At 64.7% G+C, this 54834-nt stretch carries 59 protein-coding genes and 1 pseudogene (1 of these 60 only partly in view); 44 read left to right on the top strand and 16 right to left on the bottom strand.

Annotation, left to right across the window (positions count from 1 at the left end):
• Positions 1–71 precede the first annotated feature (71 nt).
• From ligD to FJW07_RS06130, 6 genes are all read left to right on the top strand, one after another.
• Complete coding sequence (ligD, locus tag FJW07_RS06100) at positions 72–2567, top strand: DNA ligase D (RefSeq protein ID WP_140855204.1); 2496 nt, start codon at positions 72–74, stop codon at positions 2565–2567.
• 336 nt (positions 2568–2903) lie between these two features.
• Positions 2904–3815 carry a Ku protein gene (locus tag FJW07_RS06105; protein ID WP_140855207.1) on the top strand — a complete coding sequence of 304 codons (912 nt, stop codon included), beginning with the start codon at positions 2904–2906 and terminating at the stop codon, positions 3813–3815.
• Positions 3812–4939, top strand: coding sequence for a tetratricopeptide repeat protein (locus FJW07_RS06110; RefSeq protein WP_246680687.1), 1128 nt, complete (start codon positions 3812–3814; stop codon positions 4937–4939). The genes FJW07_RS06105 and FJW07_RS06110 overlap by 4 nt, the downstream gene beginning before the upstream one ends.
• Before the next feature lie 192 nt (positions 4940–5131).
• Positions 5132–5785 carry an alpha/beta fold hydrolase gene (locus FJW07_RS06115; RefSeq protein ID WP_140855210.1) on the top strand — a complete coding sequence of 218 codons (654 nt, stop codon included), beginning with the start codon at positions 5132–5134 and terminating at the stop codon, positions 5783–5785.
• A 173-nt stretch (positions 5786–5958) separates the two neighbouring features.
• A complete protein-coding gene (xth, locus tag FJW07_RS06120) occupies positions 5959–6732 on the top strand; it encodes an exodeoxyribonuclease III (RefSeq protein WP_140855213.1) in 774 nt (257 codons plus the stop codon).
• Positions 6733–7166: 434 nt separating this feature from the next.
• Positions 7167–8348 carry a hypothetical protein gene (locus FJW07_RS06130; protein ID WP_140855217.1) on the top strand — a complete coding sequence of 394 codons (1182 nt, stop codon included), beginning with the start codon at positions 7167–7169 and terminating at the stop codon, positions 8346–8348.
• Between the two features lie 99 nt (positions 8349–8447).
• Here the strand turns inward: FJW07_RS06130 and FJW07_RS06135 are convergent, their stop codons facing one another.
• Positions 8448–8561 (bottom strand): putative RiPP precursor, encoded by a 114-nt coding sequence (locus FJW07_RS06135; protein ID WP_140645482.1) that lies wholly within the window; start codon positions 8559–8561, stop codon positions 8448–8450.
• 708 nt (positions 8562–9269) lie between these two features.
• Between FJW07_RS06135 and FJW07_RS06150 the strand changes: the two genes are divergently transcribed.
• The 8 genes from FJW07_RS06150 to FJW07_RS06180 all read left to right on the top strand — a co-directional run bounded on the left by FJW07_RS06150 (position 9270) and on the right by FJW07_RS06180 (position 19315).
• On the top strand, positions 9270–10901 hold the full coding sequence (locus FJW07_RS06150) for a WD40 repeat domain-containing protein (RefSeq protein ID WP_140855220.1): 1632 nt from the start codon (positions 9270–9272) through the stop codon (positions 10899–10901).
• Between the two features lie 168 nt (positions 10902–11069).
• Positions 11070–12038, top strand: coding sequence for a tetratricopeptide repeat protein (locus FJW07_RS06155; RefSeq protein WP_140710040.1), 969 nt, complete (start codon positions 11070–11072; stop codon positions 12036–12038).
• Between the two features lie 100 nt (positions 12039–12138).
• Entirely contained in the window at positions 12139–13512 is a 1374-nt protein-coding gene (locus tag FJW07_RS06160; protein WP_140645486.1) for a cytochrome c, read from the top strand.
• A complete protein-coding gene (locus FJW07_RS06165) occupies positions 13512–14018 on the top strand; it encodes a (2Fe-2S)-binding protein (protein WP_140645487.1) in 507 nt (168 codons plus the stop codon). The genes FJW07_RS06160 and FJW07_RS06165 overlap by 1 nt, the downstream gene beginning before the upstream one ends.
• Entirely contained in the window at positions 14018–16267 is a 2250-nt protein-coding gene (locus tag FJW07_RS06170; protein WP_140855222.1) for a molybdopterin cofactor-binding domain-containing protein, read from the top strand. Before FJW07_RS06165 ends, FJW07_RS06170 begins: the two co-directional genes overlap by 1 nt.
• 123 nt (positions 16268–16390) lie before the next feature.
• Positions 16391–17665 (top strand): amidase, encoded by a 1275-nt coding sequence (locus FJW07_RS31995; protein ID WP_246680688.1) that lies wholly within the window; start codon positions 16391–16393, stop codon positions 17663–17665.
• Between the two features lie 24 nt (positions 17666–17689).
• Positions 17690–18394, top strand: coding sequence for an amidase family protein (locus FJW07_RS32000; protein ID WP_246680689.1), 705 nt, complete (start codon positions 17690–17692; stop codon positions 18392–18394).
• A 99-nt stretch (positions 18395–18493) separates the two neighbouring features.
• Entirely contained in the window at positions 18494–19315 is an 822-nt protein-coding gene (locus FJW07_RS06180; RefSeq protein ID WP_140855224.1) for a hypothetical protein, read from the top strand.
• Positions 19316–19390: 75 nt separating this feature from the next.
• Here FJW07_RS06180 and FJW07_RS06185 read toward each other — a convergent pair whose 3' ends face one another.
• Positions 19391–19756, bottom strand: a complete 366-nt coding sequence (locus FJW07_RS06185; protein ID WP_246680690.1) for a hypothetical protein — start codon at positions 19754–19756, stop codon at positions 19391–19393.
• Between FJW07_RS06185 and FJW07_RS06190 the strand changes: the two genes are divergently transcribed.
• From FJW07_RS06190 to FJW07_RS31625, 5 genes and pseudogenes are all read left to right on the top strand, one after another.
• Positions 19755–20306 carry an isochorismatase family protein gene (locus tag FJW07_RS06190; protein ID WP_140645491.1) on the top strand — a complete coding sequence of 184 codons (552 nt, stop codon included), beginning with the start codon at positions 19755–19757 and terminating at the stop codon, positions 20304–20306. The genes FJW07_RS06185 and FJW07_RS06190 overlap by 2 nt on opposite strands.
• 103 nt (positions 20307–20409) lie before the next feature.
• Positions 20410–20861 (top strand): annotated as a pseudogene (locus FJW07_RS06195) (GFA family protein).
• Between the two features lie 476 nt (positions 20862–21337).
• Positions 21338–22546 (top strand): amidohydrolase family protein, encoded by a 1209-nt coding sequence (locus FJW07_RS06200; protein ID WP_140855226.1) that lies wholly within the window; start codon positions 21338–21340, stop codon positions 22544–22546.
• 84 nt (positions 22547–22630) lie between these two features.
• The gene (locus tag FJW07_RS06205) at positions 22631–22729 is read left to right on the top strand and encodes a putative RiPP precursor (RefSeq protein WP_140855228.1); all 99 of its coding nucleotides are present in this window, start codon (positions 22631–22633) and stop codon (positions 22727–22729) included.
• A 265-nt stretch (positions 22730–22994) separates the two neighbouring features.
• Positions 22995–23153, top strand: coding sequence for a hypothetical protein (locus tag FJW07_RS31625; RefSeq protein WP_181182577.1), 159 nt, complete (start codon positions 22995–22997; stop codon positions 23151–23153).
• 42 nt (positions 23154–23195) lie between these two features.
• Here FJW07_RS31625 and FJW07_RS06210 read toward each other — a convergent pair whose 3' ends face one another.
• Entirely contained in the window at positions 23196–23936 is a 741-nt protein-coding gene (locus tag FJW07_RS06210; RefSeq protein ID WP_140855230.1) for a sulfotransferase family protein, read from the bottom strand.
• 272 nt (positions 23937–24208) lie between these two features.
• On the opposite strand from FJW07_RS06210, the gene FJW07_RS06215 reads away from it, so the two are divergent.
• Together FJW07_RS06215 and FJW07_RS06220 are read left to right on the top strand one after the other, a co-directional pair.
• Positions 24209–25378: a PLP-dependent aminotransferase family protein gene (locus FJW07_RS06215; protein WP_181182596.1), complete on the top strand. Its 1170-nt coding sequence runs from the start codon at positions 24209–24211 to the stop codon at positions 25376–25378.
• A 264-nt stretch (positions 25379–25642) separates the two neighbouring features.
• Entirely contained in the window at positions 25643–26191 is a 549-nt protein-coding gene (locus FJW07_RS06220; RefSeq protein WP_140855234.1) for a YbhB/YbcL family Raf kinase inhibitor-like protein, read from the top strand.
• A 31-nt stretch (positions 26192–26222) separates the two neighbouring features.
• Here FJW07_RS06220 and yghU read toward each other — a convergent pair whose 3' ends face one another.
• Positions 26223–27092 carry a glutathione-dependent disulfide-bond oxidoreductase gene (gene yghU, locus FJW07_RS06225; RefSeq protein ID WP_140855236.1) on the bottom strand — a complete coding sequence of 290 codons (870 nt, stop codon included), beginning with the start codon at positions 27090–27092 and terminating at the stop codon, positions 26223–26225.
• 343 nt (positions 27093–27435) lie between these two features.
• Here yghU and FJW07_RS06230 point away from each other — a divergent pair, with 343 nt between their 5' ends.
• Both FJW07_RS06230 and FJW07_RS06235 read left to right on the top strand, forming a co-directional pair.
• On the top strand, positions 27436–28338 hold the full coding sequence (locus tag FJW07_RS06230) for a S1C family serine protease (RefSeq protein ID WP_140855238.1): 903 nt from the start codon (positions 27436–27438) through the stop codon (positions 28336–28338).
• 13 nt (positions 28339–28351) lie between these two features.
• Positions 28352–29293: a LysR family transcriptional regulator gene (locus FJW07_RS06235; RefSeq protein ID WP_140855240.1), complete on the top strand. Its 942-nt coding sequence runs from the start codon at positions 28352–28354 to the stop codon at positions 29291–29293.
• On the opposite strand, the gene FJW07_RS06240 is transcribed toward FJW07_RS06235, so the two are convergent.
• Positions 29244–29972 (bottom strand): SDR family oxidoreductase, encoded by a 729-nt coding sequence (locus tag FJW07_RS06240; RefSeq protein WP_140855242.1) that lies wholly within the window; start codon positions 29970–29972, stop codon positions 29244–29246. The two genes, FJW07_RS06235 and FJW07_RS06240, sit on opposite strands and share 50 nt — an antisense overlap.
• 325 nt (positions 29973–30297) lie before the next feature.
• On the opposite strand from FJW07_RS06240, the gene FJW07_RS06245 reads away from it, so the two are divergent.
• The 4 genes from FJW07_RS06245 (at position 30298) to FJW07_RS06260 (ending at position 33371) form a co-directional block, all read left to right on the top strand.
• On the top strand, positions 30298–31113 hold the full coding sequence (locus FJW07_RS06245) for a basic amino acid ABC transporter substrate-binding protein (RefSeq protein WP_140855244.1): 816 nt from the start codon (positions 30298–30300) through the stop codon (positions 31111–31113).
• Between the two features lie 129 nt (positions 31114–31242).
• Complete coding sequence (locus FJW07_RS06250; protein WP_140645502.1) at positions 31243–31911, top strand: amino acid ABC transporter permease; 669 nt, start codon at positions 31243–31245, stop codon at positions 31909–31911.
• Positions 31898–32620 carry an amino acid ABC transporter ATP-binding protein gene (locus FJW07_RS06255; protein ID WP_140645503.1) on the top strand — a complete coding sequence of 241 codons (723 nt, stop codon included), beginning with the start codon at positions 31898–31900 and terminating at the stop codon, positions 32618–32620. The genes FJW07_RS06250 and FJW07_RS06255 overlap by 14 nt, the downstream gene beginning before the upstream one ends.
• 148 nt (positions 32621–32768) lie before the next feature.
• Positions 32769–33371 carry a YdeI/OmpD-associated family protein gene (locus FJW07_RS06260; protein WP_140855246.1) on the top strand — a complete coding sequence of 201 codons (603 nt, stop codon included), beginning with the start codon at positions 32769–32771 and terminating at the stop codon, positions 33369–33371.
• A gap of 115 nt (positions 33372–33486) precedes the next feature.
• Here the strand turns inward: FJW07_RS06260 and FJW07_RS06265 are convergent, their stop codons facing one another.
• Positions 33487–33801 carry a hypothetical protein gene (locus tag FJW07_RS06265; protein ID WP_140855248.1) on the bottom strand — a complete coding sequence of 105 codons (315 nt, stop codon included), beginning with the start codon at positions 33799–33801 and terminating at the stop codon, positions 33487–33489.
• A 364-nt stretch (positions 33802–34165) separates the two neighbouring features.
• Here FJW07_RS06265 and FJW07_RS06270 point away from each other — a divergent pair, with 364 nt between their 5' ends.
• The 8 genes from FJW07_RS06270 (at position 34166) to FJW07_RS06305 (ending at position 40545) form a co-directional block, all read left to right on the top strand.
• A complete protein-coding gene (locus FJW07_RS06270; RefSeq protein ID WP_140855250.1) occupies positions 34166–34873 on the top strand; it encodes an SDR family NAD(P)-dependent oxidoreductase in 708 nt (235 codons plus the stop codon).
• Positions 34874–34953: 80 nt separating this feature from the next.
• Positions 34954–35250: a type II toxin-antitoxin system HigB family toxin gene (locus FJW07_RS06275; RefSeq protein WP_140710070.1), complete on the top strand. Its 297-nt coding sequence runs from the start codon at positions 34954–34956 to the stop codon at positions 35248–35250.
• On the top strand, positions 35250–35666 hold the full coding sequence (locus tag FJW07_RS06280) for an XRE family transcriptional regulator (protein ID WP_140855252.1): 417 nt from the start codon (positions 35250–35252) through the stop codon (positions 35664–35666). Before FJW07_RS06275 ends, FJW07_RS06280 begins: the two co-directional genes overlap by 1 nt.
• A gap of 290 nt (positions 35667–35956) precedes the next feature.
• On the top strand, positions 35957–37165 hold the full coding sequence (locus FJW07_RS06285) for an ABC transporter substrate-binding protein (protein WP_140645509.1): 1209 nt from the start codon (positions 35957–35959) through the stop codon (positions 37163–37165).
• Positions 37162–37962 (top strand): ABC transporter ATP-binding protein, encoded by an 801-nt coding sequence (locus FJW07_RS06290; protein WP_140855253.1) that lies wholly within the window; start codon positions 37162–37164, stop codon positions 37960–37962. Before FJW07_RS06285 ends, FJW07_RS06290 begins: the two co-directional genes overlap by 4 nt.
• Positions 37955–38659 (top strand): ABC transporter ATP-binding protein, encoded by a 705-nt coding sequence (locus FJW07_RS06295; RefSeq protein ID WP_140645511.1) that lies wholly within the window; start codon positions 37955–37957, stop codon positions 38657–38659. Before FJW07_RS06290 ends, FJW07_RS06295 begins: the two co-directional genes overlap by 8 nt.
• Before the next feature lie 7 nt (positions 38660–38666).
• Complete coding sequence (locus FJW07_RS06300) at positions 38667–39554, top strand: branched-chain amino acid ABC transporter permease (protein WP_140645512.1); 888 nt, start codon at positions 38667–38669, stop codon at positions 39552–39554.
• Positions 39547–40545, top strand: a complete 999-nt coding sequence (locus FJW07_RS06305) for a branched-chain amino acid ABC transporter permease (RefSeq protein WP_181182578.1) — start codon at positions 39547–39549, stop codon at positions 40543–40545. The genes FJW07_RS06300 and FJW07_RS06305 overlap by 8 nt, the downstream gene beginning before the upstream one ends.
• A 53-nt stretch (positions 40546–40598) precedes the next feature.
• Here the strand turns inward: FJW07_RS06305 and FJW07_RS06310 are convergent, their stop codons facing one another.
• Complete coding sequence (locus FJW07_RS06310) at positions 40599–41291, bottom strand: helix-turn-helix domain-containing protein (protein WP_140855257.1); 693 nt, start codon at positions 41289–41291, stop codon at positions 40599–40601.
• Positions 41292–41467: 176 nt separating this feature from the next.
• Here FJW07_RS06310 and FJW07_RS06315 point away from each other — a divergent pair, with 176 nt between their 5' ends.
• Positions 41468–41794 carry a DUF1330 domain-containing protein gene (locus FJW07_RS06315; protein WP_140785386.1) on the top strand — a complete coding sequence of 109 codons (327 nt, stop codon included), beginning with the start codon at positions 41468–41470 and terminating at the stop codon, positions 41792–41794.
• A 148-nt stretch (positions 41795–41942) separates the two neighbouring features.
• Positions 41943–42443 carry a hypothetical protein gene (locus FJW07_RS06320; RefSeq protein WP_140785387.1) on the top strand — a complete coding sequence of 167 codons (501 nt, stop codon included), beginning with the start codon at positions 41943–41945 and terminating at the stop codon, positions 42441–42443.
• A 73-nt stretch (positions 42444–42516) separates the two neighbouring features.
• Here the strand turns inward: FJW07_RS06320 and FJW07_RS06325 are convergent, their stop codons facing one another.
• Positions 42517–42990, bottom strand: coding sequence for an Lrp/AsnC family transcriptional regulator (locus tag FJW07_RS06325; protein ID WP_140855259.1), 474 nt, complete (start codon positions 42988–42990; stop codon positions 42517–42519).
• A 110-nt stretch (positions 42991–43100) separates the two neighbouring features.
• On the opposite strand from FJW07_RS06325, the gene FJW07_RS06330 reads away from it, so the two are divergent.
• The 5 genes from FJW07_RS06330 to FJW07_RS06350 all read left to right on the top strand — a co-directional run bounded on the left by FJW07_RS06330 (position 43101) and on the right by FJW07_RS06350 (position 50624).
• Positions 43101–44303 (top strand): diaminopropionate ammonia-lyase, encoded by a 1203-nt coding sequence (locus FJW07_RS06330; RefSeq protein ID WP_140855260.1) that lies wholly within the window; start codon positions 43101–43103, stop codon positions 44301–44303.
• Positions 44300–45535 carry a Zn-dependent hydrolase gene (locus FJW07_RS06335; protein WP_140855261.1) on the top strand — a complete coding sequence of 412 codons (1236 nt, stop codon included), beginning with the start codon at positions 44300–44302 and terminating at the stop codon, positions 45533–45535. Before FJW07_RS06330 ends, FJW07_RS06335 begins: the two co-directional genes overlap by 4 nt.
• 209 nt (positions 45536–45744) lie before the next feature.
• A complete protein-coding gene (locus tag FJW07_RS06340; RefSeq protein WP_140855262.1) occupies positions 45745–46941 on the top strand; it encodes a diaminopropionate ammonia-lyase in 1197 nt (398 codons plus the stop codon).
• A gap of 174 nt (positions 46942–47115) precedes the next feature.
• Complete coding sequence (locus tag FJW07_RS06345; RefSeq protein ID WP_140855263.1) at positions 47116–48270, top strand: M20 aminoacylase family protein; 1155 nt, start codon at positions 47116–47118, stop codon at positions 48268–48270.
• A 257-nt stretch (positions 48271–48527) separates the two neighbouring features.
• A complete protein-coding gene (locus FJW07_RS06350; RefSeq protein WP_140640874.1) occupies positions 48528–50624 on the top strand; it encodes an EAL domain-containing protein in 2097 nt (698 codons plus the stop codon).
• A gap of 24 nt (positions 50625–50648) precedes the next feature.
• Here FJW07_RS06350 and FJW07_RS06355 read toward each other — a convergent pair whose 3' ends face one another.
• Entirely contained in the window at positions 50649–50951 is a 303-nt protein-coding gene (locus FJW07_RS06355; protein ID WP_140855264.1) for an AzlD family protein, read from the bottom strand.
• Positions 50948–51691, bottom strand: a complete 744-nt coding sequence (locus FJW07_RS06360) for an AzlC family ABC transporter permease (protein ID WP_140855265.1) — start codon at positions 51689–51691, stop codon at positions 50948–50950. The genes FJW07_RS06355 and FJW07_RS06360 overlap by 4 nt, the downstream gene beginning before the upstream one ends.
• 169 nt (positions 51692–51860) lie before the next feature.
• Here FJW07_RS06360 and FJW07_RS06365 point away from each other — a divergent pair, with 169 nt between their 5' ends.
• Entirely contained in the window at positions 51861–52319 is a 459-nt protein-coding gene (locus FJW07_RS06365) for an Lrp/AsnC family transcriptional regulator (RefSeq protein ID WP_140785396.1), read from the top strand.
• A 51-nt stretch (positions 52320–52370) separates the two neighbouring features.
• Here FJW07_RS06365 and FJW07_RS06370 read toward each other — a convergent pair whose 3' ends face one another.
• The 5 genes from FJW07_RS06370 to FJW07_RS31630 form a co-directional block, all read right to left on the bottom strand.
• Entirely contained in the window at positions 52371–52688 is a 318-nt protein-coding gene (locus FJW07_RS06370) for a plasmid stabilization protein (RefSeq protein ID WP_140652014.1), read from the bottom strand.
• Positions 52689–52723: 35 nt separating this feature from the next.
• Positions 52724–52921 carry a hypothetical protein gene (locus FJW07_RS06375; protein ID WP_140640884.1) on the bottom strand — a complete coding sequence of 66 codons (198 nt, stop codon included), beginning with the start codon at positions 52919–52921 and terminating at the stop codon, positions 52724–52726.
• A 25-nt stretch (positions 52922–52946) separates the two neighbouring features.
• The gene (locus FJW07_RS06380) at positions 52947–53165 is read right to left on the bottom strand and encodes a hypothetical protein (RefSeq protein ID WP_140631380.1); all 219 of its coding nucleotides are present in this window, start codon (positions 53163–53165) and stop codon (positions 52947–52949) included.
• A 27-nt stretch (positions 53166–53192) separates the two neighbouring features.
• Positions 53193–53687 carry a hypothetical protein gene (locus tag FJW07_RS06385; protein ID WP_140640888.1) on the bottom strand — a complete coding sequence of 165 codons (495 nt, stop codon included), beginning with the start codon at positions 53685–53687 and terminating at the stop codon, positions 53193–53195.
• Positions 53688–53856: 169 nt separating this feature from the next.
• Positions 53857–53958: a KGG domain-containing protein gene (locus tag FJW07_RS31630; protein ID WP_082056318.1), complete on the bottom strand. Its 102-nt coding sequence runs from the start codon at positions 53956–53958 to the stop codon at positions 53857–53859.
• Between the two features lie 441 nt (positions 53959–54399).
• On the opposite strand from FJW07_RS31630, the gene FJW07_RS06395 reads away from it, so the two are divergent.
• Positions 54400–54624, top strand: coding sequence for a hypothetical protein (locus tag FJW07_RS06395; RefSeq protein WP_140640890.1), 225 nt, complete (start codon positions 54400–54402; stop codon positions 54622–54624).
• A gap of 75 nt (positions 54625–54699) precedes the next feature.
• Here the strand turns inward: FJW07_RS06395 and FJW07_RS06400 are convergent, their stop codons facing one another.
• Positions 54700–54834, bottom strand: the 3' end of a protein-coding gene (locus tag FJW07_RS06400; RefSeq protein ID WP_140855266.1) for an alpha/beta hydrolase. 759 nt of this gene lie beyond the right edge of the window; only the last 135 of its 894 coding nucleotides appear in the window; its start codon lies beyond the right edge, outside the window; it ends in the stop codon at positions 54700–54702.

Consider the following 54834-nt stretch of genomic DNA (forward strand, 5'->3'; position numbering starts at 1 on the left):
GGCAGGACAGAGGGGGGTGTGACGGAACGCGGCGCCGGCAAGGCGAGCTTGCCATCCCTCCCGCCTGACCCATGGCCGCCAACCTCAAACCCTATCGCGCCAAACGCGAATTCTCCCGCACGCCTGAGCCGGCGGGCAGCCTCGCGGGCGGAGAGGGTAACCGCTTCGTCGTCCACAAGCACCACGCCACAGCCGACCACTATGACCTGCGCCTGGAAGTCGGCGGCGTGCTGAAGAGCTGGGCGGTGCCGCGCGGTCCTTCGCTCAACCCGGCCGACAAGCGTCTCGCCGTCGAGACCGAGGACCATCCGATCGAATATATCGACTTCGAGGGCGTCATCCCCGAGGGCGAATATGGCGGCGGGCCGATGATCGTCTGGGACACCGGCACCTGGGCGCCGATGGACGATGTCGAGAAGAGCCTCAAGACCGGCGCCCTCAAGTTCCGCCTTGCCGGCGAGAAGCTCAATGGCGGCTGGATGCTGACGCGGCTGAAGCCCAAGCCCGGCGAGGATGAGAACAAGAAGAACTGGCTGCTCTTCAAGGAGCGCGATCTCGCTGCCGATCCCAAGCTCGACATCCTCGAAGCGCGGCCGGAAAGCGTGAAATCCGGACGGCGCATCGAGGAACTGGTCGCCGTGAAGAAACCGCCGCGCTTGCCGCCGAAAGCCGGTTCGCTGAAGCCCGGCGCGCTGCCCGGCGCTGTGAGAGGCGACCCGCCAAGCCGCGTCGAGCCGCAGCTCGCCACGCAGGTGCCGAAACCGCCGGGCGGCGATGATCCCGCCGGGCGCACCGGCGAGCTCTGGCTGCACGAGATAAAATTCGACGGCTACCGCACCATGGCGCATGTGGTGGATGGAACGGTGAGATTGATGACCCGCGCGGGCATCGACTGGACGAAACGCTATGGCGATCTCCCGCAGGCCTTTTCGCGGCTGCCGGTCAGCCGGGCAATCATCGACGGCGAGATCATGGTGCTCGACGACAAGGGCATCTCGCGCTTCGCGCTGCTGCAGGACGCGCTGGCCGAGGGCGCCGGCTCGAAACTGCATTTCTACGCCTTCGACCTGCTTCACCTCGACGGCTGGGACCTGCGCAAGGCGCCGCTGCAAAAGCGCAAGGCCCTGCTTGCCGAACTGCTCGCCGGCCAGGCCGCCAACGCCGCCATCCAGTATAGCGACCATGTCGAGGGCGACGGGCGCGGGCTCTACCAGCAAGCGACGGAACTCGGGCTGGAAGGCGTCGTTTCCAAACGCGCCGACGCCATCTACCAAAGCGGCCGCACCAAGAGCTGGACCAAGGTGAAGGCGCAAGAGAAAGGCGACTTCGTCATCGCCGGCTACACCGTTTCCGACCGGGCTGAAGGGTTGGCGGCGCTGGGCATGGCCGAATTCGAGAATGGCGAACTGCACTATCGCGGCAAGGTTGGCACCGGCTTCGACAGCGATATGGCGCGGGATCTCCTCGCCCGGCTGGAACGGCTGACCGCCGGCGCCACGCCGCCCGAAGGCGTGCCGCGCGAGATCATGCGCGAGATGCACTGGGTGAAGCCGCTACTGTCGGCGCACATTCACTATGCCAACCGCACCGCCGACAATTCGTTGCGCCACGGCGTCTTTCGCGGCCTGCGCGATGTCGGCGGGCTCACCACGCCGGTGCCGGTCAAGCGCAAGCGGCTGATCGCCGAGTCCGATCTTGCCACCATCTGGGTGACCAATCCGGAACGGCGGCTGTTCGGCAAGACCGGGCCGACCAAGCTCGACATCGCCGTCTATTACGCGCTGGTCGGCGATTTCATGCTGCCGCACATCATCGGCCGTCCGGTCTCGCTGGTGCGCTGCCCGACAGGGCGGCCGCAGGACTGCTTCTTCCAGCGCCACGCCTTCACCGGCATGCCGCCTTCGGTCGCGGTGTTCGAGAGCAGCAATTCGGAAGGCGAGACGAAAACCTATCTCTCGGTCGAGGACGCCAAGGGCTATCTGGCGCTGGCGCAGTTCGGCGTGGTGGAATTCCACACCTGGGGCACGCACCGGTCAAAACTCGACAAGCCCGACCAGATCGTCTTCGACCTCGACCCGGGCGAGGGGATTTCCTGGCGCGAGGTGGTGGAGGCTGCCGTCCACATCAAGGGCGGGTTGGAGAGCCTCGGCCTGGTGCCATTCGCCAAGACCTCTGGCGGCAAGGGCATCCACATAACCGTGCCGGTGACCAGAAAGCAGAACTGGAAGAAACTGCACCAGCTGAGCAGCGCCATTTCGACTTTGCTGGCGGCAACCGCGCCCGACACCTTTACCACCACGATGGGCAAGGAAAACCGCAAGAAGCGCATCTTCATCGACTTCCACCGCAACGCCCGCGGCCACACCTCCGCCGCGCCTTACTCGCTGCGCGCCCGCACCAACCTGCCGGCCTCGACTCCGGTAAGCTGGACCGACCTGGAAACGATCGACGCGCCGGATGACCTGAACTACGCCTCGCTACCGGGGCTGCTGGAGACGTCGGGCGATCCATGGGCGGAGATCGATGAGGCGGCCAGGGATTTGCCGGTGGTGGAGAATGGGCTGTAGCCTCTCGGCGTCGTCGTTCTAGGGTCTGCGCGCGTGCCTTCGCTCCTTGCTCCGCCCTAGAACGACGAAATGTCGAGGCCTTCAGCCAATCGCCGGCGTCTCAATTCCTCTCCATCGACGCTCGATACAATTTGAACTATCCTCCGTCGCAACTCCGCCCGAAAACACTTCGCTAGGGTTTTACCGCTACGATCAAAGGTCGGTGTAGGATTTCCACGGCGCTGTTCGTCCTATGGACGAAGCGCTGCAGAGCATGGTCCCAAAAAGTGGGAACCGGTTTTTGGACAAGACCATGCTCCAACATAGTGTCAGTGCATGGCCGCGTAGGAGTTCATCATGGCGCCCAGGGCAAGTTGGAAAGGTTACCTCAAGCTCAGTCTCGTCAGCTGTCCGGTCCGGCTCTATCCGGCCACCAGCGCGAGCGAGCGCATCTCGTTCAACCAGTTGCACAAGAAGACCCACAACCGCATCAACATGAAGCCGGTCGATCCCGAGCTCGGCCTCGTCGAGCGCTCGGATTTGGTGCGCGGCTACGAATATGAGGACAAGCAGTATATCATCATCGACGACGCTGACCTCGATGCGGTGAGGATCGAATCCAATCACACGATGAACATCGAGGCCTTCGTCGACGAGGGCGAGGTCGACGTCATCTACCAGGATGCGCCCTATTACCTGGCGCCTGACGGCGCCATGGCCGAGGAAACCTTTGCGGTGCTGCGCGAGGCGATGCGCAAGTCCGGCAAGGTCGCCATCGCCCGCCTGGTGCTTTCCAGCCGCGAGCGCGTGGTGACGATCGGCGCGCGCGAGAACGGCATGTTCGTCTGCACCTTGAGGAACCCCAACGAAGTGCGCGGCACCACTGAATATTTCGGAAATATTCCGGACGCCAAGCCCGATGCGGAAATGCTGCAGCTGGCCGAGGCGCTGATCAAGCAGAAGGAAACCCACTTCGATCCGAAGAACTATGAGGATCGCTACGAGGTGGCGCTGATGGCGATGATCCGTGAGAAGCTCAAAGGGCACAAGCCGATCATCGCGGCGGCGCCCGAGCGCGGCAATGTCATCAACCTGATGGATGCGCTGAAAGCGAGCCTGTCGCAGCAGGCGAAGCCCCCGGCCAAGTCGAAGAGCAAGGCCGAGGAAGCACCCGCAAAACCCGCTAGGAAGGCGGCCGCCGGCGGCGGCGCGCCTGAGAATCCGCTGAAGGCGAACCTGTTGAAGGCCGTCGGCAAGAGCAAGAAGTGACGGGAAATGCAGGGCCAGTGATCGTTCCCGGCACCGTCTTCGGCGTCGTCGGCGCGCTGGCCGCCTTTCCGCTGCGGCTTGCCGTGCGCGAGGTCGAGCATCGCCACGCGGAGCTGAGGCGCGGCGTCACCCGCCGCACCTCTCATGTCGTCTTCGGCCGCACGCTCCTCGCCAAGACGACGAAAGCCGGCGACGTCGAGATCGAGCGCCGCGCTAAGGCCGAGCGCGAAGCCGGCCGCGCCCTGGTCAGCGAGAACGGTTTCCTGCGCCTGCTTGGGCTGATGAAGGCGCCCGAAGCGTCCTCGCTCTCCCGGCAATCGCTGATCGATCAGTCGCGGCTTGCCGGCGGCGATCTCGACATGCTGTCGCTGTTCGACGCCTTCGAGCATGACGCCGAGCCTTATTCCTTCCGCGACCTGATCCTGGCGAGGAAATATGCCGGACTGATCGCCAGCGGTGCGTCTTGGGGCGCGATCGCCCGCTCGGTGCACCGCTCGGGCGCGGTCGCGTCGCTCACCGCCAAGTCGCTCAACCTCGGCTCGCAGCATGGCCGGCCCGATGCGATCTATCTCGACGAAGGCCGAAGCGAGCTCGACGGCCAATTGCTGTTCGACCTCGGCAGCCCGGAAGACGACACGCTGGAGGAACTCTTTGCCGAGGCGGAGATGGCGGAAGAGGAGGGGCGCCACGACGATGCCGCGGCCCTTTACCAGCGCTGCCTGGCCATCGATCCCAAGGATGCGATTGCCGCCTTCAACCGCGCCAACTGCCTGCGCGGCGCCGGCCGGGTTGCCGAAGCCGCGCATGACTATGCGCGAGCGATCAAACTCGACCCGGGTTTCGTCGAGGCCTGGTTCAATCTAGCCGGCCTGATGAGCGACGAGGGCAAGGTTGCCTCGGCGCGGCGGCATTTGCAGAAGGCGATGGCGCTCGACAAAACTTACGCCGACCCGGTGTTCAACCTGGCGCGGCTGGAGTTCGACGCGGGCCATCTGGCGGAAGCGCGGCGGCTCTGGGTACGGTACCTGGAGTTGGACGCAGAATCTGAATGGGCGCGAATTGCGCAGAAGGGCATCCAGTTCGTCGATCTGCATATAGCAGGTGAGCGAGATGTTCGCGCTTGAGCACCCCCATCTGTCCTGCCGGACATCTCCCCCGCAAGGAGGGAGATTAGCAGTTGATGCGCCGCGCCTTTCCTTCCCCGCTAGCGGTTGGCGAAAGCCGACGCGACGGCTGATCTCCTCCCTTGCGGGGGAGATGCCCGGCAGGGCAGAGGAGGGTGCGAAGGAACGCGGCCCTTCCCGAAAGTCCACCCCATGACCCACTTCCTCTTCGACGGCGACGACACCGCCTCCGTCACCATCCTGCTCGCCCATGGCGCCGGCGCGTCGATGGATTCGCCTTCCATGACGGCCACCGCAAAGGCATTGGCCGCCGCCGGTTTCCAGGTCGCGCGCTTCGAGTTCCACTACATGGCGGCGCGCCGCTACGGCCATCGCAAGCCGCCGCCGCGCGCCGAGACGGTGAACCCGGAATATGTGAAGGCGATCCTCGACCTGCGCGCCAAGGGCGTGACCGGCAACCTGATCATCGGCGGCAAGTCGATGGGCGGCCGCGTCGCTTCGATGGTCGCCGACGAGATGTACGCCAAGGGCGAGATCGCCGGCCTGGTCTGCCTTGGCTATCCATTCCATCCGCCCGCCAAACCGGAGCAATTGCGCACGAAGCATCTCATCGACCTGAAAACGCCGACGCTGATCTTCCAGGGCACGCGTGATGAGTTCGGCACCAAGGACGAGGTCGCGACCTACGGTCTTTCGCCGGCCATCGAGGTGGTTTGGCTGGAAGACGGCGATCATGATCTCAAGCCGCGCAAGGCGATCTCGGGTTTTTCGACGGCGGATCACCTGAAGACGGTGGCGGAGACGACAAAGGCGTGGGCGGAGCGTCCACATCGGTCGTCATCCTAGGGCGAAGCAAGGAGCGAAGCGACGCGCGCAGACCCTAGGATCCATGCCGTGACGTTAAAGCGTTGCAACGGTTCAGGATTTTGCTCCGCCGCGCTCCACGGCGAACGTCACGGAATGGATCCTCGGGTCAAGCCCGAGGATGACGAGGCGAGAGGCGCCTTCGGCATTCAAAAATGAAACTCGCCACCTTCAACATCAACAACATCAACAGCCGGCTGGAAAACCTCCTAGCTTGGCTCGCGCGCGCCAAACCCGACGTCGTCTGCCTGCAGGAGTTGAAGGCGCGCGACACGCAGTTTCCGCTGACCCGGCTCGCCAAAGCCGGCTATGGCGCGGTGTGGAAGGGCGAGCCGACCTGGAACGGCGTGGCGATCCTCGCGCGCGGCGCCGAGCCCGTCCTGACACGCGACGCGCTGCCCGGCGACGATGCCGATCGCCAGGCGCGCTACATCGAGGCGGCGGTCGACGGTGTCGTCATCGCCTGTCTCTATGCCCCCAACGGCAACCCGCGGCCGGGGCCGAAATTCGACTACAAGCTCGCCTGGCACGAGCGCTTCGCGGTGCATGCGGAGCAACTGCTCGACACCGGCCTGCCGGTGGTGCTGGCCGGCGACTTCAACATCGTGCCCGAGCCGCGCGACATCTATGCCACCCGCTCTTATGATGACAACGCGTTAGTGCAGCCCGAAAGCCGCGCCGCCTTTGCCGCGCTGATCGAGCAGGGCTGGACCGACGCGCTGCGCAAGGTTTTTCCCAGGCAAGAAAAACTCTACACCTTCTGGGATTATCGACGGAACCGCTGGCCGCGCGACGCGGGCCTGCGTCTCGACCACATATTGCTGTCGAAGAAGCTGGCGCGGAAACTGAAAGCGGCCGGCATCGACCGCGACGTGCGGGGAGGCGACAATCCCAGCGATCATGCGCCGGTTTGGGTGGAGTTGGGGTGAGAAAACAAAAAATCCCCGCCGTAGCGAGGATCGTTGAGAATCAAATCCTGGGTGCCCGATCATGGGGGCGGAGCGGGCGGAGGCGAGCCCGCCACAATCGCGGAAAGCTTGCCTCTGCGGATCAAAACCGGCTTCTCGTAAGTCTTCTTCATGGGTTGCCCTCCAATACTCCAGCAGATGATCTCAAATGAGTGGTTTCTGTCAAGCATTCGACCAGAGCGGCCTTCGACACCTGGGGAAAGCCTTCTGCTGGTAGAACCGTGGTCCAAATAGTTTCGATAGCACAGGCGTTCTCCCGCCGGCGTCTCAATCATGCGCCTTCCAGCAACGACTTGCGGTGTTGGTGTCCAACGCTAATCTGCTGAAGAGTTGGAGGGGGTACAATTTCATGCTCGTAGCCTTGAACGCGTGTCTCCAGCCGTTGCCGCCTCGCAATGGCTGATACCATCCTCGTCGCCCTCATCTCCGCCCTCGTCCTTGCCTGCGCTGTAGCTCTCGTCGCGATCGCGCTGCGCTGGCGCCGCAAGCGCCGCAGGGCGCGCGGCAGCCCCAATCCGGCGGGCGACTATGCGCCGCGCGCAGCCTGGGGCGGCAGCCGCGGAGCGCTCAACTATTCGTCCTTCGTCTTCATGGATGTCGACGGCGACGGCAAGTTCGGACAGGCCGACCGGCCGATCGCCGGCATCGTGGTAAGGGCCTATGACGAAAAGGGCGCATTCCTCGCCGCGGTGCGAACCAACAATGGCGGCTTCGCCAATTTCGTCATGTCGGCGAAGAAACATCGGGCCGTCCTGCGCGCGCCCGGAACCTACCGGTTTTCGGTCTCGGTGCCGAAAGGCTGGCGCGTGAGCACCGGCAAAGAGGATCAGTCGCTGCGCCTCGACACCATGCCCGGCGCGCCGTCAGGTCTCGCCGGCGAGGACTTGCCGAAGGCGGTCGGTCTCTCGCCAGGACGCTTCATTCGCGGCAGGACCGTGACCGAAGCGGCACTTCAGGTCATGGGCAAGGGCAGGGTGCTGGAAACCAGAGCGCTCCAGCCTGGCGACTTCCTTGTCGGTCTCTCCTCCGACGCCGACACGCTGACGATCTCTGGATCGGGTCTCGACCGTCGCCTGGCGCTTACCCCTTATCCGGCCGATCTCGGACTTTTGCGACCGGACGCGATCGCAGCCGATGCGGCACTCGAAGCGATCGACTTCGACGCTGTCACCACCCTGCCTTTTCAGAAAATTCCCTGCGGCCATGCCGGTCTCGACTGGCGCAATCTGAACGCCCTGACGAGCCAATACGTCAAGGACAGCGAGGGCTATCTCAACGGCAATCTCTCACGCGGCCGCGTCGCCTATACCAGCAGCGGCCATCCGGCGGAGTTTGCCGGCACGACACCCTTCGGCTTTCATTCGATTATGCTCACCGCCGCATGGCTGGCTTCGGAAGGCGAGGTCGCATTGGTCGAAAGCTGGCTCGATGACGAACTGGTCGCCAGCGACGAGATCGCGCTCTCGGCGTTGGCTCCGGTCCACTACGCACCGATGCTGAAGGCGGTGACGCGCGTGCGCATTTCCACGAAGCACTATTGGCAAGCTGTGCTGGACGGTTTGGTGCTGGTGCGCTGAACCCGCCGAATTGCTCGACGCCGATCAAGTTGTGCGATCGTCAGGCCGAGATTGCCGGCGTCGGCCTTCGCGTATTATCAAGAAGCGCGGGATAACCGGTCAGATCACCGGCCCGGTTCCATTGATGGGACCTGAACCGGCGCCGTTGATTGCCGTGATGGCCGAAAGCTTGCCCTTCCTGGCGAAGGTTGGCTTCTCATAAACTTTCTTCATATTCCGAAGTCCCCGATTCACCCAAAACAGCATGCCGGCCGACAACAAGCTGTCGGTCCAACATGCCAAGCCGGTATGTTCGATCGTAGGCCGATCAGTCCGTCGAAACCGGAGCGTTCGCCGTAACTGCCGAAAGCCTGCCCTTCCGGATGAGGTTGGGCTTCTCGTAGACCTTCTTCATAAAAAACCTCTCCAAACGCTCGCGCCAACGTGAGCAGCGCCTATGGCTGCTTCCCAGTCGGGCCTAACGATCGCTATTCCCGATGATCAACCCGGGAGGGGGTTGGAAGGGCTGTTCAATGCCGTGACCGTCGAAAGCTTGCCTTTGCGGACGAAGATAGGCTTCTCATAAATCTTCTTCATGCTAATGGCTCTCCTGAAAATCCCCGCCGGATAATGTCATAAGAGCGTTTCCTGTCAACCAATGCGAGTGGTTGAGTTCTTTATTCTTGGGGAGTGTGGTTTTCTGTTCGCGCGACCGGCGCTCAACGAAGAGAAAGACCTCAACGCCTCGAGCTAGTCGGCGGGATATTGGTCCGCCGGTCCAGTAAAGTTGAAAAGCCGGCCGTCGTTGGGCGGAAGAACGCGCCCGGAGGCCGAAGCAGATTAATCTTTCCTCGTGTGATGTCGTGCACTTAGCCTGGCAAGAAAGCTCGGCTAGGATGGCTGATGCGCCTTCCGCATTCAGGCGGGAGGAACGGGGGGTGGATGAAGCGATCGACCGAGAGGCTGCTGGCGCTGGCGATGCTGATCGTCGGCATTGCCTGCTTCGCCAAGCTCTGTCTGGCGTTGGGCGGCAAGCCGCTGGCGACGGCGCGGCTGGAAGTCTTCGGCGTGGCCGGCGTGCTGTCGGTCCTTGCCGGGCTGCTTTTCCTCGCCGGCCTGCTGCTGGGCGCCGCCAGGCACGATCCGGCCACCCCCTTGTTCGGCCGCGACGCCGAGATCGCGCCGGCCGGCCATCCGCGGCTGCGCCGCGCAGCACTCGCTTTGCCGCCTTTGGCGCTGCTCGTCATCGTCGCCGACCAGTTCGGCCCTTGGCGGACGCAGGAGCCGGCCGGCGAATCGGCGAAGGAAGTCGCCACCGCGCCGGCGGAGCCGGCGCCTCGGCCATCCGAGCCGAAGCCCGAGCCGGAGGCGAGCACAAAACCAACCACGCCGGAGGCGAGCGCAAAACCGACGACGCCGGAGGCGAGCGCAAAACCGACCACGCCGGAGGCGAGCGCAAAGCCAACCGCGCCCGCACCCGCGCAGGAAGAAATCGCGAAACCCACGCCGCCGGCAGAGCCAGTTGCGGCTCCCGTTCCGCCGTCGCCGCCAGCCATCGCGCCGCAGCCTGCCCAACCGGCACAGCCCACCGAGCAGACGGCGCTCGCGCCCGCAACGCCGCCACAGATAGTGGCGCCGCCTCCACTGGCGCCTCCGGCCCAACCGACCGCGCCCGAAGGCCACCGCGACGCCGTCGTCTGGCTGGCGGTGTCGGCCGACGGCCACGAGATCATGAGCGCAAGCACCGACCGCATGATCAAACTCTGGGACATCGACGGCAAGCGGCTGATCCGCGATCTCGGCATCCACAAGGACATGGCGCGCAGCGCGCTTTTCATGCCCGACGGCAAGACCGCGCTGACCGCCGGCGACGACGGCGAGATCGTGCTGCGCCAGCTATCCGACGGCACGGTGCTGCACGTCTTCTCCTCAGGGGCGAACGGCGGCGTCCGGCAACTGAAGATCAGCCAGGACGGCAAACTCGCCGTCAGCGGCCACGACACCGGTTCCGTCGTCGTCTGGGACCTGGAGAAGGGGACGGTGTCGCATGTGCTGCCGGGCCATGACTGGTCGGTGAACTCCGTCGCCATGTCGCCCGATGGCACCAGGGCGCTCACGGGCAGCATCGACGGTGAGCTGAAGCTCTGGGATATCGTTTCGGGCAAGCAACTGCGCAGTTGGCACGGCCACGACCGCGGCGCCTATGGCGCGGTCTTCCTGGCCGACGGCCACCACGCGGTGACCGGCAGCGGCGACTGCACGATAAAACTCTGGGACCTCGACAGCTTCAAGGAAGTGCGACGTTTCGAGGGCCATTCCGGCACGGTCTACGCGCTGGCCCTGTCGGCCGACGGCAAGCGGCTCGGCTCCGTCTCGCTCGACGGCACGGCGCGCATCTGGAATATTGACACCGGCGCCGAGATCGCCGAGTTCGACCCCGGCACCGGTCCCATGTATTCGGTCGCCTTCGCCGCCGACGGCACGCTTCTGACCGGCGGGATCGACCGCACCATCCGCGACTGGCCGGCCGCGGGAGGCGATGGCACGGTGCTGTTCGCGGGGGCGCCAGAGTAGCATTTAATTGGAGCTATATTTCAGTTCTGCCCCAACTTGCGCTATCAACTACTGTTGGTTGCAAATGGGCGGGTGATCTTGAGCAATTTCGAATGGCCGAGTAGGTCGCAGACGGAAGTCTATAGTCCACGTCCGCCGCGTCCCGGGCCTGCCCTATGCCTCGCCCTAGTGGTGCTGGCCGGCTTCGTTCTGTTTGGGCCAGTCCTGAATTATTACCAGCAGTGGTCCGCAATAAGGAAGGCACAGGCCGCCATTCTGGCGAAGGACTATGCGGAAGAGTATCGCCAGCTTTCTTTACTGGCGAATATGGGTAATCCCGATGGCCAGTATGGTCTCGGGGGCCTGTACTGGCAGGGCCAAGGCGTCGCGCAGAATCGCCAGTTGGCTCTCTATTGGTGGCGGAAGGCTGCGGATAGAGGAAACGCCCGGGCTGCCTACGGCATCGGTCGAGCCTATTACGTCGGCGAGGGCGTGGAGAAAGACGACAAGGTTGCGGCGACTTTTGTGAGAAAAGCCGCCGACAATGAAGACCCGAACGGGCAGAGTTTGCTCGGGACGCTTTATGCGCGCGGTCACGGTGTCGATCAGGATTTCAGCAAGGCGTTCCAATGGTGGATGAAGGCCGCTGCGCGTGGCCAGGTGGACGCGCAAGCCGCTGTCGGCAACGCTTACGCTCTGGGCAGCGGCGTTGGAAAGGACGATGCTCAAGCTGTCGTCTGGTATCGCAAAGCGGCTGAGCAAGGTTACATCCCTGCGCAGTCAGCGCTAGGCTCTGCCTATTCGACGGGCAAGGGTGTTGCCAGGAGTGACACCGAGGCAGCGTCATGGTGGCTGAAGGCGGCCAAGCAGGGTGACGTTCCAAGCCAGCTGTGGGTGGCTTATGCCTACGCAAACGGCATAGGCATCGCCAGGGACGGCAAAGCCGCCGAGTTCTGGTGGCTGGCAGCTGCGAAAACAGGCAATGCCGATGCCGAGTTCAGCTTGGGTCAACTCTATTATCTCGGAGTACTGGGAAAGCCGGACTATCCGGAAGCAGCCAAATGGTTCCTGAAGGCGACGGAACACGGCAACGCCCGGGCAAAGACCTACATCGATCTTATGAGGCAAAACGGCCAGTTCGACAGCAAGACGCTGTGAGGTGCTTTGTCATTGACGCCCCGCGGCTCGAACCTAGTTCTTCTCGCATGGCGCCACGCCTGCGACGCGTGCCCGCCCGACTCACGCAAGGAGTACCTCCTTGAAACGCTTCTGGACCGGCGTTCTCATCCTCATTGTAGTCTGCCTGGCGGGTTTCGCCGCCTATGCCTGGAAGCCGGCGATCGACCCGATCGAACCGCCGCAACGCGCCTCCTTCGACCACGCGCTGATCGTGAAGGGGGCGGTGGTCGCTTCGGTCGGCAACTGCACGGCCTGCCATACCAAGCCCGGCGGAAAGTCCTTCGCCGGCGGGCTGGCGGTGCCGACGCCATTCGGTACCATCTATTCCACCAACATCACGCCGGACCCCAAGACCGGTATCGGGCGCTGGTCGGAAGCTGCCTTCAGCCGGGCGATGCGGGAAGGCGTCGAGCGCGACGGCGATCACCTTTATCCGGCCTTCCCGTTCGACCATTTCACGCTGGTCTCCGACGAGGACAACAAGGCGCTCTATGCCTATCTGATGACGCGGCATGCCGTGGAGAATCGACCTCCCGCCAATGAGCTGCCGTTCCCGCTCAACCTGCGCTTCGTGCTGGCGGGCTGGAAGCTGCTCTTCTTCGACAAGGGCGCCTATCGCGAGGATGCCTCGCAGAGCGCCGAATGGAACCGCGGTGCCTATTTCGTCGAAGGGCTTGGCCATTGCGGCGCCTGCCACACGCCGCGCAACCTGCTGGGCGCCGAGCGGAAAGGCGCGCATCTGGCAGGCGGCGAAGCAGAGGGCTGGGATGCCTTCGCGCTCGACAGATCGTCCTCCGCGCCAATCCCATGGACGCATGACAGCCTCTTTGCCTATCTACGCCAGGGCTGGCATGCCGATCACGGCGTGGCCAACGGACCGATGGCCGAGGTCACCGGCAATCTCGGCCGACTGCCGGATTCCGACATCAGCGCCATCGCCACTTACCTGGTTTCCCAAATGGGCGAGCCGGTGCCGGAGCGCGCGGCGGCAGCCGAGGACATCCGCAAGAAGCTTTCGATCGACCAGGGTGGCACGCCGATACCGGCCAGCGCCACCACCGGCAGCCCGACAAGCCGCGGCGGCGCGATTTACCAGGCGGCCTGCGCCACCTGCCATGACGGCAGCCGCCCGCAGCCCTTCGGCGGCATCGATTTCCATCTCTCCAGCACGATCGCCGCGCGCGATCCGCAAAATGCAATCAACGTCGTGCTCTTTGGCCTGCCGGCGGCGAGCGGCCGGGAGAGCCCGATCATGCCGGGCTTCGCCGCGACGCTGACCGACGATCAGGTGGCGGACCTGCTCGGCTATCTGCGCGAGGCCTATGCCCAGAAGCCGGCATGGGCGGACGCGAAAGCGAAGACCGCCGACACCAGGAGCGGCAAATACCGGGTCAGCGTCCGGCCTTCGGACGGCATCGAGCGCAGCCCGGACAATGTGGGAGCCAAGGACTGATGGTCAAGCTCAACGTCAATGGCACGTCACATGACGTCGACGTCGATCCGGCGACGCCGCTGCTCTATGTGCTGCGCAACGATCTGAAGCTCAACGGAGCAAAGTTCGGTTGCGGCCTCGGCCAGTGCGGCGCCTGCACGGTGATGGTCGACGGCAAGGCGGTCTTTTCCTGCCTGACGCCGGCCATGCTGGTCGAGGGGCGCGAGATCAAGACGGTCGAGGGCCTTGGCACCATCGACGATCCCGGCCCGATGCAAAAAGCTTTCATCGAACAACAGGCGGCGCAATGCGGCTATTGCATTGCCGGCATGATGATGCGGGCGCAGGCGCTGCTCGAGGCAAAGCCCGATGCCGCCGACGCCGACATCAGGCAGGCGCTGGAGCCCAATCTCTGTCGCTGCGGCACGCATATGCGCATCCTTCGGGCCGTGGCCCGCGCCCGCGACCTGATGCGGGGCAAGTCCGCCGGCAACGTGGCGCCGGCAGCCGCCACCGGGAGGGGATGATGAACGCACCGAACCTGCTTCCCGATGTCACCCGCCGCGGCTTCCTGGCGGGAGCCGGCGCGCTGGTCGTATCCTTCGCCATCCCCGCCGAGGCGCAGCAGGGCGAGGTACCGAGCGCGCCCGGCGCCCAGACGGCGAAACCCGAATTGCCCGGCAGTCTGGCTGATACGCCCTCGCTCGACGCTTGGATCCGCATCGACGCCGACGGTTCGATCACCGTCTTCACCGGCAAGGCCGAGCTTGGCCAGGGCACCAAGACGTCGCTGCGCCAGATCGCGGCCGAGGAGCTCGAGGTCGAGCCGGCGGCGATCAAACTGATCACCGCCGACACCGCGCTGACGCCGAATGAAGGCTACACCGCCGGCAGCCAGACGATCCAGAATTCAGGCACCGCCATCCGCTATGCTTCGGCGCAGGCGCGGCAGATCCTGATCGCCAAGGCCAGCGAAAAGTTCGGCGCGCCGGTCGAGGCGCTGAAGGCTGAGGCGGGAGCGGTCGTCGGCCCGAACGGCGCCAAGGCCGGTTATGGCGAACTGGTCTCGGCCGATTTCCTTCATGTCGATGCGGCGGCGGATACCAGGCTCAAGCCGCCGGCAGCCTATCGCGCGATCGGCAAGCCTTTCGCGCGGGTCGACATCCCGGCCAAGGTCACCGGCGGCGAGGCCTATGTCCAGGACATGCGCCCGCCGGGCATGGTTCATGCCCGCGTCGTGCGGCCGCCGAGCTACGGCGCGAAGCTCGCCGACTTCCCCGATGTCGCGGTCAAGGCGATGCCTGGCGTGATCGCCGTGGTGCGCGACGGTGATTTCCTCGCCGTGGTCGCCGGGCAGGAGTTCCAGGCCGTGAAGGCCATGCGCGCCATGGCCGTCGTCGCGAAGTGGCAGGAGCAGCCTGCGCTTCCCGACCCCAACGATATTTCGGCTTTCCTGGAAAAGGCCGTGTCGAAAGTCGGCACGGTGACCTCCGTCGGCGCCGACAGCGCGCCGGGCGCCAGGACGCTCCAGGCGCAATTCACGCGCGCCTACCAGATGCACGGCTCTATCGGTCCATCGAGCGCGGTGGCCATGCTCGACAATGGCCTGACGACGGTCTGGACGCATACGCAAGGCGTCTATCCCGATCGCAAGGCGATCGCCCAGATGCTCGGCGTGCCGCAGGAGAAGGTGCGCTGCATCCACACCGAGGGCTCGGGCTGCTACGGCCACAACGGCGCCGACGATGCGGCGGCCGACGCCGCGCTGATCGCGCAGAAAGTGCCGGGCAAGCCGGTGCGCGTGCAATGGATGCGCGACCAGGAGCATCTATGGGAGCCATACGGACCGGCGATGCTGACCAGGGCGAGTGCCACGCTCGACCAGAACGGCAACATCGTGAACTGGCACTACGACCTGTGGAGCAACAACCATGGCACGCGGCCGGGTTCCGCCGGATCGCTGATCGCCGGCAGGCTGATGGAACGGCATTTCCCGCCCGATCCCGCCGAGCTGCAAATCTCTCCGCTCGGCAATGGCGACCGCAACGCGATCCCGCTCTATGACGTGCCCAACCAGCGCGTGAATTGGCATTTCGTCGCCGACATGCCGGTGCGCGTGTCCGCGCTGCGCGGCCTCGGCGCCTATTGTAACGTCTTCTCCATCGAAAGCTTCATGGACGAGTTGGCGGTGGCGGCGAACGCCGATCCGGTCGAATACCGCCTGCGCCACCTGAAAGACCCGCGCGCCAAAAAGGTAATCGAGGTCGCGGCGCAAAAATTCGGCTGGTCGAGGGATGCTTTGCCGGAAGGCCGGGGCAGGGGTTTCGCCTTCGCCAAATACAAGAACCACGCCGCTTATCTGGCCCTTGCGCTGGAGGCCGATGTCGACAGCGACAGCGGCGCGATCAAGGTGTTGCGCGTCGTTGCGGCGGTCGATTGCGGGGAGGCCGTCGCCCCGGATTCGATTATCAACCAGACCGAAGGCGGCATATTGCAGTCGATGAGCTGGACGCTTTACGAGGCCGTGCATTTCGATCGAGCGCGCATCTTGAGTCCGGACTGGTCAACCTATCCGATCCTGCGCTTCAGCGCGGTGCCCGACAATATCGAGGTGCAAGTCGTCGATAATCCCGGCACGCCTTATCTCGGCGTCGCCGAAGCCGCACAGGGCCCTACCGCTGGCGCCATCGCCAACGCATTCCGGAACGCGACCGGCAAGCGCATATATGATCTGCCTTACACGCGAGAGAGGGTGAAGGACGTGCTGGGGGTTTAGGGCCTTAATCTCCCCTCGAGGAAGATGTCGCCGAAGGGGACAGGGGAGTTCACTGTACAAGTTACGTGCGCGCCGTCATCCTAGGTGGATAGACAAACCTACCAGTCAGCGTCCCGTCCCATCATGCTCAATCTCCACCTCGTCGAAGCCTCGATCGCCGACCTGCGCCGCGGGCTGGAAGACGGCACCGTCACCAGCGTCGAGCTCACCGCCGCGTATCTGCGGCGCATTGCGCATTACGACCGCCACGGCATCGCGCTGAACGCGGTCCCCATCCTCAACCCGAACATGTTCGAGGAGGCGGAAGCTTCGGACCGCCGCCGCCGAGAGGGCAAAGCCCTCGGCCCGCTCGACGGCATCCCTTACACCGCCAAGGACAGCTACAAGGCCAAGGGCCTGACGGTCGCCGCCGGCTCGCCCGCCTTCGAGCATCTCGTCGCCGGCGAGGACGCCTTCACCATCGCCAGGCTGCGCGCCGCCGGCGCGGTATTGATCGGCCTCACCAACATGCCGCCGATGGCCAATGGCGGCATGCAGCGCGGCGTCTATGGCCGCGCCGAGAGTCCGTACAACAAGGACTTCCTCACCGCCGCTTTCGCTTCCGGCTCGTCCAACGGCTCGGGCACGGCGACCGCCGCGTCCTTCGCCGCCTTCGGCCTCGGCGAAGAAACATGGTCGTCCGGCCGCGCGCCCGCTTCCAACAACGCGCTGGTCGCCTACACGCCCTCGCGCGGCGTGATTTCGGTGCGCGGCAACTGGCCCTTGGTGCCGACCATGGATGTGGTGGTGCCGCACACGCGAACCATTCCCGACATGCTGGAGCTGCTCGACGTGATCGTCGCCGACGATGCCGAGACGCGCGGCGATTTCTGGCGCGTGCAGCCCTGGGTGGCGATTCCGAAAACATCGGCGCTGCGGCCGGCGAGCTACGCCGCGCTTCCGCTGCAAGGCGCGCTGAAGGGCAAACGCCTCGGTGTGCCGAAAATGTATATCGGCAAGGATGATGGCGCCGACCGCCCGATCAAGACGCGCGCCTCGGTGCTGGAGCTTTGGCGTCAGGCAGCGCGCGATCTCGAAGCGCTCGGTGCTGAAGTGGTCGAGGTCGATTTTCCCGTCGTCACCAACTACGAGCGCGACCGTCCGGGCGTGCTGTCGATGGTCGACCGTGGCCTTGTGCCGGCTGAATTCGCCGAGCGCGAGATCTGGGACCTGTCCATCTGGTCCTGGGACGATTTCCTGCGCGCCAATGCCGATCCCGCGATCCCCGATCTTGCTTCGGTCGACGGCGCAAAGATCTTCCCGCAGCCGCCGGGCACGTTGCGCGACCGTTATGGCGAGGTCGATTTCGATCTGGCGCAGTATGTCGAGCGGGCGAAGCAGGGCGTGGCGCCGCTTTAGGGCATTCCCACCATCGAGGCCGGATTGAAAGGCCTGGAGACAACGCGCCGTATCGATTTCGAGGACTGGCTCGATGCCAACCGCCTCGATGCCGTGGTGCTGCCGGCGGTCGCCGATGTCGGTCCGGCCGATGCCGACGTCGACGAGGCTTCCGCACGGCTTGCCTGGCGCAACGGCACCTGGGTCGCCAACGGCAATCTCGTGTGGCGCCATCTCGGCATCCCGACGGTGACGGTGCCGATGGGAACGATGGCCGATATCGGCATGCCGGTCGGCCTCACCTTCGCCGGCAAGGCTTATGACGACGTGGCATTGCTGACCATCGCCGGCGACTATGAGCGGGCCACCAGACGCCGCACCGTTCCGCCGCGCACGCCGGCGCTGGCCGGCGATGTGTTCGAAGGCAGTGGCGCGGCTGCCGGCGATGCGCCGCTCACGCTGGCGCTGACCGCCGAGACGACGCGCTCCGGCGACACCGACGAGATCGCGATCGTGTTGGACGTCGGCGCGGACGAGCCGGCCGCGGTCAAGGTTCACGTCAATGGCGAGCCTGTCGTCATGCGGGCGGAGGGCAACCGCCAGACCGGTCGGGTGGTCGTGCCGGCATCGACGCATCAGGGCTTCCACAGCGTCTGGCGCGGCGCCTATGGCTCGATCGTCACGGCCATTGCGCGCCTACCCGACGGGCACTGTAAGGGAACCTTCACGATCACTGGCGGGATCGGGTGACAGGCCACCACCGATCTGGCAGAGTGACCTTAAGAGGCCGGGCTGGTCCGTTGTGTTTACTGCTCGGAGGGGGATTTGTACGCTGGCGGCTCAGTGCGATTGCATGCCGGAGTTCGGTTCAGGCTGATCCGCATCGTCGTGGCATTGGCGGGACTTGCCGTGGTGCTCGACGGCTGCGCCAACCCCAAGGTCATCGAAAGCGCCGTGCCCCAGGCTGCCGCGCCGAAGGCCGCACCGAAGCCTGCCAAAGTGGCCGTCGCCTCGCCGGCCGCCTCACCAGTGGTGGCGCCCGTTGTCGCGTCCCGGCCGTCCTGCACCGACCAGTGGAAATCCCACGGGCATACCACCCAGCCGGAGGCGCAGGCTTTCGCGAAAAACTGCCTCGCGGGGCAGGGCGCGCTGACAAAAATGGTCGATCATAAGACCGTGACGCGCAAGCTGGCCTACTTGATCGATGCTGAAAAGCCGCTGAGCGGTCTCGAGCCTTCCGACATAGGAGTTTTCTGCCCCGGCTATCTGCGCCAGGACCGCGGCGGCCGCGCCGTGTTCTGGCGTACGCTGCTTGCCGACCTGGTCAGCGCGGAATCCGTCAACAGCAGCTCCGCCGCCTATTGGGAAGAGGACCAGGACCAGTATTCGATCGGCCTGCTGCAATTGTCGCTTTCGGACGAGCAGAGATACCATTGCGGCTTCAAGTCGGAGGTCGACATCACCGATCCCGACCGCAACCTTGCCTGCGGCGTCAAGATCGTGACGATGCTGGTCGGCGCCGACGGTGCGCTCGGCGGTGGCCAGGGCACTGAAATGAAGGGCATCGGCGCCTACTGGCAGAATTTGCGCCGGCCTTCGGAAATGCGCGGCAAGCTGATCGCCGCCACCCGCGCGATTCCGCAATGCGTGGCCGACCCGAGGAATGCGTAAGCGGAAAGCAGGACGATTGGCGCAGAGACCGGCGCTTCGCGTTATTTCCCCTCGAGGGAGGAGAAGGATGCGGCGCTACTCCAGCCAGTCCACCACTAGCGCCATCACACCGAACACCGCGCCTGCGGCGCACACCGCGTTCCAGCCGCCCCAGGCCCAGGCGATGCCGGCCAGCAGCGAGCCGATTGCGCCGCCGATGAAGATAATGCCGATGAACAGCCCGTTGATGCGGCCGCGCGCCTTGGGCTGCAAAAGATTGACGGCACGGCGGCCCGGCGTCTGGTCGCCGACGACGCCGATATCGAGCAGCACCGCGCTTGCCCCCATCAGCACCAACGGCAGCCATGCGCCGCCCGCCTCGACAGCCCCGGCAGTGGATGGTGCGTTTCGGCGCTGTCTTGTTCTTGACCCATCCCCCATCCACGCTATCTTCGCCGCCATGCCAGAGACCGCCCCCTCCGCCGCTGCGCCGCTGATCGTCATCGATCTGCAGACCAACATGTTCGACGGCCGTTTCGAGCCGCCGATCCACGACGCCGACACGATCGCCGAGCGCGCCCGCAGGCTGATCGACTGGGCGCGGCGTTCCGGCCGCAAGGTGGCGTTCATCCGCCATGACGGGCCGGAGGGCGACCCGCTGGCGCCGGGCGCTTCCGGCTGGCCGGTATGGCCGCTGCTCGGCCAGGCCGCCGACGAACCGACCTTCGGCAAAAGCGTCGGCAACGCCTTCTCCAACCCCGACCTCGCCGAATGGGTGGCGGGGCAGGGTGCTGACGACGTCGTGCTCCTTGGTGCCCAGACCGATTTCTGCGTCGCCGCTACCGTGAAGGGAGCCTTCGCTGAGGGGCTTGGGGTCACCGTGGTCTCCGACGCGCATTCGACGCTGGATTCACTGAAGGAGAAGGCGCCCGATATCATCGCTCGCCACAACGAGGCCTTCGAGGGGCAGGGCGCGCGAATGACGACCACGGCGGAGCTGGTTGGGAGTTGAGCGCTTTCTTCCTTCTCCCCTTGTGGAGCACCCCTATCCGTCGCCTTCGGCGACACCTTCTCCCGCAAGGGGAGAAGGAATAACCCAACCCAAGGAGCCTATCTTGCCCACCCTCGATCTTCCCGCCGAAGGCGGCTGCCGCTGCGGCCGCGTGCGCCTGAAGATTTCGGCAAAGCCGCTGCTCACCATGGCCTGCCATTGCACCGGCTGCCAGTCGATGTCGTCCAGCGCCTATTCGCTGAGCGCGGCAATCCCCTCGGTTTCGAGGTGACCAAGGGCGAGCCGGTGGTCGGCGGCCTGCATGGCGCATCGAAACACTATTTCTGCGGCTATTGCATGACTTGGATGTTCACCCGACCGGAAGAGATCGACTGGTTCGTCAACCTGCGCCCGACCATGCTCGACGAGCATGCCTGGTTCGCGCCCTTCATCGAGACCTGGACCAGTGAGAAATTGCCCTGGGCGACGACATCGGCCGCGCACAGCTACCAAGCGCTGCCGTCCTTCGAGGAATATGAGCCGCTGGTCGCCGAATACGCCGGCACGCAAGGCTGACCAAAAGCGGGGCCGGTCAAAAAAGCGGCGACCTAGGGCAAGGTCGCCGTTGCCATTTCCGTTCATGGTCGACGCGGCCGTTGGGGGCGCATTGTTGGGGATGTGCTTGGGCGTCCGCGTCGACCACGGCGGCCTCATACCGCAGACTGCACCATGGCACATTTGCCGCCCGCTGAAACTTCCGCGAAAACGGTATATGGCGGCTCTTCCCCTCTCCTCTTTTAGGTTCCCTTTTTTAGGAGAAGGTGGCCGAGCGAAGCTCGGACGGATGAGGAGTGTTCCAGCTTGGCGATATTGCTTGCTCAGCCGTGGCTGTGCGGCCCCCACCGGCGCCTCATTCCTTCCAGCAACCGTCTCGGCGCTGCGCGCCGATCCGCCTTCTCCCACAAGGGGAGAAGGCGGAGGCGAAACACTTTCTCCCTCGATCCGCATTGACCTGGTCCGCCCGACCGGCGACGACTGAGGCTTCCTTTTCAATGGATTGCATCGTGGACCAGACTCATTTTCTCAACGCCAGGCTTGCCGACGGCACGGTTGCTGACCTCGCCGTCGCCGGCGGCCGTTTCAGCGCCATCGTGCCTGCAGCCAATGCGACGACGCCGCCGGCTGGCGCCATCGATCTCGCCGGCCAACTCGTGCTGCCGGCTTTCGTCGAGGGTCATATCCATCTCGACACCTCCTTCTATGGCGATGCCTGGCGCCCGCACATTCCCTGCACCAATGGTTTTGACGTGCGCGAGCGGGTCGCCTTCCAGATGCGCAATCTCGAGCAGGCCGCGCCGATGGAAGAGCGCGCGAAAAGCCAGCTCGAGCTCTGCGTCGGCAATGGCAGCCTTACCATGCGCAGCCATGTCATGGTCGACGCCGCGGTCGGGCTGAAGCATGTCGAGACGATCCTTGGCGTGCGGGAGAAATACCGCGACTTGATCGACATCCAGCTCGTCGCCTTCCCGCAGAGCGGCATTCTGTCCTCGCCAGGCACCGCGGAGCTGCTCGACGAGGCGCTCAAGCTCGGCTGCGACCTGATCGGCGGGCTCGACCCGGCAAGCTTCGACCGCGATGTGAAAGGCCATCTCGATGTCGTCTTCGGCCTTGCCGAAAAGCACGGCGCCGGCGTCGACATCCACCTGCATGACCGCGGCACGCTTGGCCTGTTCGAGATCGAGGAGATAGTCGCCCGGACCGCGGCACTGGGCATGCAGGGAAAAGTCGCCGTCAGCCACGCCTACGGGTTGGGCGACATCTCCGCCGATGCGTTGGCCGGAGCCGGCGAGCGGATCGCTGCCGCCGGCGTCGCCATCATGACCAACGCGCCCGGCGATCATCCTTTCCCGCCGGTGGCCGCGCTGCGCAAGGCGGGCGTCACGGTCTTCGCCGGCTCCGACAACATCCGCGATTCGTGGTGGCCCTATGGCGATGGCGACATGCTCAACCGCGCCAACATGATCGGCTACCGCTCCGGCTTCTACGAGGACTGGGAACTGGAAGCCGCTTACGACGTGGTGAGCCATGCCGGCGCCAAGGCGCTCGGGCTCGAGGGCTACAACATCGCCGTCGGCGCCAAGGCGGATTTCGTTGCGCTGAAGGCAGAGCATGTCCCGGAAGCGGTGGTGGCTGTGCCGAAGGAGCGCACCGTCTATCGCGCGGGCAGGGAAGTGGCGCGAGGCGGGAAGGTGGCGGCGTAGGACGTCGCCTCCTGGAAGGCGGGCCTTCGCTTGACAACGTCTATTCGGATGCCGCACGTTTCCGTGCAGGTTGGGGACTTCGCCATGAAGAAAGAATACGCAAAACCGACGTTAGTCCGCAAAGGACGGCTCTCGGCGCAGACCGCGCAGCAGGCCGGATCGGATGCGCAGGCGCCGGAGTAAAGCGCGCCTCCCTTTCGGCTGGACATGTATCGACACATCGGGCGATAAGACCAAGCGTCCGACATTGCAGGCACGCAGTCCGGCGACTGGCGCGCCGCCGCATGGTCGATCCCACAAATTAGTTTGCATGCATATGTTTCAAGCCCCTCCGGTTTCGTGAAGCATTTCACCGTTCGCGCGCAATCCACCGGTTACAGACGCATCGCAAAAGCGGCACCGGGAAGAGGCGGCACCGGTTTTCCGCCGCTGATCTATGGAGGTTTCCATGTTCAAAAGTCTTAACCGAATCCGCGCCGCCTTCGAGCAGGCCAGCAAGCGCCGCCGCACGACGCGTGAGCTGAACGAACTGCCGGCGGAGGTCCAAAAGGACATTGGCTGGCCGGAACAGTCGAACCACCTCGACGAGATCCGGTTGCCGTTCTGATCGCGGCCGCCTGCGGGCACTGGCAGACGGGTAGGGGAGGTGCTATCCCAGCCACCACCACAAACCGCCGACCGCCAGCGCGATCAGGACCGCAACGCCGGCAAGCATCAGATAGGATCCCATGATCATCTCGTTGATGATCTTCTTGATGCTGGCGCGGTCGTTGAGATTGGGGAAGGGCTCGTTGGGCAGCGCGACCCCGAGGAAATCGCAGAGCGGCGCCCAGCCGTCGCTGACCTTGAACACCAAAAGCTTCTCCGGCGGCACCGCCGCCTTCACCTCGTCTATATAGGAATTGTAGCGCGCCACCGCCTTGTCGCGGTCGTTCATCACGCCCTTCAGCGTTCGGCCCCAGATCAGCTTGCGCGACATATCGCCGAACTTGCGGCCGAAGGATGTGAGCCATTCCAGCACTTTGAATTGCCAGACGTTCTCGGTGAAGTAGATGGTGTCGATTGTACTGTCATACCAGGCTTCGCCTCCGCGCGGATGCAGCGTCAACAGCACTTTAGCGTCGGGATAAGCGGCCATCAGCTCACGCCACACGCAGCAGCCCGGATTGTCGACGGTCGCCCGGTAGTTGGAAAAGACCCGGTTCCAGTCGTGCTGGCTGCCCGGCGGGCTGTTCGCCACCTTGCGCCAGAAGTCGAGGTGGCCCTTGTTGGCCTTGTTGATGATGACTTCCTGCATGTGGTAGCTCGGAAAGCCCAGCCGGTTCAGCGCGGCGAAAGTCGACCACGTGCCGGTGCGGCCGAAACCGGCCCCGATGACTTCGAGTGTCATGCGCGTCCCCCCTTGGTCCGGATTGATTTTCTCTCGGCTTCCGGTTCTTTGGTCGTGATCGTGCGCCCGGCCGGCCGATCGCGCAATGGCTTTCCATTAGCGTTCGCACAAATTTTGTGGACCAAAGGTCGCCTGGACGATGCGCCATGGTCGTTTTGTGTATTCACGCGAAAGGCGCGGCCTGATAATAGGTCAACCAAGCTGACCTAAATAAGCACTGCGGGAGGTGCGCCTTGACCCTGTTGAACCTTCTGGCCTCGCGCTCCTCGCGCATGAAGGCTTCGGAAATCCGCGAGCTGTTGAAGCTGCTCGACCAGCCGGACATCATCTCCTTCGCCGGCGGCATTCCCGACCCGTCGCTGTTTCCGGCCGAAGCCATCGCCGATGCCTATCAGGCGGTGCTGGGCGGCAAGGAGGCGGGGGCCGCGCTGCAGTACCAGGTCAGCGAAGGTTTCCTGCCGCTGCGCAAATGGCTGGCCGGTGAAATGGGCAAGCTCGGTGTCCCGTGCGACGAGGGCAACATCTTCATCACCTCCGGCTCGCAGCAGGGGCTCGACTATCTCGGCAAGCTGTTCCTGTCGCCCGGCGACACGGCGCTTGTCACCTGGCCGACCTATCTCGGCGCGCTGCAGGCCTTCAACGCCTACGAGCCGCGCTACGACCGGCTCAACCCGGCCGGCGGCAACATGACGCCGCAGGCTTACCGCACCGCGGCGGCGGCTAATGGCGGCAAGGTGAAGTTCGCCTATCTGGTGCCGGATTTCGCCAACCCGACCGGCGAGACGCTCGATCGCGCGCAGCGCAAGGCGGTGCTCGATCTTGCCGGGGAACTCGATATCGCCGTCATCGAGGATGCCCCTTACCGTGCGCTGCGTTACGGCGGCAAGGCCGAGCCGCCGATCCTGGCGCTCGACTGCGCGCGCTCGGGGGGCATCGAGAAGGCGCGTACGCTCTTCTGCGGCTCCTTCTCGAAAGTCATGTCACCCGGCATGCGTGTCGGCTGGGTCTGCGCGCCGCGCCATGTCGTGGAAAAGCTGGTGCTGATGAAGCAGGCGTCCGACCTGCACAGCCCCTCGATCAACCAGATCGTCATGCACCGGGTCGCCGAGACCATCTTCGATGCCCAAGTGGACAAGCTGATCGGCGCCTACCGCAAGCGCCGGGACGCGCTGCTTTCGGCGCTGGAAGCCAACATGCCCGACGGTATTTCCTGGAGCCGCCCGGACGGCGGCATGTTCGTCTGGCTGACGCTGCCGGATGGCGCTGACGCCACCGAACTTTTGGCGCGCTCGGTCAAGGAGGCGCGCGTCGCCTTCGTGCCGGGCAACGCCTTCTACGCCGACGGCACCGGCCGCAACACGCTGCGCATGTCGTTCACCCTTGCCGACGACCGCGCGGTGAACGAAGGCGTGCCGAGACTGGCGAAGCTGCTGCGGGGGTAAGCCGGCTATCACCTCATTCTCGCGCAGGCGTGATTGGTAGTGCGCAGCTGTGATTGTCCGCGCGACCGATTCGTCGGCTAGTGTCGCGACCGATCCAACACCCCCTGGATCGACCCGACCTTGGGGTCCCACCTCCATGGTCCGAACGAAGAGCCCCGACGGCCTCCACCGGCGGGGCTTTTTTGTTGTCCAGGCAGGCGGTCGCGGCAGTTCGCCCTTTTTCGGGCCGCTTTTCCGCTACGCTGCGTTTTCCAGGAGGATCAAATGACAACCTTGCGTCTCGGCTTCACCATGCTTGTCCTTGTCGCCTCCGCCGGCCATGCGGCGGCCTTCGAGATCTCCAGCCCGTCGGTTTTGGACGGCAAATGGGAGGCGAAATATCTCGGCGACAAGGCGGGCTGCGGTGGGCAAAGCGTCTCGATCGCCCTTGCCTGGAAGGATCCGCCCGCCGGCACCAAGAGTTACGCGCTGACCATGTTCGACACCGACGCCAATGGCGGCAAGGGTTTCTGGCACTGGCTGGCCTGGAATATCCCGGCGAGCGCCAAGGGTCTGAAAGAAGGCGCTGGCGCGCAGGGCGGCAAGCGCATGCCCAAGGGGGCGGTGCTCGGCAAGGGCGGCGTCGGCCGCGCCGGCTATTTCGGCCCATGCCCGCCGCCGGGCAGCGGCCAGCATCACTATGTCTTCACGCTCTATGCGCTGGGCGAAAAGACGCTGCGTACGCCGGACAATCCGTTACCGGACATGGTCTCGGTCGCCGCCAAGAGCTCCGCGCTCGGCGTGGCGAGTGTGACGTATACATTCGGGAGGTAGCCAATCTCCCCTCGAGAGGGGAGATTAACCTTTACTCCGCCGCTTCCAGCTTATCCTGCGTCTTCGTCTCGAAGTCGCTGGCGTCATGGCGCTCGCGCAGCTGGAAGGCCGGATCGCCGGACATGCGGTTGACCATGCGGCCGCGGCTTACCGCCGGCCTGGCGTCGATCGCGTCGGCCCAGCGCTGCACGTTCTTGTATTCATGCACCGAGAGGAACTGCGCGGCGTCGTTGTAGCTGCGGCCCTTGGCCAGCCCGCCATACCAGGGCCACACCGCCATGTCGGCGATGGTGTAGTCGGGGCCGGCAAGATACTCGCTCTCGGCCAGGCGGCGGTCGAGCACGTCCATCTGCCGCTTGGTCTCCATTGCGAAGCGGTCGATCGCATATTCGATCTTGTACGGCGCATAGGCGTAGAAATGGCCGAAGCCGCCGCCGAGATAGGGCGCCGAGCCCATCTGCCAGAACAGCCACGAGAAGGTTTCCGCGCGCGCCGCGCGCTCGGTCGGCAGGAACGCGCCGAATTTTTCGGCGAGATAGGTGAGGATCGAGCCGGATTCGAACACGCGCACCGGCTTCGGCTCGCTGCGGTCCATCAGCGCCGGGATCTTCGAGTTCGGGTTGACCCCGACGAACCCGCTGCCGAACTGGTCGCCGTCGCCGATCTTGATCAGCCAGGCATCATACTCTGCGCCCTTGTGGCCGAGCGCCAGCAACTCCTCCAGCATGATCGTAACCTTCTGGCCGTTGGGCGTGGCCAGTGAATAGAGCTGCAGCGGGTGCTTGCCGACCGGCAGTTCCTTCTCATGCGTCGGGCCTGCGATCGGCCGGTTGATCGAGGCGAACTGACCACCATTGGGCTTGTTCCAGGTCCAGACTTTCGGTGGGGTGTATTCGTCCATGTTGGCGGCCCTGTGTTTCGTAAGCGGCGGGAAGTCCGCCGCGGATGCTGCTAGACTTAGGTGCGGTTCCGCGCGCGTCAAAGAAAAAAGTTCAATCTTCGTTGAACTAGCGCTTGTGCCAGTGCCTTTCCCTTCTCTCCTTGTGGGAGAAGGTGGATCGGCGCGCGACGCCGAGACGAATTAAGTGTTCCAGCGGAGTTAGGCCTCTGTGCTCCCTGGAGTCCCCTCATCAGTCGCCTTCGGCGAAACCCTCTCCCACAAGGGGGCAAGGGGGAAATCCGCCCTTGCGCCGCGCTCCTTCGGCCATACTTATAGGCAAAGACCCGCAATGCAGGATGGATCGATGACCATCGAGAAAATTTCGCGCTCCGTCGTTGCCGTGCGCGCCACGGTGCCGGACGACGCTTTCACCGCCAATGCGCTGGGCACGCGCCGCGAAGGCAGCGGCGTGGTGATCCGCGACAATGGCCTGGTGCTCACCATCGGCTATCTCATCACCGAGGCCGAGGAAGTGTGGCTGACCGACCAGGACGGCCGCGTGGTCGCCGCGCACGCGCTTGCCTATGACCAGGAAACCGGCTTCGGCCTTGTTCAGGCGCTGTCGCCGCTCAACCTTCCGGCTGTGCAGTTCGGCAATGCCAGGAAGACCAATATCGGCGATGCCGTGACGCTCGCCGACGGCATCGGCCAGCAGGTCGACGCTCACATCGTCACCAAGCAGGAATTCGCCGGCTATTGGGAGTATCTGATCGACGAGGCGATCTTCATTGCGCCCGCCCACCCGTCCTGGGGCGGGGCCGCGCTGTTCGATCGCGAAGGCAAGCTGCTCGGCGTCGGATCGCTACGCCTGCAGATGAGCCGCGCCGGCGAGGTGGCCGACATCAACATGGTCGTGCCGATCGATCTTCTGACGCCGATTCTGGACGATCTCATCAAGCGCGGCCAGGCGGCCAAGGCGCCGCGTCCGTGGCTTGGCGCCTTCTCGGCCGAGTCGAACGGCATGGTGGTGGTGATGAGCGTGGCCGAAGGCGGCCCGGCCGCCCAGGCCGGCCTGCGCCAGGGCGATATCATCTCCGACGTGCGCGACGGCGAAGTCGACGGTCTGGCCGATTTCTACAGAAAACTCTGGCAGAACCCGGCCGGCGCCGAGATTCCGCTGCGCGTCGTGCGCGACGGTCGCGAGACTTGGCTGCGCGTTAAATCCGCCGACCGCAATTCCTTCCTGAAGAAACCGCAGCTGCAGTAGGCTTGAAGCGCCGATGCATCCCCGGCTGCTGAAGACCTTCCTCGCGGTCGCGCGCACCCGCAACGTCACGCGCGCGGCGCGGGAGCTCAATCTCGCCCAGTCGAGTGTCAGCGATCAGATCCAGGCGCTGGAGGCCGAGCTTGGCGCCAGCCTCTTCACCCGTTCACGTCCAGGGCTGGAACTGACGCCGGCGGGCGAAACGCTGAAACCCTATGCCGAGGACCTGCTGGCGCTTGCCGACGACGCCCGCGCCGCCATCGATGCCACCAGCGCCGAGGCGGCCGGCAGCCTGTCGATCGGCGCGCTGGAGACGATCGCCGCGGCAAGGCTGGCGCCATGGCTTGCTGGTTTCCGCGCCGACCATCCCGGCATCGATATCAAGCTCCGGATCGCCGGCAGCGGCGAGTTGCTGCGGCGGCTGGGTGACGGCGAGATCGACGTCGCTTTCTGCTTCGAGCGACCCGATGCTGGTGCGCCGGAACCGCGCCTTGCCAGGCGCGCCGTTGCGGTCGAGCCGCTGGCGCTGATCGCGCCTCCGGGCGACAACAGTGCGGATGTCGATCTGGCGGCGCTGGCCGAAAAGCCTTTCGTCGCCACCGAGACCGGCTGCGTCTACCGCGCCATGGTCGACAAGGCGTTTGCCGAGGCAGGTCTTGGCAAGCCAAGGCTGGCCGCCGAAGCCGGCAGCATCGACGCCATAGCCGGGCTGGTGGCGGCCGGCGCCGGCTTTGGCCTTGTGCCGCGGCTGGCTGTCGTCGCCGCGATCGATCGCGGCGAGGTGGCCGAGCTTGCGTGGCCCGGCTCGGTTCGCTCGGCCGACATCGTGATGATCTGGCGCCGCCGGCGCGTCCAGCCACTGGCGCTGAAGGCGCTGCTGACCGCTCTGGCGGAGGGCTTGGTCCCGGTCACACCAGCCGGTGCCCGCCCTCGACATGCAGCGTCTCTCCCGTCGTAAAGCCATTGCCGATCAGGAAGCGGATTGCGTCGGCGATGTCCTCCGGCCTTCCGACCCGCCCCACGGGTAATAGCTCCGCCATGGCGGCCAGCGTCTGCGCCTTCCTGTCGCCCGCGACAAACTCCCATATCGGCGTATCGACCCAGCCGGGCGACACGGCGTTGACGCGGATCGGCGCGAGTTCCACAGCCAGCGCTCTTACCAGCCCTTCCAGTGCCGCGTTGACGGCTGCGACCACCGAGCCGCGAGCCGCCGGCCGATAGGCCGCGATGCCGGAGACGAAGGTGAGCGAACCTGTCGGCGGCAGCTTCGGCGCGCCATGCTTGGCGAGAAGCAGCGGCCCGTAAAATTTGCTTTCGACCACCCGCTGCGCGGCCGAAAGCTCGATCTCCGGCAACAGCCGGTAGGCGCCTTCGATGGCGGCGGCGGTGCTGACGATATGGTCGAGCCTGCCGATGCGCCCGAAAAGCGCTGCGACCCCGTCCTCGCGGCTTATATCGACCACGGCTGTCTCGAGCGTGCCCGGCTGGCCGAGTTCTTCCCGCGCCGCGCTCAGCTTCGCTTGCCCGCGCCCGGCGATGATGACGCCGGCTCCTTCCTCGAGACAGCGCTTGGCGAGCGCCAGCCCCATGCCCGAGCTGCCGCCGACGATCAGGATTCTCTGCTTGTCCAGGTCCATGCCTTTCCTTTGCATGGACAGGGTTTGGCAGGCCGCCGCGCGAAGCGGAAACGGAAGAATCCGATGGCGCCATAGGAAACTCCGATGGCGAGGTCGACGCGCTCGCCCCACTTCTACCGCAGGCTCTGGCATAACCGGTCGCGAGACCTGGCCGCGCATGAAATCCGCCGGCCGCGGCTCTTCCTGAGGAACCGCAACTGCGGCAACCTTGACTTGGGCGCGGCCCGATCCAGATGCACCGTACGGGCTCCGAGTTCATGCATTGCGCACCACTCCTGATCGTCGACGCCTTCAGCAGACGAACGCCCGCCGAAAGGAGATATCTGTGAACAACAAGTCGCTTATCATGCTGGCAACGTCGTTGGTTTCCGGCCTCGTATTTTCATTCGGCGCAACGCCCATGGCGGCCGGGCAGAGCGCGGCAACCAACATCGTGGTCGGTGCCGACACGACCTTCCCGCCATTCGAGACCGAGACGAATGGCGAAGTCACGGGCTTCGACATCGACATGATCAAGGCGATCGCCAAGGCCGAGGACATGACGGTCAGCCTGAAAACACTGCCGTTCAACGGGATCATCCCGAGTCTGCAGGCCGGCTCGATCGACGCCGCGGTTGCCGGAATAACGATCAAGACCAGCCGCATGCAGAACGTCGATTTCAGCGACGCCTATTACAAATCCGGCCTTTCGGTGCTGGTGAAGAAAGACTCCGGCATCAAGGGCTTCGACGATCTCAAGGGCCACGTGGTCGCGACCAAGAAGGCAACCTCGTCGGTCGACTACCTGACCGGTCATGGCTTCGCGCCGGATTATGTGAAGCAGTTCCAGAGCATCGATGCAGCCTATCAGGCGCTCGAAACCGGCGGGGCCGACGCGGTCATCTTCGACAATCCTGTCAACGTCAACTTCAAGGCCGGCCACGACAACGTCGAGACCGTGGGCCCGCTGCTGACTGGCGAATATTACGGCATCGCCATCAGCAAGCAAAAGCCGGAGCTTGTCGAGAAGATCAATGCCGGCCTCGCCAAGATCAAGCAGAGCGGCGAATACCAGAAGCTTTTCGAGAAATATTTCGGAGGCGATACCAGCGGTGTCGTCAACGAGGTTCAGAAACCGGCTTCCGTCGCGATTTCGGGCTGAGGCCGTTCGGATCATCCAAACGGCAGATCCCTTCAGCGTTCTCTCCGGCAAGTCGACACGCATGGCGCCAGCCGCGCCATGCGTGTCTTCTGACGAAGCGGGCGGGAATAGCGATCCAAGGCACGGTTCATGGGCCCCATCTGGCAAAACCTACCCGTCATCCTCGATGGCCTGCGGCTTACCATCCAGTATTCGATCGTCGCCATCATCCTGATGGTGGTGATCGGCCTGTGCGCGGCGCTGATGCGCCTGTCGACTGTTGCGCCGCTGCGCTGGATCGCCACCGGCTATGTCGAGATCTTCCGGTCCACGCCGCTGCTGGTGCAACTCTTCTTCATCGTGCTTGGATTGCCGGCGATCCTGCCCGTCAATCAGTGGTTCGGACAGCTGACTTATCCCATCCTCGCCGCCGCCTTCACGCTCAGCCTGAACGAGGGCGCCTATGTCACCGAGATCATCCGCGCGGGCATTCTCGGCGTCGACCGGGGCCAGAAGGAGGCCGCGCAGTCCATCGCCATGAACGGCTTTCAGACGATGCGCTATATCGTTCTGCCCCAGGCGTTCAAGCGGATGATCCCGCCGCTGGTCAACCAGGCTGCCCAGACGATCAAGGACACCTCGCTGCTGGCGCCGGTCGGCATCGCCGAGCTGGTCTACAAGGGCGAGATCGTGATTGCCGAGACCTTTGCGTCCTTTGCGATCTGGGGGCTGATTGCCGCCCTCTATTTCGTCCTCATCTTCTCGCTGTCGAAGTTCTCGTCCTACCTGGAGAGGAGGCTTCAAGTTGATAAACGTTAAGGACCTTCACAAGTCCTTTGGCCACAACGAGATCCTCAAGGGGATAACCACTCATGTGGAGGAAAAGGAGGTCGTCGTCGTCATCGGTCCCTCGGGAAGCGGCAAGAGCACTTTTCTGCGCTGCCTGAACGGCTTGGAGGCGGCAACCAGCGGCGAGATCGAAATCGCCGGCATGATGTTGACCGACCCGAAGACAAACATCCACCAACTACGTCAGCATGTCGGCATGGTGTTTCAGCAGTTCAACCTGTTCAAGCACCTGACCATTCTGGAGAATGTCACGATCGGGCCGCGCAAGGTCAAGAAGATCCCGACCGAGGAGGCCAACAGGGTCGCGCGCGAATTGCTGGCCAAGGTCGGTCTCGTCGGCAAGGAAGCGAATTATCCGGACGAGCTTTCCGGCGGCCAGCAGCAGCGCGTGGCAATCGCGCGCTCGCTGGCGATGGGACCGAACGTCATGCTCTTCGACGAGCCGACCTCCGCGCTCGATCCCGAAATGGTGGGCGAGGTGCTTCAGGTCATGAAGACCCTCGCCGTTGAGGGCATGACGATGGTCGTGGTCACCCATGAGATGGGTTTTGCCCGGGAGGTTGGGCACCGTGTGATCTTCATGGATGACGGCATGATCGTCGAGGAGGGAGCGCCGAAAGCGCTTTTCTCGGATCCGCAGAGGAACCGTACAAAGAGCTTTCTGGCGAAAATCCTGTAGCCTTCGACCCGGCGGTCGTCGCTTCAATTCGCAAATGAGGGCCCCTCGGATCCAGCCGTTTGGCGCCTGCTGACAGAAATTGGCACCAGCCGTCGCTACAACCGCTGCGGAATCATCCACACTGGTAGCGACGGAAGACGAGGTGACGATGGCCCCGATAAAGGTCGACCCGGACAAGGTGCGCGAGTTCCCCGATGCCGACAGCTTCTATGCCTGGCTGGCCGACAACCACGCCGGCGAAAGCGAGGTCTGGATCAAGGTCCACAAGGTCGGGTCGGGGCTGGCGTCGATCACGCCGAAGGAGGCGATCGACGTCGTGCTCTGCTTCGGCTGGATCGACGCGGTGCGCAAGTCGCTCGACGACAAGAGTTTCCTGCAGCGCTACACCCCGCGCGGCAGGAAGAGCATCTGGAGCAAGATCAACATCGACAATGTCGCGCGCCTGATCGAGGCGGGCCGCATGACCAGCCACGGCTTGCGCGAGGTCGAGGCGGCCAAGGCCGACGGCCGCTGGGACCGCGCCTATGGCGGATCGAAGGAGATGACCATCCCGCCCGACCTGCAGGCCGCGATCGATGCCGAGCCGAAGGCAAGGGCAATGCTGGAGAAGCTTTCGGCGCAGAACCGGTTCGCGCTCGCTTTTCGCACCCACAACATGAAGACCGAGGCGGGCCGCAAGAAGAAGATCGCCGATCTGGTGGCGATGCTTAAGCGCGGCGAGACGATCCACCCGCAGAAGAAGAAGCCGTAGACGCAAACAAAAACGCCGCCCGGAAGGAGGGCGGCGTTTTCGGGAAGCGATGATCCTGAACCCTCTGCAAGCGGTCCGGGATCATCCGGTCATGAAGTTCGAAACGCGTCGGGCCTTATGCGGCCTTCTTCGCAACATGCTTCTTCACATGGTGCTTGCGCACGTGATGCTTCTTGGCGTGATGCTTGGAGTGCTTCTTCACGTGATGATGCTTGCGGGCGTGATGACGGTGATGCTTGCGATGATGCTTCTTGTGCTCGGCCTTGGCGGCGGGCTTGGCCGTCTCGGTGGTCGCGGCCGGAGCAGTCGTCGTGGTGGTCGTGGTCGCGGTGGTCGTCGCGGCGGCGTTGGCTTCGGTGGTGCCCAGCGCCGGCACCGCGAAAGCGAGCGCGACGGCAAGGCCGAGTGCGGAAAGAACGGTCGTTTTCATAATCGGCATTCCTTGGTTAAGAACAATGTTCTGTGTCGCGCGCCGCAAATCATCGGCTGCTCCGGTGCCGCTTATGACAGGCGCTCTTTTCGCGAGTTTTTCCCGACTGTTGAATCTTGTTTCTGGATTGTGTCCGGCGCGTCGTCGCCCTCGTGCATTGGGCAAAGGTGACCGCGTAGCGACCCGCGAGGGTGCGCTTTCAGATGCGATAGCGTTCCTCGGCAGCGGTGAATATTGCTGGGGTTCGGAATTGCCCGTCACTCATGAACTGAATCGCATAATGATTGCGAACTCTTCACTCTAATCAATCGGTGCGATCGATGCGATCTTGCTGTCGACACGCACAACCGAAGGAGCGGAAGCAATGACCGGCCACGCAGATCATTCCGGCAAGGTGGCACTCGTCACCGGCGGCAATCGGGGCATCGGCCTGGAAACGACGCACCAACTCGCCGAACTCGGCTTCACCGTGCTGATCGGCGCGCGCGATCTTGCCAAGGGCGAGGCGGCGGCGAAGCGGCTTGGCGGCAAGGTCGAAGCCATCGCGCTGGATGTCGCCGCGTCCGAGGCCGCAGCCCGCGCCGCGGCCGAGGTCGAGCGCCGCTTCGGCCGGCTCGACGTTTTGGTCAACAATGCCGCCATCCATTACGACCCTTCGGCGCGAGCGCTCAAGCCCGACTGGACGGTGATCCGCGAGGCCTTCGAGACCAATGTCTTCGGCGCCTGGCGCGTCGCTGCCGCCTTCGCGCCGCTGCTCGGTGCCTCCGGCCATGGCCGGCTGGTCAACGTCTCGTCGGAAGGCGGCTCGCTCGCTTCGATGGGCGCCGGCGCCCCGGCCTATTCGACCAGCAAGGCGACGCTCAACGCGCTGACCCGCATCCTGGCCGCGGAACTGCGCGGCGCGGGCGTGCTGGTCAACTCGATCTGCCCCGGCTGGGTCGCGACCGACATGGGCGGTCCCGGCGGACGCCCGGTGGCGCAGGGAGCGGCCGGGATCGTCTGGGCCGCGACCTTGCCCGACGACGGCCCGACCGGCGGCTTTTTTCGCGACGGCAAGCCGCTGCCGTGGTGAGCGGGCGTCGATGAGATGGATATTTCCCAATTTGGGTAAGTACCCTTTGTTCCCAGTTTGGGAAATGGCTATATGGGTGCATGCAAATCGTCAGCAGGAAAACGCTCGTCACCTTCTGGACGAAGCATCCGCAATCCAGAATGCCGCTGACGGCCTGGTTCAATGCATCGAGCAAGGTCGACTGGAAGGGACCGGCTGACGTCAAGGAACAGTTCGGCGCAAATGTCGATTTCGTAGCTGATAACCGTCCGGTGTTCGACATTGCGGGCAATAAGTATCGGCTGATTGTGCATGTAAGCTACACGTTCAAGAGAGTGCTGATCAAATTCGTCGGCACTCACGTCGAGTACGACAAGACAGACGCGGAGAAGGTGTGATGGACAACATCCGACCCATTAAGACCGACGCCGATTACGATTGGGCGATTGCGGAGATCACTCGCTATTTTGACAAGGAGCCCGTTCCCGGCACGCCTGACGCCGATCGTTTCGATGTTCTTGCTGAACTTATCGAAGCATACGAGACAAAACACTACCCTATCGCGGAAACCGACCCGGTGGACGCGATCACTGCTCATATGGAGATGGCCAATCTCAGCAGGCAAGCGCTGATAAAGCTGCTCGGGTCAGCGTCGCGTGCATCTGAGATTCTAGCCCGCAAGCGAGCGCTGACGATGGACATGGCTTTCAAGCTCAATCGTGAATGGCATATCCCTGCAGAGGTCCTAATCGTCCCTTACCACTTGGCCGATCAGGGCAACACAAAGGACAGAAAAGCCGCCGCTCGCGCTTGACCGTCCCGGGGCGCCTCATCACCATACGACCGCCCCTTGATCGTCTCCGGCAACTGGTCATCCCAATCTTCTGCCATGCTACGAAAATAGCATTCTCGGCCCGCGACATGTGGTGCTAGGCTCGCGCCCGTGCACCCAAGGCACGCCGTGGCCCAGCCCGCAAACAAGAGGACCCGCGAGAGGAGGAGCGGCAGAGCGGGATCGAGGCTCCAATCCAAAATCCGAAAGAACTGTTGAACCATCGCGAGGCAGCCGCGTTTCCGATGGTTGCCATATGGGAGGAACCACCAGTGAAAGCATCCTATCTCGTCTCGGCCGCGCTCCTTGCGGCATCCGCAATGCCGGCCGCGGCCGGCGAAATCTCGGACGGCAAGGTCAAGATCGGCATCCTCAACGACCAGTCGGGCGTCTATGCGGATTTCGGCGGCAAGTGGTCGGTCGAGGCCGCCAAGATGGCGGTCGAGGATTTCGGCGGCAAGGTGCAGGGCGCGCCGATCGAGATCGTCAGCGCCGATCATCAGAACAAGCCCGACATCGCCTCCAACATCGCGCGCCAGTGGTACGACACCGAGCAGGTCGACGCGATCATGGAGCTCACGACGTCTTCCGTGGCCTTGGCCGTCCAGGGGCTTTCCAAGGAAAAGAAGAAGATCGACATCGTCACCGGCGCAGCCTCCACCGACCTCACCGGCAAGCAGTGCTCGCCCTATGGTTTTCACTGGGCCTATGACACCCATTCGCAGGCTGTCGGCACCGGCGGCGAGTTGGTCAAGCAGGGCGGCGACAGCTGGTATTTCATCACCGTCGACTATGCCTTCGGCTATTCGCTCAAGGACCAGACCGCCAAGCTGGTCGAAGCCAGCGGCGGCAAGGTGCTGGGCGAGGTGCGCTATCCGCTCGGCTCCACCGACTATTCCTCCTTCCTGCTCCAGGCGCAGTCCTCCGGCGCCAAGATCGTCGGGCTTGCCAATGCCGGCCTCGACACCTCGAACTCGATCAAGCAGGCGGCGGAATTCGGCATCGTCGCCGGCGGCCAGCGGCTGGCGGCACTTCTCTTCACGCTCGCCGAAGTGCATGGGCTCGGCCTCCAGGCGGCGCAGGGCGTGGTGCTGACCGAAGGCTTTTACTGGGACCGCGACGACAAGAGCCGCGAATTCGCCCAACGCTTCTTCAAGCGCACCAACCGCATGCCGAACATGATCCAGGCCGGCACCTACTCGGCGGTGACGCAGTATCTGAAGGCCATCGACAAGGCCGGCACCGACGAGACCGAGGCCGTGGCCAAGGAACTGCATGAAATGCCGGTCAACGACGTCTTCACCGCCAACGGAAAGGTGCAGACCGACGGCTCGATGGTGCACGACATGTATCTCTACCAGGTCAAGAAGCCGGAAGAGTCGAAGAAGGACTGGGACTACTACACCTATCTGGCGACCATTCCCGGCGACAAGGCCTTCATGAAGGCCGAAGACAGCGGCTGCCCGCTCGTCACCAAGTGACGCTCGACACCGCCACCGCTGTTCGCCCGGACAGCACCGATCAGACGCCGCGGGTGGTGCTTTCCGCCCGCGGCCTCAGGCGCGACTTCGCCGGCTTCGTCGCGGTGAAGGATGTCGACCTCGACGTCCATCACGCAAAAATCCATGCGCTGATCGGCCCGAACGGCGCCGGCAAGACCACGATCTTCAACCTGTTGACCAAATTCCTGCAGCCGACCAGCGGCAGGATCGAATTGCTCGGCACCGACATCACCCGCGCGCCGCCGGCTAAAGTGGCGCGCATGGGCCTCGTCCGTTCCTTCCAGATATCGGCGATCTTTCCGCATCTTTCCGTGCTCGACAATGTGCGCGTGGCGCTGCAGCGTCCGGGCGGGCTCGGCTACCAGTTCTGGCGCCCGGTCGTCGCGCTGGATCAGCTCACGCCAAGGGCGAGCGAGCTGCTCGCCATCGTAGGTCTTGACGACGCGGCGTATCGGCTCGCCGGCGATCTTTCCTACGGCCGCAAGCGCGTGCTGGAGATCGCGACCACGCTGGCGCTCGACCCGAAAGTGCTTCTGCTCGACGAGCCGATGGCCGGCATGGGACATGAGGATGTCGGCATGATCTCCGGCATCATCCGATCGTTGGCGAAGGACCGCGCCGTGCTGATGGTCGAGCACAACCTCACCGTGGTTGCCGACCTCTGCGACTGGATAACCGTCATGCAGCGCGGCCAGGTGCTGGCGGCCGGCGACTATGCCACCGTCAGCCAGGACGAGCGCGTGCGCGTCGCTTACATGGGGACTGAGCATGAGTGAGCCGCTGCTTGCCGTGCGCGACCTCCACGCCTGGTATGGCGAAGGCCATGCGCTGCACGGCGTCGACCTCGATGTCAGGCGCGGCGAGACGGTGACGCTGCTCGGCCGCAACGGCGTCGGCAAGACGACGACGCTGCGCGCCATCATGGGCCTGATCCGCAAGCGCACCGGCTCCGTCACCTTCAACGGCAAGGACCTGATCGGCCTGCCGCTTCACCGCGTCGCCCATCAGGGGATCGGCTTCGTGCCTGAAGAGCGCGGCATCTTCGCCACCCTTACTGTCGACGAGAACCTGATCCTGCCGCCGGTCGTGGCCAAGGGCGGCATGAGCGTGGAAGAAATCTTCGAGCTCTTCCCCAACCTCAAGGAACGCCGCGACAGCCAAGGGACAAAACTGTCCGGCGGCGAACAGCAGATGCTGGCGATTGCGCGCATCCTGCGCACCGGCGTCGAGATGCTTTTGCTCGACGAGCCGACCGAAGGCCTGGCGCCGGTCATCGTCCAGCGCATCGGCGAGCTGCTGGCGACGCTGAAGAAGCGCGGCATGACCATCTTGCTGGTGGAACAGAACTTCCGCTTCGCCGCCCGCATCGCCGACCGCTTCTACCTGATGGACCACGGCAAGGTGGTGGAGGGTTTTGCCGTCGGCCAGCTGTCCGCGCACACCGACAAGTTGCACGAAGTGCTGGGGGTATGATCGCGCCATGTTGACGGTCTTCGGCATCCCCATCCAGGCCTTGCTCGGGCAGCTCCTTGTCGGCCTGATCAACGGCTCCTTCTACGCCATGCTCAGCCTCGGCCTCGCCGTTATCTTCGGCCTGCTGCGCATCATCAATTTTGCCCATGGCGCGCTCTATATGCTGGGTGCCTTCATCGGCTATCTGCTGCTGGTGCATTTGGGCATCGGCTACTGGCCGGCGCTGGTCCTTGTGCCGCTTATCGTCGGCCTGTTCGGCATGGCGGTCGAGCGCCTCGCGCTGTCGCGGCTCTACCGCCTCGACCCGCTTTACGGCCTGCTCTTCACCTTCGGCCTCGCCTTGGTCATCGAAGGCGTGTTCCGCTATTACTACGGCGTCTCGGGCAATCCCTATGCCGTGCCGACACTGCTCGCCGGCGGAACCAATCTCGGCTTCATGTTCCTGCCCAATTATCGCGGCTGGGTGGTGGTGGCTTCGCTCATCGTCTGCATCGGCACCTGGCTGCTGATCGAAAAGACGAGGCTTGGCTCCTATCTGCGCGCCGCCACCGAGAACCCGCAACTGGTGCAGGCCTTCGGCGTCAACGTGCCGCTGCTGCTCACGCTCACCTACGGGCTGGGCGCGGCCCTTGCGGGGCTCGCCGGCATTCTCGCCGCGCCCGTCTACCAGGTCAGTCCGCTGATGGGTTCGGACCTGATCATCGTTGTCTTCGCCGTCGTCGTGATTGGCGGCATGGGCTCGATCCTCGGCGCCATCGTCACCGGCTACATGCTCGGCCTCGCCGAGGGCCTGACCAAGGTTTTTTACCCGGAAGCCTCGAACCTGGTCGTGTTCGTCATCATGGTGATCGTGCTGCTCTTGCGCCCGGCCGGCCTGTTCGGAAGGGATGCCTGAGATGAGCGAGGCAACCCTTCACCAGGAACGCGCCGCCGCCTCGCTCAGGCTCGAACGGGGGCTGATAGCGCTGGGCATCGTGGCGCTGATCGCCGCGCCCTTCTTCGTCTATCCGATCTTCGTCATGAAGATGCTGTGCTTCGCCTTGTTCGCCTGCGCCTTCAACCTCTTGCTCGGCTACACCGGCCTGCTTTCCTTCGGCCATGCCGCCTTCTTCGGCGGTGCGGCCTATTTCTGCGCCTACGCCGTGAAAGCCTGGGGCTGGCCGCCGGAGGCAGCCATCCTGCTCGGCACCGCAGGTGCCGCGGGCATGGGCCTCGTCATGGGCTTCCTCGCCATCCGAAGGCAGGGGATCTATTTCTCGATGATCACGCTTGCGCTGGCGCAGATGTTCTATTTCTTCTGCGTCCAGGCGCCCTTCACCGAGGGCGAGGACGGCATCCAGGGCGTGCCTCGCGGCCACCTCTTCGGCGTCGTCGACCTCAACGCCGCCATGAACATGTATTTCTTCGTGCTCGCCGTCTTCCTCATCGGCGTCTTCGCCATCTGGCGCATCGTCAATTCGCCCTTCGGCATGATCCTGCGCTCGATAAGAGAAAACGAGAACCGCGCCATTTCGCTCGGCTATTCGGTCGGCCGCTACAAGCTCGCCGCCTTCGTCATGTCGGCGGCCCTTGCCGGCTTCGCCGGCGCGACCAAGGCGATCGTCTTCCAGTTCGCGACCCTCACCGACGTCACCTGGCAGATGTCGGGCGAGGTGATCCTGATGACGCTGCTCGGCGGCATCGGCACCATGGTCGGTCCGGTGGCGGGCGCCGGCCTTGTCGTCGGTCTCGAAAACACCTTGGCCACCTCGGGCTTCCCGGTGACCATCGCCACCGGCCTGATCTTCATGATCTGCGTGCTCATCTTCCGGCGCGGCATTGTCGGCGAGGTATATGCAAGGTGGCTGGCGCCGGCGGCCGAGGACGGCAACCGTGGCAAGCTTTGATTTCATGGCTTTGAGCGATCAGCCGACCGTGGCTGGATCGCCGAAGCCTGCCTTCAGGCTGCGCGCTTGGGTTCGACCGCGAACGGGCTGAGCCCGAGCCAGGTTTGCATCTTCCTGCCGATGGCCTTGTCGCCGGTCAGGACGACCTTCACGCCGGCCTTCTCGACGGTCAGCAGGCCCATCCAGATTGCGGTCATCGTGTGGAGATCGGTCGAGACGTAGAGGTCGACCTCGAAGCCCGGATCGTACCAGCAAAGATCGACCTCGCCATGCTTCTCGACGATCAGCCACCACGAGCGTTTCGACGCCGGGAGATCCTGATACAGAAATTGTATCACGGTTCTTCCCTCGGGCAGCGGCGAGGGGTTCAGATTACGCCGCATATCCCACATCAGCAGGGACGGATCGAGATTCTTCAACGACAGCCTGGCCTCGACCCATTTCTGTCCCCAAAAGCCCATGGCCTCGACGACCGGGCGCAAATCGCGTCCCGCCTCAGTCAACCGATAGTCGAAGATACCCTTCTCGCCGGGGACTTCTCGGCGCTCCACGATCCCCGCCAGCTCCAGCTCCTTCAGCCGTTGCGATAGAAGGGTCGGCGACATTTTCGGCACGCCGCGGCGCAGGTCGTTGAAGCGGGTCGAGCCCGCCACCAGTTCGCGCATCAGCACCATCGTCCAGCGGGTGCATAGCACCTCGGCGGCCATCGATAGCGGGCAGAACTGCTTGTATCCGTGCTGGGCCATGATCTGTGTCCTCCCTCGAAGCTGGGTGGAACATTAGACCTTCATGAATGAAGCGGCGAGTACAGAAACTGTACCGGCCCGGTACAGATCGCGGACTGGTTGGCGCGAGCCCTGCCGTGCGAGCCGTTTGGCCGACGCACGGGATACCCCTGTGCGCAGCAACCAGGAGACTGACCATGACCGCTTACCTTATCGCGGATATCAAGGTGAAAGATCCGAAATGGATACCGGACTACGCGGCGACCGTGCACGACCTCGTTCACAAGCACGGCGGCAGATATCTGGCGCGCAGCGGCAATGTGAAGACGCTCGAGGGAAAGCCGCTCGACACGACGCTGATCGCGCTGATGGCCTTCCCATCGGAAGCGGCGGCGCAAGCCTTCACCAATGATCCGGCCTACGCCCCCTTCGTGTCAGCCCGCCAGGGTGGCAGCGACAGCCGGTTCCAGCTGATCGACAACACCGACCTGGCCGGAACGATCTCGTACCTGCCGAAGGGATGATCGGCAGCCGCCGCATCGACCCCGCGATCATCAAGCACAAACAGCCACGGCGCTTGCCTGTCGCGCCGCCATCTTTGGCGGCCGGCAAGCCGTGCCTTTCAGGAAGAACGGAATGAACATGACACCACACTTTTGGAACAGGCTTCTCATGGCAGCGGCCGCGCTGACGGCCATCACGACCTTCGCGCAGGCGCATCAGCATGCGGCTGCGTCCGTGTCCGGCGCCAGCCCGCTGGCCGACAAGGTGCGAGCGGCCAACAGCCGGTTTCTCGACGTCAAGGCCGCTACGGCCGAGGGCTATGCGCCCATTCCTTGCGCCAGCGGCATCACGGGCGGCGCCATGGGCATCCACTACGTCAACGGCCAGTATCTGAAGGACGACAAGATCGATATCGCCCGTCCGGAAGCGGTCATGTACGAGCCGATGGCCAACGGCGCGCTGAAGCTGGTGGCGGTCGAATACATCACCTCGAAAGGGCCCGCGTCGCTCGACGGCCAGCTGTTCAATTTCAACAGCGCGCCCAACCGCTACGGTCTGGGCGAGTTCTACGAACTGCATGTCTGGGCCTGGAAAGGCAACCCGACCGGCACCTTTGCCGACATGAACCCGAAAGTGTCGTGCGAACACGCGATGGCGCCGAGCCAGTAGACGCTGGAGATTGGCGAAAGCCAGGATGACTGCCGATCTCCCCCTTGTTGGAGAGATCGGCAGCTTCGACGCCTCACTCCACCGGCACTTCCAACCCTACCTTGACCCGGTCCATCGCCACGAACGTGCGAAACCTTTTGACGTTGTTGTTTGCGAAGAACAGCCGCCGGGTCAGCGCTTCGTAGTCGGCCATCGTCGCCACGGTGACGACGAGGATGAAATCGGCCTCGCCGGTGACGTAATAGCATTGCTGCACCCCGGGCACTTCGGCAAAGCCGCGCTTGGCGGCGTCGATCAGCTCGGCGCGCTCGCTCTCCACCTCGACCTCGACGAAGATGGTGATCGGGTGGCCGACCTTGGCTGGATCGACCAGCGCGACATTGGCGCGGATGACGCCCGCTTCCTCCATGCGCTTGATGCGCCGCTGCACGGCCGGCGCCGAGAGGTTGACCTTCTCGCCGATGACGCGCTGCGGCGTGGTGTTGTCCTTCTGCAGGATGACGAGGATGGCGCGGTCGAAGGCATCGAGTTCGGGCGAAATGGACATGGCAGCGTTCCAAACGAAACAAACTTGCATTTAAAGCACCAAAACAGAGCGCCTTTCTCGCTTCGCTTGCAATAAATTTCAGCACATCAAAGGCGCAGAAAGGCCGACCCATGTTCCTGCTCAACCGCCACCCGGATCATCGCCAGCCGCTGACGGAGGAAGACGCCACGACGCTTGGGCTCGCCGGCGCCGGAGAGGCCGAGCGCTTTCTTGCCGCGCGCGACAACCATGCCGAGACGCCGCTGCACGCCTTGCCGGCGCTGGCGGGCGAACTCGGCATCGGCGCCCTTTACCTCAAGGACGAGGGCAAGCGCCTCGGCCTCGGCAGCTTCAAGGCGCTCGGCGGCGCCTATGCCGTCATGCATCTGGTGCTGGAGGAGGCCGGCAGGCAGCTCGGCCGCGCCGTCGATGTCGAGCAACTGCACAAGCCGGAGGTGAGGGCGATCGCCGCGCAAATGACCTTCGCCTGCGCCACCGACGGCAATCATGGACGCTCGGTGGCGCAGGGCGCCGGCCTTGTCGGCGCGCGCTCCGTCATCTTCGTCCATTCGGGCGTCAGCAACGAACGCGTGGCGGCCATCGCCCGCTTCGGCGCTCAGATGGTGCGCGTAGCTGGCGACTACGACCAGTCGGTCAGGGAAGCCGCCCGCGTCGCCGCCGAGCGCGGCTGGACCGTCGTCTCCGACACGTCCTGGCCGGGCTATGAGCGCATTCCAGGACTGGTGATGCAGGGCTACACCGTGATCGTGCACGAAGCGCTGAAGCGTTTGCCTGAGCCGCCGACCCACGTCTTCCTGCAGGCTGGCGTCGGCGGCTTCGCCGCGGCGGTGGCCGGCCATCTCGCCATCAGGCTTGGCGAGGATCGGCCGAAGACAATCGTGGTCGAACCCGCGCGGGCGGCGTGCGTCTACGCCACCGCGAAGGCCGGGCGTCCTGTCGCCATCGCGCACAGCAAGCCCACGGTGATGGCGATGCTCGAATGCTATGAGCCGTCTTTGGTCGCCTGGCGCGTGCTGTCGCGGATCGGCGATGCTTTCATGACGGTCGAGGAAGAGGATGCGATCTCGGTGATGAACCGCCTGGCGCGACCCGAGGCGAACGATCCGGCGATCGTCTCCGGCGAGAGCGGCGGGGCAGGCCTCGCCGGGCTGATCCGCGCTGCCGGCGACAGGAAGATACGGGCGGCGCTCGGCCTCGACTCCAGCTCCCGCGTGCTGATCATCAACTCCGAAGGCGCGACGGATCCTGGCCGCTATGCCGAGCTGGTCGGCATGGCGCCGGACGAGGTCGCAGACGCAAGGCTGCTGGCATGAGCAATCTGACGATCAACGCCGACCGGCTCCTGGGCCGCATCCATGAGCTCGGCGGTATAGGCCGCGATCCGCAGGGGAGGCTGGTCCGCGTCGCCGCTTCCGACATGGACAGGCTCGGCCGCGACCGCCTTGTCGGCTGGCTGGAAGAGGCAGGGCTTGAGGTCGCCGTCGACCGCATCGGCAACATTTTCGGAATCTGGAAGGATGGCGCCAACGAAAGCCAGGCGCCGCTCATGCTCGGCTCGCACATCGACACGGTGATCGACGCCGGCATCTATGACGGCTGCTATGGCGTGCTTGCCGGCCTCGAAGCGATCGAGAGCCTGAAGGAGGCCGGCTTCGCGCCGGCGCGCCCGCTCGTCGTTGCCGCCTTCACCAATGAGGAGGGCGTGCGCTTTTCGCCCGACATGATGGGTTCGCTGGTCTTTGCCGGCGGTCGCGACCTCGGGGAAGCGCTGGCCTCGGTCGGCACCGACGGCACGGTGCTGGGCAAGGAGCTCGAGCGTATCGGCTATGCCGGCAACCACGAGCCCGGCTTCCTCATGCCGCATGCCTATGTCGAATTGCATGTCGAGCAGGGGCCGGTGCTGGAGCGCGAAGGCATCGCCATCGGCGCCGTCGAAAACCTGCAGGGCATTTCGTGGCAGCGCATCACCATCGACGGCGAGGCCAACCATGCCGGCACCACGCCCATGTCGATGCGCCGCGATGCCGGCGTCGCCGCCGCGCGGGTGATCGGCTTTCTCGCGGACCGGGCCAGTGCGTCGTCGACGCGCACGGTCGCGACCATCGGCACCATCGCTTTCGAGCCCAACGCCATCAACGTCATCCCGTCGCGGGCGACCTTCACCATCGACCTGCGCGACCCGGTTGAAACGCACCTTTGCGAGGAGGAAACCGCGCTCGCCGCTTTCCTCGACCAGCTTGCCGCAAGCACCGGTGTCATCATCCATGCCGAAAGCCTGGCGCGGTTCGAGCCGGTGACCTTCGATGCCCGCATCGTTTCGCTGATCGAGGATGGCGCCAAAGCCGCCGGCCTTTCATGCCGGCGCATGACCTCGGGCGCCGGACACGACGCGCAGATGATCGCGCGCATCGCGCCGTCGGCGATGATCTTCGTGCCGAGCCGGGGCGGCATCAGCCACAACCCGGCCGAGTTCACCGCCGCCAGCGAGCTTGTTGCCGGCGCCGACATCCTGCTCGGCGTCGCCGCCCGGCTGGCGGCCGACTGACAGGGGGCTGGCGTCTACGGCGTTTCGACGGCACGCGTCAGGCCAAATACCACCAAAAATAGTCAAGTTGGCTGTATCGAATCCTTCCGAAGCGAACATTCGGCGACATCTGGTCGAAACAGAAATCAATCACTTAGCCAATTAAGGCGCCGGAATCGCGCCGGAATCGCACCCGCCAACAGAATTCAGTGCCTAGCAGGAAGACTAGCATGCTGCTTCTCAACCAACGTCCAGAATACAACCAGCCGTTGGTTGCCGCTGATGCCGAGTCCCTCGGCATGGCCGGCGCCGCGCGGGCAGAGCATTACCTCAAGGCGCGCGACAACGATGCGGAAACGCCGCTGCATGCCTTGCCGGCGCTGGCCCAGAAGCTCGGCATCGCGGCGCTTCATGTCAAGGATGAGGGCCAGCGTCTTGGCCTGGGCTCCTTCAAGGCGCTGGGCGGCGCCTATGCGGTTATGCGGCTGGTGCTGGAGGAGGCCGGCAAGTGGCTCGGGCGCGATGTCGATATCAGCGAGATAAACGACGCCAGGGTGCGCGAGATCGCGTCGAGCATGATCTTCGTCTGCGCCACCGACGGCAACCATGGCCGCTCCGTGGCGCAGGGCGCCAGCCTCGTCGGCGCGCGCTCGGTGATCTTCGTCCATGCCGGCGTAAGCCGTGAGCGTGTCGCGGCCATCGCCCGCTTCGGCGCCGAGATCGTCGAGGTCGAAGGCGGCTATGACCATGCGGTGCGCGAAGTCGCCCGCGTCGGCGCCGAGCGCGGCTGGAAGATCGTCTCCAACACGTCCTGGCTGGGCTATGAGCGCGTCCCCGGACTGGTCATGCAGGGCTACACGGTGATCGTGCGCGAGACGTTGCGGCGCATGGCAGAGCCGCCCACGCATGTCTTCCTGCAGGCCGGCGTCGGCGGCTTCGCCGCGGCGGTCGCCGGCCATATGGCTGTCATGCTTGGCTCCAGGCGGCCGAAGGCCGTGGTGGTCGAGCCGCGGCGCTCGGCCTGCGTCTACGCTTCGGTTGAGGCCGGACGTCCGGCAACGATCGCAAATCAGGAGCCGACCGTGATGACGATGCTCGAATGCGCCGAGCCGTCCTTGGTCGCCTGGCGCGTGCTGGCGCGCGTCGGCGATGCCTTCATGACGGTGGAAGAGGAGGACGCGGTCGCGGTGATGAAGCGGCTGGCGCGACCGCTGGGCAGCGATCCGGCCATCGTCTCCGGCGAGAGCGGCGGGGCAGGACTCGCCGGGCTGGTCCGCGCCGCGGGCGACAGGCATAAGCGCACGGCGCTCGGCCTCGATAGGCATTCGCGCGTGCTCGTCATCAATTCGGAGGGCGCGACCGACCACGGCCGCTTTGCCGAGCTGGTCGGGATGGCGCCGGAAGAGGTGTTCCTGCAGACTGCGTGAAAGCAATTCCAGGAAAAGTGCCGAGCGGTTGGGCTCGGCGACTTCGCCGTAGCCTTCCGTCAGGAATTGCGTCAAGAAAAGAGCAATTCTAGGAAAAGTGCCGAGCGGTTGGGCTCGGCGACTTCGCTGTAACCTTCCGGAATTGCGTCGAGAAAAGGGGCTTGAGGGGCGACGATGGCTGAACTCGACCAACAGGCTTTGCACAGCGAGATGACGGCGTGGCGGCGCGATCTGCACGCCCATCCCGAGTTCGGCTTCGAGGAAAAACGCACAGCGGCGTTCGTCGCGCAAAAGCTGCGCGACTTCGGACTTGAGGTGGCCGAAGGCGTCGGCGGCACCGGCGTCGTCGGCACGTTGACCCGCGGCAGTGGCAATCGCGCCATCGCGCTGCGCGCCGACATGGATGCGCTGCGCATTGCCGAACAGGGCACGCAAGCCTGGCGCTCGCAAACATCCGGCACCATGCATGCCTGCGGCCATGACGGCCACACCTCGATGCTGCTCGGCGCGGCAAAGCTGCTTGCCGGTGAAGGCGGCTTCGACGGCACGGTGCGCTTCATCTTCCAGCCGGCCGAGGAATGGGGCAGGGGCGCGCTGGCCATGCTGGACGACGGCCTGCTCGAGCGCTTCCCTTTCGAGGAGATATTCGGGCTGCACAACATGCCTGGCCTGCCCATCGGCCATTTCGAAACCCGCAGCGGCCCGGTCATGTCGGCCGAGGACAATTTCGAGATCGTGCTCAAAGGCCTCGGCGGTCACGCGGCGCGGCCGCATGCCGGTCAGGAGGCGCTGGTCGCCGCCTGCGCGCTGGTCGTCAACCTGCAGACCATCGTCTCGCGCCGCCTGAGCCCGGCCGATATCGGCGTCGTCTCGGTGACCGAGCTCATCACCGACGGGACCCGCAACGCGCTGCCAGGACTGGCGCGCATCCTGGGCGATTGCCGCAGCTTCCGGCCAGAGGTGAGCGCCGCGATCGAAAAGGAGATGCGCCGCATCGCCGAGGGCACGGCCCAGGCCTATAACGTCGCGGCTGAAGTCGCTTACACCCGCGAGTTCGTGCCTTTGCTCAACGACGCGGCGCTGGTGGACGAGGCACTTGCGGCGGCCCGTACGGTTCTGGCCGACGACGCTGTCCGCGTCGCGGCTGAGCCGATGACCGCCTCGGAGGATTTCGCCCGCTTCCTCGACCATGTCCCTGGTTGCTTCGTCTTCGTGGGCAATGGCGGCACCGCGCCGCTGCACAACCCCGCCTATGATTTCAACGACGAGGGCCTGCTGCACGGCGCGCGTTTCCATGCGGCGGTGGTGAGGAGACGGCTGGGCGGTTAGCAATCTCCCCCCTTGTGGGGGAGATGCCCGGCAGGGCAGAGGGGGGCGCTGTCCCGCCAGCGTTTCAGGCTGTCGCAGGCGAACAGCTTTGCCAGCAGCCTTGATCGAAATTCCTGCAACGCCGCGATCCTTCACGCCCCCCTCTGGCCTGCCGGCCATCTCCCCCACAAGGGGGGAGATTGGCTGAACCGCCCCCGGTAACTCTTTCTTCTCTGCTTTCATGCAGTATTGCTGCGACGGGACGGCAAGAACAAAGAATGGCGGACGACGACAAACGCAACGGCAAGTTCTGGGCGCAGGCGCTCGACCGGGCTCATCTCGGCTTGTGGGACTGGAATCTGTCGACCGGCGATTGCTATTATTCGCCGACCTGGTCGAAGATGCTGGGCTACGAGGCGAACGAACTCGCCAACACGCCCGATCTCTGGCTGAAGCTCACCCATCCCGACGACCGCCAGCGCGCGCAGGAGAGCGGCGACCGGCACATTGCGGGCATCGTCGATTCCATCGAAACCGAGCTGCGCCTGCGCCATAAGGATGGCCATTGGGTCTGGGTGCTCGACCGCGGCGGCATTGTCGAGCGCGACGCCGACGGCAAGCCGCTCAGGCTGATGGGCGTGCAGACCGACATCACCCGGCAGAAAGAGGCCGAGGCGGCGCTCGAGCAGGTCAATGTTCGCTTCCGTCTCGCGCTTGCCGCCAGCGGCACCGGCATCTGGCACCACGATATCGGCACCAGGAAAAGCTATTGGGACGCGCGCACGCGCGAGATATTCGGCCTCGTTGCCGATACCGATGAGGTGACGGCCGACCTGTGGCACACCTATCTTCATCCCGACGACAAGGACGCCACCGAACGGGCCCACCAGATCGAGCCCGGCTCTAGCAGCGTCGTCGCCTCGCAATACCGGATCGTCCTTCGTGACGGCGAAGTCCGCCATATCGAGTCGCTGGTGCGTTTCATTGCCGGCGTCGGCTCGGCCGGCCAGATTTTGGGTACGGTGCGCGACATCACCGAGGAGAAGAGGCGCGCCGAGGAGCTTGCCTTCGCCGCGCGTCACGACGCCCTGACCGGGCTGCTCAACCGTTCGGCCTTCGACCGGCTGCTTGCCGAGAACATCGCCATGGCCGGGCGGCTGCCGCTTGCCGTGTTCTATGTCGACCTCGACTACTTCAAGGCGCTCAACGACTATGCCGGCCATGCCGCCGGAGACCTGGCGCTGAAGAGCGTCGCGGCTGGCATCCTCGCCAGCCTGCCCGCGTCGGCGCAGGCGGCCCGCCTCGGCGGCGACGAATTCGCGTTGCTGGTGCCGAACTGCAATGACGCCTGTGCCGAGCACCTTGCCCGTGCGGTGCTCGCCGCGGTGCGCAACGCCGATCTCGGCTCTGCCATCACCTCGCGCAGGCTTGCCGCCAGCATCGGCATCGCCTTCGTGCGCGACCGCAACATGACGGTGGCCGACGCGCTCGCCTGCGCCGACGATGCCTGCTACGCCGCCAAGGCCGGCGGTCGGGACCGCTTCGCGGTGTTTTCGCCTGAAACGACGTCGGGCGCTGGCGGCCTCAACGCCGCGCGGCTGGCCGCCGACCTGGTCGATGCGATGGAGGACGGCCGGCTGAAGCTGTTCGGCCAGGAGATCCACCGGCTCGGCCAGCCATGGGAAGACAGCCGCCACGTCGAGGTGCTGGCCAGGCTCGAGGCCCGCAACGGCAAGATGATCCCGCCCGGCGATTTCATGCCGGTCGCCGAACGCTTCGGCCTTGCCGCCCGGCTCGACCGCTGGATCATCCGCGCCGCGCTGACGCGCCACGGCGAGGCGATGCGCGCGGGCGCCATCTCGCTCGACTTCAACCTGTCGGCGCAGACGCTTTCCGATCCGCAGCTCTGGGATTTCGTCGACGAGGCCATCGCCGACAGTGGCGCGCCGGCGTCGGCCATCGGCTTCGAGATCACCGAGACCGCCGCCGTCACCAATTTCGATGCCGCGGCGGAGTTCGTGCGCAAGGCGAGGCTCCGCCACTGCCGCGTCAGCCTCGATGATTTCGGCGCCGGCATGAGCTCGTTCGAATATCTCAGGCGCTTTCCCATCGACGCCATCAAGATCGATGGTTCCTTCGTCGAGCATATCGCCGAAAGCCGCTTCGACCGTGAGATCGTTTCGGCGATCACCGGCATCGCCCGCTCGATGGGCGCCGCGGTGGTGGCGGAAAAGATCGAGGAGAAGAACGCGCTGGAGATTCTCATGGGCATGGGCGTCGCCTATGGCCAGGGCTATTTCCTGCACCGCCCCGAGCCGCTGGAAGCGATCGTGGCAAGGGCGACGGGCGGCGCGCGGGGGATGCGGGCTGGTTAAACGTCTCCTCCGTCGGGGGAGAGATCAGCCACCCATCAGCCACCTCAGCACGCCCGCCGAAGCCACCCCGACCACCACGGTCGGCAGCATCGACAGCCTCGTCGCGGCAAGCACGGTTATGGCCAGCGCGGCGAGGTCGGCCGGGTTCCTCGAGACGAAGTCCGGCGCGATCACCGAGATCAGCACGCAGCCGGGCGCGGCCTCCATCACCGCCGTGGCGCGCGGGCTGAGCGTGCGGTTCCTCAGCACCACATAGCCGCCGATGCGGGTGAGGTACGTCACGCCGGCCATCGCCAGGATGGCGAGCACGGTCATCGGATCGATCATCTCTCACCTGCCAGGAACCACGCGGCCACCAGGCCGGACAGCGCGCCGGCCGCCACATACCAGGCGCCGGGGACGACAAGATAGACGAGCGCCGCCACCACCAGGCTGACCAGCCAGGGCCGCGCCGCGGCAACGCCCTTCCACATGCCGCGAAGCAGCACCAGGAAGACGGCCGGGAAGGCCATTGCAAAGCCGTATGTTTCGACGTCGCCAAGCACCGGCCCGAGTGCCGCGCCGCAAGTCGTGAACGCCACCCAGGCGAGGTAGAAGGGCAGGCCGGCGCCCAGATAGAAAGGCAGGCTGAAGGCCGGCCGCAGGCCGGCGGCGGCGCGGCGCTGTGCATCGGCCAGGCCCACGGCCCAGCTCTCGTCGCACATCAGGAACAGCGCCGGAAGAACCTGTCGCTTCGGCAAATGCTTGATGAACGGCGCAAGTGCGGCGCCCATCAGGAAATGCCGGCTGTTGACCAAGAAGGTGATGGCGGCGATCAGCAGGATATGCGGCGGCGAGGTCCAGAGCTGGATGGCCGCGAATTCCGAGCCGCCGGCGAAGTTGAGCCCGGTCATCAGCGGCACCTCGACGACGCCGAGGCTTTTCTGCGAGGCCTGCGCGCCAAGCACCAGCGCGTAGGGGATGATGCCGAGCAGCACCGGCGTCGAGGCGGCGAGCCCGCGCCGGAACTCGGCACCGCGTCCATCGGTGCTTTGGCCCTCGGCGAGGGCGATCTCGGAAATGCTCATGGCTTTGCCTGCGGCCGGCCTTGCGGCCGCCGTTCTCCCGCTCGGTTGTCGGTTATCGGTTGCCGGACCATAGCCGAAACGCCCGGCAATCGGGTTGCGAAGATACGCCGCTTCTGCAAATATTTGGCAGCAGATGGCGTATTTTGGCCGAAGGTTGGAATCTGACACCATGAAGCTGGATGAGATCGACAGGCGCATCCTTCGCGCCTTGCAGCGCGACGGGCGCATGGCCAACAACGATCTCGCCAGGGAAGTCGGCCTCTCGCCGTCGCCTTGCCTGCGGCGCGTCAAGCTTTTGGAGGAGACGGGCGTCATCGACCGCTATGTCGCGGTGCTCAACCCGGCCAAGATCGGCCGCGGCCAGACCTTCTTCACCCGCATCTGGCTGAAGCAGCAGGACGAGGACACGATCGAGCATTTCGCCGCCGAGGTGGCGAAGTTCCCGGAAGTGATGGAGTGCTATCTGATGCTGGGCGACTGCGACGCCATGGTGCGGATCGTAGCCGCCGGCATCGACGACTACCGCCGCTTCCAGTCGGAGCATCTGAGCCGCATCAAGGGCGTGCAGAACGTCAAGACGGATGTGCCCAGCCAGACGATCAAGCAGACCTCGGAGATGCCACTGTAGGGCATTCTCCTTCGCCCCTTGTGGGACCCACAAGGAGCGAAGGGGAAGTCCTCAATGATGCGCGTGGCTCTCATTCCGTTTGCGCGTCGCCGCCGCCTTTTTCGCCGAAGCCGATCTGTCCGCCGCGGAGCGCTCGCCGGAGGCCTTGCCGCCCGTCCTGCCGCCCTTGTGCGCGGCCGGATTGCCGGTGTGCTTGCCGCGGCCGGAGCCCCCTTCCTTCTTGCCGCCGGCGTCGTCCTTGTTGACGGTCGCCCAGGCGCGCCGCTCGGCTTCCTTTTCGGACACGCCGCGCTTCTCATAGCCTTCGGCGATATGGTCGGCCTTGCGTTCCTGCTTGTCGGAGTATTTCGATTTGTCGCCACGTGGCATTTGCTTGCTCCTTGTTGCGCTGAGTGAAATCGGCCTCAGGAACCTTTCTTCTTAGCGACGTCGCCGAGGTCGGACCGTTCTGGATCCTTGTTGTTCTCGCCAGCCGCGTCGCGGTTCTTGTCGGGATCGTCCTTCGGCCTCAGATAGCCCGGTGGGCGGTTGCCCTTGGGGCCCTCCCAGCGCGGCCATTGCTCGGTCGTTCCGGGCCGTCCCGGATGTGGTTCGTTGCTCATGGTCTGCCTCGCTTTCGTAGGAGGGTCAGCCCTCCGCCTTCATGGTCCGTGCGATCTCGAGCAGCTTGTCGCGGTCGTGCCCGTGCTCGCGGATCAACTCCCGAGCCTGCTTCGGCGAAAGATCGGTGTGCTCCGCCAGGAAGCGCACATCGGGATCGTCGCCGCCCTTGGTCGGCAAATTGCCGGTCGCGGGCGCATCGGCGGCGCCCGGTCGGTTCGGTATATTGTCGTTCGCCTGGGTCATCTCAGGCCTCCTTCGATTTCCGCCTTATCAGGTCGCCGTCTGGGACTGCCTGCGGCGTGCTTGCTTCTTGCGGCGCAGCACCTCGTCGGTGCCGACGATGTCCTTCGAGCCGCCGGTGATCGCGGTCGAGACCACGGCCGGCGGATCGCTTGCCGGAAAGGAGTCCTCAAGGCCGGACTGCAACTGCTCTTCCAGCGTGTCCGGATCTTCCGAACGGCCTTCGGCGCGGCGTCCGTCGATCTCTTCCAGATCTTGCTTGGCGTCGGGATGCCCGCGCACATTGCGCAGCGTCGACACGATGAGCTCGACAGCGAATTCCTTCATCTCCTCGCCCTGCGGCGCGGCGACGTCGGTCTCCTCGATCAGCCGCACCAGCGATTGTTCGAGCTTGTCCAGTTCGCGTATCCCCTGGCAGAGCGCCAGTTTCTGCGCCAGCGAATGAATCAGCAAAGGACCGAAGATCGAATAGGCCTGCATGCGGGTCTCGTCGACGCGTTCGGGGTGAAGTGTATGCAAGGACATTGGTGCCTCCATGTAACGCCCTGCGGCGACGGCTTCGCTTGAGGCGGCCGGCCCTTAAGGGAACTGGAGGAAGGGGAAGAGGTTCCATCCCGGGCTGGAAGTCGCGGAACAGCTGGAAGTCGCGGGACACGAAAATGGCGTCCGCGTTTCGCGGACGCCATTTTGAAACTCAGCGCTGACCGCCCTTGCGGCCGGCCTCGGAGGCGCGCTGGCGGTCTTCGGCGAAGTTGCCGCTGCCACCTCGATGCTGGCCGGCGCTGCGCTGACCCATGTTGCGGTCCTCGGCCTGCTGCTGCCCGCTGCCGCGATGCTGGTCTTCGCGGTTCTTGTGGCTCTGCTGGCCGGCCTTGACGTGCTGTTCGTGGGTTCCGCCTTGATTGGGCATATCGAATTCTCCGTTGTTTCGGATTTTTCTTGAGGGTGAATTCAAGGACGCGTCCAACATCCCTGAGTAAGGAGAACAGGCGCCGGCAACCGATGTTCCGGCCGAAACATTTCGTGACTCGGTCAGACTGAAGTCCGATCCGGCCCGCGCATTGGGCCGGCCTGTGCAACCAAATCTCTTTTTGCGAATTGGTGAGCGGCCGACGAAAAAGCCCCCTCCATCGCCGGCCATCATGGTGTCCGCCGGTCGCCCCCCGCGCAATTCCGGCGGACACCAATATCCATAAACAAGAAAGCCGCGCAGTCGGCTTCGGAGCGAGACGACGTTTTGACCTATATCTCTGCAAAGCCCGCTCGGCAGGATGCCGAAAGCCTGCCTGCCAACGACAACCAGCGTACCACCCGTGCCGATCTTTCGTTCCTCGATGTCATCAACGACGAGAACGAGGTCGCCGACATTGCCAGGCGCGCGGAGCGCCTCGGCCATGCCGCGCTCATTGCAATGGCAATCGGCCTGGCGGCCCTGCCGTTGCTCTACCTGATGCTGATGTGAGCCAGGCCGGCCGGCCGCTTGGCCGGCCGGCGCCATCTCCGGGAAAGAGCCTCTCATCTTCCGGAGAAGAAGGCGTCATCTTCCAGAGAAGAAGGCGTCGAGCGTGGCCGCCGTTTCGATCGGCGACTCCTCCGGAAAGAAGTGGCCGCCGGGCATCGCTCCGCCGCTGGCATCGTCGGCCCAGTTCCGCCATATGCCCAGCGGTCCGTC

This window comes from Mesorhizobium sp. B3-1-9 (assembly GCF_006439595.1).
Classification (GTDB): Bacteria; Pseudomonadota; Alphaproteobacteria; order Rhizobiales; family Rhizobiaceae; genus Mesorhizobium.

Coding starts and splice junctions, on each gene's coding strand:
- ligD (WP_140855204.1), top strand. CDS start 72: ATGGCCGCCAACCTCAAACCCTATCGCGCCAAACGCGAATTCTCCCGC.
- FJW07_RS06105 (WP_140855207.1), top strand. CDS start 2,904: ATGGCGCCCAGGGCAAGTTGGAAAGGTTACCTCAAGCTCAGTCTCGTC.
- FJW07_RS06115 (WP_140855210.1), top strand. CDS start 5,132: ATGACCCACTTCCTCTTCGACGGCGACGACACCGCCTCCGTCACCATC.
- xth (WP_140855213.1), top strand. CDS start 5,959: ATGAAACTCGCCACCTTCAACATCAACAACATCAACAGCCGGCTGGAA.
- FJW07_RS06130 (WP_140855217.1), top strand. CDS start 7,167: ATGGCTGATACCATCCTCGTCGCCCTCATCTCCGCCCTCGTCCTTGCC.
- FJW07_RS06135 (WP_140645482.1), bottom strand. CDS start 8,561: ATGAAGAAAGTTTATGAGAAGCCAACCTTCGCCAGGAAGGGCAAGCTT.
- FJW07_RS06150 (WP_140855220.1), top strand. CDS start 9,270: ATGAAGCGATCGACCGAGAGGCTGCTGGCGCTGGCGATGCTGATCGTC.
- FJW07_RS06165 (WP_140645487.1), top strand. CDS start 13,512: ATGGTCAAGCTCAACGTCAATGGCACGTCACATGACGTCGACGTCGAT.
- FJW07_RS06170 (WP_140855222.1), top strand. CDS start 14,018: ATGAACGCACCGAACCTGCTTCCCGATGTCACCCGCCGCGGCTTCCTG.
- FJW07_RS31995 (WP_246680688.1), top strand. CDS start 16,391: ATGCTCAATCTCCACCTCGTCGAAGCCTCGATCGCCGACCTGCGCCGC.
- FJW07_RS06190 (WP_140645491.1), top strand. CDS start 19,755: ATGCCAGAGACCGCCCCCTCCGCCGCTGCGCCGCTGATCGTCATCGAT.
- FJW07_RS06185 (WP_246680690.1), bottom strand. CDS start 19,756: ATGGCGGCGAAGATAGCGTGGATGGGGGATGGGTCAAGAACAAGACAG.
- FJW07_RS06200 (WP_140855226.1), top strand. CDS start 21,338: ATGGATTGCATCGTGGACCAGACTCATTTTCTCAACGCCAGGCTTGCC.
- FJW07_RS06205 (WP_140855228.1), top strand. CDS start 22,631: ATGAAGAAAGAATACGCAAAACCGACGTTAGTCCGCAAAGGACGGCTC.
- FJW07_RS31625 (WP_181182577.1), top strand. CDS start 22,995: ATGTTCAAAAGTCTTAACCGAATCCGCGCCGCCTTCGAGCAGGCCAGC.
- FJW07_RS06210 (WP_140855230.1), bottom strand. CDS start 23,936: ATGACACTCGAAGTCATCGGGGCCGGTTTCGGCCGCACCGGCACGTGG.
- FJW07_RS06215 (WP_181182596.1), top strand. CDS start 24,209: ATGAAGGCTTCGGAAATCCGCGAGCTGTTGAAGCTGCTCGACCAGCCG.
- FJW07_RS06220 (WP_140855234.1), top strand. CDS start 25,643: ATGACAACCTTGCGTCTCGGCTTCACCATGCTTGTCCTTGTCGCCTCC.
- yghU (WP_140855236.1), bottom strand. CDS start 27,092: ATGGACGAATACACCCCACCGAAAGTCTGGACCTGGAACAAGCCCAAT.
- FJW07_RS06230 (WP_140855238.1), top strand. CDS start 27,436: ATGACCATCGAGAAAATTTCGCGCTCCGTCGTTGCCGTGCGCGCCACG.
- FJW07_RS06235 (WP_140855240.1), top strand. CDS start 28,352: ATGCATCCCCGGCTGCTGAAGACCTTCCTCGCGGTCGCGCGCACCCGC.
- FJW07_RS06240 (WP_140855242.1), bottom strand. CDS start 29,972: ATGGACCTGGACAAGCAGAGAATCCTGATCGTCGGCGGCAGCTCGGGC.
- FJW07_RS06250 (WP_140645502.1), top strand. CDS start 31,243: ATGGGCCCCATCTGGCAAAACCTACCCGTCATCCTCGATGGCCTGCGG.
- FJW07_RS06260 (WP_140855246.1), top strand. CDS start 32,769: ATGGCCCCGATAAAGGTCGACCCGGACAAGGTGCGCGAGTTCCCCGAT.
- FJW07_RS06265 (WP_140855248.1), bottom strand. CDS start 33,801: ATGAAAACGACCGTTCTTTCCGCACTCGGCCTTGCCGTCGCGCTCGCT.
- FJW07_RS06270 (WP_140855250.1), top strand. CDS start 34,166: ATGACCGGCCACGCAGATCATTCCGGCAAGGTGGCACTCGTCACCGGC.
- FJW07_RS06275 (WP_140710070.1), top strand. CDS start 34,954: ATGCAAATCGTCAGCAGGAAAACGCTCGTCACCTTCTGGACGAAGCAT.
- FJW07_RS06280 (WP_140855252.1), top strand. CDS start 35,250: ATGGACAACATCCGACCCATTAAGACCGACGCCGATTACGATTGGGCG.
- FJW07_RS06295 (WP_140645511.1), top strand. CDS start 37,955: ATGAGTGAGCCGCTGCTTGCCGTGCGCGACCTCCACGCCTGGTATGGC.
- FJW07_RS06300 (WP_140645512.1), top strand. CDS start 38,667: ATGTTGACGGTCTTCGGCATCCCCATCCAGGCCTTGCTCGGGCAGCTC.
- FJW07_RS06305 (WP_181182578.1), top strand. CDS start 39,547: ATGCCTGAGATGAGCGAGGCAACCCTTCACCAGGAACGCGCCGCCGCC.
- FJW07_RS06310 (WP_140855257.1), bottom strand. CDS start 41,291: ATGGCCCAGCACGGATACAAGCAGTTCTGCCCGCTATCGATGGCCGCC.
- FJW07_RS06315 (WP_140785386.1), top strand. CDS start 41,468: ATGACCGCTTACCTTATCGCGGATATCAAGGTGAAAGATCCGAAATGG.
- FJW07_RS06320 (WP_140785387.1), top strand. CDS start 41,943: ATGGCAGCGGCCGCGCTGACGGCCATCACGACCTTCGCGCAGGCGCAT.
- FJW07_RS06325 (WP_140855259.1), bottom strand. CDS start 42,990: ATGTCCATTTCGCCCGAACTCGATGCCTTCGACCGCGCCATCCTCGTC.
- FJW07_RS06330 (WP_140855260.1), top strand. CDS start 43,101: ATGTTCCTGCTCAACCGCCACCCGGATCATCGCCAGCCGCTGACGGAG.
- FJW07_RS06335 (WP_140855261.1), top strand. CDS start 44,300: ATGAGCAATCTGACGATCAACGCCGACCGGCTCCTGGGCCGCATCCAT.
- FJW07_RS06340 (WP_140855262.1), top strand. CDS start 45,745: ATGCTGCTTCTCAACCAACGTCCAGAATACAACCAGCCGTTGGTTGCC.
- FJW07_RS06345 (WP_140855263.1), top strand. CDS start 47,116: ATGGCTGAACTCGACCAACAGGCTTTGCACAGCGAGATGACGGCGTGG.
- FJW07_RS06350 (WP_140640874.1), top strand. CDS start 48,528: ATGGCGGACGACGACAAACGCAACGGCAAGTTCTGGGCGCAGGCGCTC.
- FJW07_RS06355 (WP_140855264.1), bottom strand. CDS start 50,951: ATGATCGATCCGATGACCGTGCTCGCCATCCTGGCGATGGCCGGCGTG.
- FJW07_RS06360 (WP_140855265.1), bottom strand. CDS start 51,691: ATGAGCATTTCCGAGATCGCCCTCGCCGAGGGCCAAAGCACCGATGGA.
- FJW07_RS06365 (WP_140785396.1), top strand. CDS start 51,861: ATGAAGCTGGATGAGATCGACAGGCGCATCCTTCGCGCCTTGCAGCGC.
- FJW07_RS06370 (WP_140652014.1), bottom strand. CDS start 52,688: ATGCCACGTGGCGACAAATCGAAATACTCCGACAAGCAGGAACGCAAG.
- FJW07_RS06375 (WP_140640884.1), bottom strand. CDS start 52,921: ATGAGCAACGAACCACATCCGGGACGGCCCGGAACGACCGAGCAATGG.
- FJW07_RS06380 (WP_140631380.1), bottom strand. CDS start 53,165: ATGACCCAGGCGAACGACAATATACCGAACCGACCGGGCGCCGCCGAT.
- FJW07_RS06385 (WP_140640888.1), bottom strand. CDS start 53,687: ATGTCCTTGCATACACTTCACCCCGAACGCGTCGACGAGACCCGCATG.
- FJW07_RS31630 (WP_082056318.1), bottom strand. CDS start 53,958: ATGGGTCAGCGCAGCGCCGGCCAGCATCGAGGTGGCAGCGGCAACTTC.